Origin of the sequence: Actinokineospora inagensis DSM 44258, assembly GCF_000482865.1 — a bacterium.
Taxonomy (GTDB): Bacteria; Actinomycetota; Actinomycetes; order Mycobacteriales; family Pseudonocardiaceae; genus Actinokineospora; species Actinokineospora inagensis.
In genome coordinates, this window is the sequence record NZ_AXWW01000053.1 from 1 (window position 1) to 57671 (window position 57671).

Annotated in this window: 53 protein-coding genes; 24 read left to right on the top strand and 29 right to left on the bottom strand. The window is 70.2% G+C overall.

Annotation, left to right across the window (positions count from 1 at the left end):
- Positions 1-156: 156 nt before the first annotated feature.
- Positions 157-462 (bottom strand): hypothetical protein, encoded by a 306-nt coding sequence (locus H504_RS36030; protein WP_051386053.1) that lies wholly within the window; start codon positions 460-462, stop codon positions 157-159.
- A 186-nt stretch (positions 463-648) separates the two neighbouring features.
- Between H504_RS36030 and H504_RS0119840 the strand changes: the two genes are divergently transcribed.
- Positions 649-1476 carry a helix-turn-helix domain-containing protein gene (locus tag H504_RS0119840; protein ID WP_026424192.1) on the top strand — a complete coding sequence of 276 codons (828 nt, stop codon included), beginning with the start codon at positions 649-651 and terminating at the stop codon, positions 1474-1476.
- Entirely contained in the window at positions 1476-1763 is a 288-nt protein-coding gene (locus H504_RS0119845) for a DUF397 domain-containing protein (protein WP_026424193.1), read from the top strand. Before H504_RS0119840 ends, H504_RS0119845 begins: the two co-directional genes overlap by 1 nt.
- 1 nt (position 1764) lies before the next feature.
- On the opposite strand, the gene H504_RS0119850 is transcribed toward H504_RS0119845, so the two are convergent.
- From H504_RS0119850 to H504_RS0119860, 3 genes are read right to left on the bottom strand one after another with little or no spacing between them, the layout of a single operon-like run.
- A complete protein-coding gene (locus H504_RS0119850; protein ID WP_026424194.1) occupies positions 1765-2982 on the bottom strand; it encodes an RNA polymerase sigma factor in 1218 nt (405 codons plus the stop codon).
- Entirely contained in the window at positions 2979-3302 is a 324-nt protein-coding gene (locus tag H504_RS0119855; RefSeq protein WP_026424195.1) for a YciI family protein, read from the bottom strand. The genes H504_RS0119850 and H504_RS0119855 overlap by 4 nt, the downstream gene beginning before the upstream one ends.
- 32 nt (positions 3303-3334) lie before the next feature.
- Positions 3335-3946, bottom strand: coding sequence for a dihydrofolate reductase family protein (locus H504_RS0119860; RefSeq protein ID WP_026424196.1), 612 nt, complete (start codon positions 3944-3946; stop codon positions 3335-3337).
- 122 nt (positions 3947-4068) lie between these two features.
- Between H504_RS0119860 and H504_RS0119865 the strand changes: the two genes are divergently transcribed.
- Positions 4069-5172 (top strand): NAD(P)/FAD-dependent oxidoreductase, encoded by a 1104-nt coding sequence (locus tag H504_RS0119865; RefSeq protein ID WP_026424197.1) that lies wholly within the window; start codon positions 4069-4071, stop codon positions 5170-5172.
- Positions 5169-6044, top strand: coding sequence for an RNA polymerase sigma-70 factor (locus H504_RS36035; RefSeq protein ID WP_035305015.1), 876 nt, complete (start codon positions 5169-5171; stop codon positions 6042-6044). The genes H504_RS0119865 and H504_RS36035 overlap by 4 nt, the downstream gene beginning before the upstream one ends.
- 337 nt (positions 6045-6381) lie before the next feature.
- Here the strand turns inward: H504_RS36035 and H504_RS0119875 are convergent, their stop codons facing one another.
- From H504_RS0119875 to H504_RS36040, 6 genes are all read right to left on the bottom strand, one after another.
- Positions 6382-7326, bottom strand: coding sequence for an N-acetylglucosamine kinase (locus H504_RS0119875; RefSeq protein WP_051386054.1), 945 nt, complete (start codon positions 7324-7326; stop codon positions 6382-6384).
- The gene (locus tag H504_RS0119880; protein WP_026424199.1) at positions 7323-8579 is read right to left on the bottom strand and encodes a 6-phospho-beta-glucosidase; all 1257 of its coding nucleotides are present in this window, start codon (positions 8577-8579) and stop codon (positions 7323-7325) included. Before H504_RS0119880 ends, H504_RS0119875 begins: the two co-directional genes overlap by 4 nt.
- Positions 8576-9478, bottom strand: a complete 903-nt coding sequence (locus tag H504_RS0119885; RefSeq protein WP_026424200.1) for a carbohydrate ABC transporter permease — start codon at positions 9476-9478, stop codon at positions 8576-8578. The genes H504_RS0119880 and H504_RS0119885 overlap by 4 nt, the downstream gene beginning before the upstream one ends.
- 1 nt (position 9479) lies before the next feature.
- Positions 9480-10382, bottom strand: coding sequence for a carbohydrate ABC transporter permease (locus H504_RS0119890; RefSeq protein WP_026424201.1), 903 nt, complete (start codon positions 10380-10382; stop codon positions 9480-9482).
- A complete protein-coding gene (gene ngcE / locus H504_RS0119895; RefSeq protein ID WP_035305003.1) occupies positions 10379-11806 on the bottom strand; it encodes an N-acetylglucosamine/diacetylchitobiose ABC transporter substrate-binding protein in 1428 nt (475 codons plus the stop codon). The genes H504_RS0119890 and ngcE overlap by 4 nt, the downstream gene beginning before the upstream one ends.
- A gap of 186 nt (positions 11807-11992) precedes the next feature.
- Positions 11993-12577: a GNAT family N-acetyltransferase gene (locus H504_RS36040; protein WP_084467910.1), complete on the bottom strand. Its 585-nt coding sequence runs from the start codon at positions 12575-12577 to the stop codon at positions 11993-11995.
- Between the two features lie 67 nt (positions 12578-12644).
- Between H504_RS36040 and H504_RS0119905 the strand changes: the two genes are divergently transcribed.
- From H504_RS0119905 to H504_RS42070, 4 genes are all read left to right on the top strand, one after another.
- A complete protein-coding gene (locus H504_RS0119905; RefSeq protein ID WP_026424203.1) occupies positions 12645-13028 on the top strand; it encodes a fluoride efflux transporter FluC in 384 nt (127 codons plus the stop codon).
- Positions 13025-13375: a fluoride efflux transporter CrcB gene (crcB, locus tag H504_RS0119910; RefSeq protein ID WP_026424204.1), complete on the top strand. Its 351-nt coding sequence runs from the start codon at positions 13025-13027 to the stop codon at positions 13373-13375. The genes H504_RS0119905 and crcB overlap by 4 nt, the downstream gene beginning before the upstream one ends.
- Before the next feature lie 21 nt (positions 13376-13396).
- Positions 13397-13999: a hypothetical protein gene (locus tag H504_RS0119915; protein ID WP_026424205.1), complete on the top strand. Its 603-nt coding sequence runs from the start codon at positions 13397-13399 to the stop codon at positions 13997-13999.
- 113 nt (positions 14000-14112) lie between these two features.
- Complete coding sequence (locus H504_RS42070; RefSeq protein ID WP_051386055.1) at positions 14113-14424, top strand: STAS domain-containing protein; 312 nt, start codon at positions 14113-14115, stop codon at positions 14422-14424.
- A 1213-nt stretch (positions 14425-15637) separates the two neighbouring features.
- Here the strand turns inward: H504_RS42070 and H504_RS0119925 are convergent.
- Together H504_RS0119925 and H504_RS42605 are read right to left on the bottom strand one after the other, a co-directional pair.
- Positions 15638-15952, bottom strand: coding sequence for an ArsR/SmtB family transcription factor (locus H504_RS0119925; protein ID WP_026424207.1), 315 nt, complete (start codon positions 15950-15952; stop codon positions 15638-15640).
- A gap of 26 nt (positions 15953-15978) precedes the next feature.
- Positions 15979-18183: a protein kinase domain-containing protein gene (locus H504_RS42605; protein WP_157440521.1), complete on the bottom strand. Its 2205-nt coding sequence runs from the start codon at positions 18181-18183 to the stop codon at positions 15979-15981.
- Between the two features lie 186 nt (positions 18184-18369).
- Between H504_RS42605 and efeU the strand changes: the two genes are divergently transcribed.
- Genes efeU through efeB form a run of 3 tightly spaced genes read left to right on the top strand, consistent with a single transcriptional unit; the run spans position 18370 to position 21625 of the window.
- Complete coding sequence (efeU, locus tag H504_RS36050) at positions 18370-19245, top strand: iron uptake transporter permease EfeU (RefSeq protein ID WP_084467914.1); 876 nt, start codon at positions 18370-18372, stop codon at positions 19243-19245.
- Entirely contained in the window at positions 19242-20390 is a 1149-nt protein-coding gene (gene efeO, locus H504_RS0119945; protein ID WP_035305005.1) for an iron uptake system protein EfeO, read from the top strand. Before efeU ends, efeO begins: the two co-directional genes overlap by 4 nt.
- The gene (efeB, locus tag H504_RS0119950; protein ID WP_026424211.1) at positions 20387-21625 is read left to right on the top strand and encodes an iron uptake transporter deferrochelatase/peroxidase subunit; all 1239 of its coding nucleotides are present in this window, start codon (positions 20387-20389) and stop codon (positions 21623-21625) included. Before efeO ends, efeB begins: the two co-directional genes overlap by 4 nt.
- 10 nt (positions 21626-21635) lie before the next feature.
- Here efeB and H504_RS0119955 read toward each other — a convergent pair whose 3' ends face one another.
- The 10 genes from H504_RS0119955 to H504_RS0120000 all read right to left on the bottom strand — a co-directional run bounded on the left by H504_RS0119955 (position 21636) and on the right by H504_RS0120000 (position 32958).
- Positions 21636-22460 carry a spermidine synthase gene (locus H504_RS0119955; RefSeq protein WP_169735426.1) on the bottom strand — a complete coding sequence of 275 codons (825 nt, stop codon included), beginning with the start codon at positions 22458-22460 and terminating at the stop codon, positions 21636-21638.
- A 370-nt stretch (positions 22461-22830) separates the two neighbouring features.
- A complete protein-coding gene (locus H504_RS36055; RefSeq protein ID WP_051386056.1) occupies positions 22831-23304 on the bottom strand; it encodes an FHA domain-containing protein in 474 nt (157 codons plus the stop codon).
- 66 nt (positions 23305-23370) lie between these two features.
- A complete protein-coding gene (locus tag H504_RS36060; protein ID WP_051386057.1) occupies positions 23371-24723 on the bottom strand; it encodes a vWA domain-containing protein in 1353 nt (450 codons plus the stop codon).
- On the bottom strand, positions 24720-25604 hold the full coding sequence (locus H504_RS0119970) for a protein phosphatase 2C domain-containing protein (RefSeq protein ID WP_026424213.1): 885 nt from the start codon (positions 25602-25604) through the stop codon (positions 24720-24722). Before H504_RS0119970 ends, H504_RS36060 begins: the two co-directional genes overlap by 4 nt.
- A 1-nt stretch (position 25605) precedes the next feature.
- Positions 25606-27567 (bottom strand): serine/threonine-protein kinase, encoded by a 1962-nt coding sequence (locus H504_RS0119975; RefSeq protein ID WP_026424214.1) that lies wholly within the window; start codon positions 27565-27567, stop codon positions 25606-25608.
- Positions 27568-27779: 212 nt separating this feature from the next.
- Positions 27780-28871, bottom strand: coding sequence for a hypothetical protein (locus H504_RS38865; RefSeq protein WP_026424215.1), 1092 nt, complete (start codon positions 28869-28871; stop codon positions 27780-27782).
- Between the two features lie 4 nt (positions 28872-28875).
- Positions 28876-29841, bottom strand: coding sequence for a transporter substrate-binding domain-containing protein (locus H504_RS0119985; protein ID WP_026424216.1), 966 nt, complete (start codon positions 29839-29841; stop codon positions 28876-28878).
- Positions 29838-31103 carry a hypothetical protein gene (locus tag H504_RS0119990; RefSeq protein WP_026424217.1) on the bottom strand — a complete coding sequence of 422 codons (1266 nt, stop codon included), beginning with the start codon at positions 31101-31103 and terminating at the stop codon, positions 29838-29840. The genes H504_RS0119985 and H504_RS0119990 overlap by 4 nt, the downstream gene beginning before the upstream one ends.
- Positions 31104-31305: 202 nt before the next feature.
- On the bottom strand, positions 31306-31725 hold the full coding sequence (locus H504_RS0119995) for a histone-like nucleoid-structuring protein Lsr2 (protein ID WP_026424218.1): 420 nt from the start codon (positions 31723-31725) through the stop codon (positions 31306-31308).
- Between the two features lie 573 nt (positions 31726-32298).
- Positions 32299-32958, bottom strand: a complete 660-nt coding sequence (locus tag H504_RS0120000) for a thiaminase II/PqqC family protein (protein ID WP_026424219.1) — start codon at positions 32956-32958, stop codon at positions 32299-32301.
- Positions 32959-33322: 364 nt separating this feature from the next.
- Here H504_RS0120000 and H504_RS0120005 point away from each other — a divergent pair, with 364 nt between their 5' ends.
- The 5 genes from H504_RS0120005 to H504_RS0120030 all read left to right on the top strand — a co-directional run bounded on the left by H504_RS0120005 (position 33323) and on the right by H504_RS0120030 (position 40259).
- Positions 33323-34270 (top strand): glycoside hydrolase family 19 protein, encoded by a 948-nt coding sequence (locus H504_RS0120005; RefSeq protein ID WP_035305007.1) that lies wholly within the window; start codon positions 33323-33325, stop codon positions 34268-34270.
- 191 nt (positions 34271-34461) lie between these two features.
- On the top strand, positions 34462-36540 hold the full coding sequence (locus H504_RS36070; protein ID WP_035305009.1) for a diguanylate cyclase: 2079 nt from the start codon (positions 34462-34464) through the stop codon (positions 36538-36540).
- A gap of 308 nt (positions 36541-36848) precedes the next feature.
- A complete protein-coding gene (locus tag H504_RS0120015) occupies positions 36849-38111 on the top strand; it encodes a DUF2637 domain-containing protein (RefSeq protein ID WP_026424221.1) in 1263 nt (420 codons plus the stop codon).
- Positions 38112-38507: 396 nt separating this feature from the next.
- On the top strand, positions 38508-39302 hold the full coding sequence (locus H504_RS0120025) for a TetR/AcrR family transcriptional regulator (RefSeq protein ID WP_026424222.1): 795 nt from the start codon (positions 38508-38510) through the stop codon (positions 39300-39302).
- Between the two features lie 9 nt (positions 39303-39311).
- A complete protein-coding gene (locus H504_RS0120030; protein WP_026424223.1) occupies positions 39312-40259 on the top strand; it encodes an LLM class F420-dependent oxidoreductase in 948 nt (315 codons plus the stop codon).
- Between the two features lie 10 nt (positions 40260-40269).
- Here H504_RS0120030 and H504_RS0120035 read toward each other — a convergent pair whose 3' ends face one another.
- The gene (locus tag H504_RS0120035) at positions 40270-40980 is read right to left on the bottom strand and encodes a TetR/AcrR family transcriptional regulator C-terminal domain-containing protein (RefSeq protein ID WP_026424224.1); all 711 of its coding nucleotides are present in this window, start codon (positions 40978-40980) and stop codon (positions 40270-40272) included.
- A gap of 93 nt (positions 40981-41073) precedes the next feature.
- On the opposite strand from H504_RS0120035, the gene H504_RS0120040 reads away from it, so the two are divergent.
- The 3 genes from H504_RS0120040 (at position 41074) to H504_RS0120045 (ending at position 43675) form a co-directional block, all read left to right on the top strand.
- Positions 41074-42516, top strand: a complete 1443-nt coding sequence (locus H504_RS0120040) for an MFS transporter (RefSeq protein ID WP_026424225.1) — start codon at positions 41074-41076, stop codon at positions 42514-42516.
- Positions 42517-42913: 397 nt separating this feature from the next.
- On the top strand, positions 42914-43054 hold the full coding sequence (locus tag H504_RS41420) for a hypothetical protein (protein WP_157440523.1): 141 nt from the start codon (positions 42914-42916) through the stop codon (positions 43052-43054).
- 117 nt (positions 43055-43171) lie between these two features.
- The gene (locus H504_RS0120045) at positions 43172-43675 is read left to right on the top strand and encodes a hypothetical protein (RefSeq protein WP_026424226.1); all 504 of its coding nucleotides are present in this window, start codon (positions 43172-43174) and stop codon (positions 43673-43675) included.
- Positions 43676-43684: 9 nt separating this feature from the next.
- On the opposite strand, the gene H504_RS0120050 is transcribed toward H504_RS0120045, so the two are convergent.
- Positions 43685-43987: a GNAT family N-acetyltransferase gene (locus H504_RS0120050; RefSeq protein WP_026424227.1), complete on the bottom strand. Its 303-nt coding sequence runs from the start codon at positions 43985-43987 to the stop codon at positions 43685-43687.
- Between the two features lie 52 nt (positions 43988-44039).
- Here H504_RS0120050 and H504_RS0120055 point away from each other — a divergent pair, with 52 nt between their 5' ends.
- Genes H504_RS0120055 through H504_RS0120065 form a run of 3 tightly spaced genes read left to right on the top strand, consistent with a single transcriptional unit; the run spans position 44040 to position 45546 of the window.
- Positions 44040-44456, top strand: coding sequence for a PPOX class F420-dependent oxidoreductase (locus tag H504_RS0120055; protein WP_035305034.1), 417 nt, complete (start codon positions 44040-44042; stop codon positions 44454-44456).
- Positions 44457-44489: 33 nt separating this feature from the next.
- Complete coding sequence (locus H504_RS0120060) at positions 44490-44948, top strand: DUF6328 family protein (protein ID WP_026424229.1); 459 nt, start codon at positions 44490-44492, stop codon at positions 44946-44948.
- 40 nt (positions 44949-44988) lie between these two features.
- On the top strand, positions 44989-45546 hold the full coding sequence (locus H504_RS0120065) for a GNAT family N-acetyltransferase (RefSeq protein ID WP_026424230.1): 558 nt from the start codon (positions 44989-44991) through the stop codon (positions 45544-45546).
- 27 nt (positions 45547-45573) lie between these two features.
- On the opposite strand, the gene H504_RS0120070 is transcribed toward H504_RS0120065, so the two are convergent.
- On the bottom strand, positions 45574-48564 hold the full coding sequence (locus tag H504_RS0120070) for an AfsR/SARP family transcriptional regulator (RefSeq protein WP_281173646.1): 2991 nt from the start codon (positions 48562-48564) through the stop codon (positions 45574-45576).
- A gap of 182 nt (positions 48565-48746) precedes the next feature.
- Here H504_RS0120070 and H504_RS0120075 point away from each other — a divergent pair, with 182 nt between their 5' ends.
- A complete protein-coding gene (locus tag H504_RS0120075) occupies positions 48747-50372 on the top strand; it encodes a vWA domain-containing protein (protein WP_035305037.1) in 1626 nt (541 codons plus the stop codon).
- A gap of 27 nt (positions 50373-50399) precedes the next feature.
- Here the strand turns inward: H504_RS0120075 and H504_RS0120080 are convergent, their stop codons facing one another.
- The 4 genes from H504_RS0120080 to H504_RS0120095 all read right to left on the bottom strand — a co-directional run bounded on the left by H504_RS0120080 (position 50400) and on the right by H504_RS0120095 (position 54951).
- Positions 50400-51932, bottom strand: coding sequence for an adenylate/guanylate cyclase domain-containing protein (locus tag H504_RS0120080; protein ID WP_026424233.1), 1533 nt, complete (start codon positions 51930-51932; stop codon positions 50400-50402).
- 686 nt (positions 51933-52618) lie between these two features.
- On the bottom strand, positions 52619-53374 hold the full coding sequence (locus tag H504_RS0120085; RefSeq protein ID WP_026424234.1) for a Calx-beta domain-containing protein: 756 nt from the start codon (positions 53372-53374) through the stop codon (positions 52619-52621).
- A 73-nt stretch (positions 53375-53447) separates the two neighbouring features.
- Positions 53448-54257 (bottom strand): hypothetical protein, encoded by an 810-nt coding sequence (locus H504_RS36075; RefSeq protein ID WP_157440524.1) that lies wholly within the window; start codon positions 54255-54257, stop codon positions 53448-53450.
- Positions 54258-54330: 73 nt separating this feature from the next.
- Positions 54331-54951 carry an L-threonylcarbamoyladenylate synthase gene (locus tag H504_RS0120095; RefSeq protein WP_026424235.1) on the bottom strand — a complete coding sequence of 207 codons (621 nt, stop codon included), beginning with the start codon at positions 54949-54951 and terminating at the stop codon, positions 54331-54333.
- 116 nt (positions 54952-55067) lie between these two features.
- Between H504_RS0120095 and H504_RS38875 the strand changes: the two genes are divergently transcribed.
- Positions 55068-57368 (top strand): Hsp70 family protein, encoded by a 2301-nt coding sequence (locus H504_RS38875; RefSeq protein WP_157440525.1) that lies wholly within the window; start codon positions 55068-55070, stop codon positions 57366-57368.
- Positions 57369-57671: the final 303 nt, after the last annotated feature.

Here is a 57671-nt window from a genome sequence, read left to right on the forward strand (position 1 = left end):
GTGTCGTCGTCCCCGCGCAGGCGGAGCTGGTCCCCCGATGAGGTGGCGGTCGTGGATTGAGAGTCAGTCGTCCTCGCGTATGCGGGGCCGGGCTGAGTGGGCACGGCGGATATCGCTTGGGGCGGGTAGGGCGGGCGGTGTGGGTGGGGGGGGGGGTTAGCGGCGGTGGGGGGTGTGCCAGATGAGGTGGGGGGTGAAGTCGGGGTTGAGGGAGAGGAGGTGGAGGGCGGTTTCGGGCTTTTCGAGGCTCATGCGGAGGGGGTAGTGGGGGGAGACGATCTCGCAGCGGGGGCGGCGGCCGCGGAATTTGAGGCCCCAGGCGATGATCTCGCCGTCGAAGGTGGTGCCGTATTGCTGGGCGATGGCGAAGAGGCGGGGGGCCGTGTCGGCGACCATGCGGTCGAGGAGGGAGAGGAACTCGGGCTGGGTGGTGATTCGTCGCGGAATGTTGGCGTTCGGCATGCGGGGTCCTCAATGGGTGGTAATCGGGCCGGGGATTGGGGTGTTTTCATCCGGTGGTGGGGCGCGCGGTAGCGTTTTGCGCGGGGGGTCAGGGAGATAGTAGGGCATAATGCTGGGCATTATGGCCAGCCCCGGGTGGTCCGATCGGGTGAGTCTGCGGAAGTGAGGGTGCGAGTGCGACCGACTGTGCGCAGCAGGCGGCTCGGGGCGCGGTTGGCGGGGCACCGGGTGTACGCGGGGCTGTCGGGGACCGAGGTGGCGGCTCGGATCGGGATTCACCAGGCGACGTGGTCGAAGATCGAGTCGGGGAAGACGAAACTGTCACCTGCGGTGTTGGTGCGGGCGGTGGAGGTGTTGGGGATAGCGGGGGATGCTGCGGGGCAGCTTGAGTTGTTGCGGCGGAAGGCTGATGAGCCTGGGTGGTGGCAGAACTACGGGGACATCCTGTCCGAAGCAGTACAGATGCTCATGGAGTTGGAGGCAGACGCGTCGTGGATACGGGTCTACGACGGGACGCTCGTTCACGGCCTTCTGCAGACTCGCGAGTACGCGGAACGGGTGATCACAGCCGGATCGCCGCACATGCGCGTGGCGGATATTGACCGCTACCTGGATCTGCGGATGCGACGCCAGAAGCGCCTCAACGACGGGATGCGGCTGACCGCCGTTCTGGGAGAAGGCGCGATCCGCCAGCAGATCGGCGGCGGTGAGGTGCTGCGCGAGCAGTTGCGCCACATCTGCCAGGTCGTGAGCGAACAGGACGTCACGGTTCAGGTGGTGCCGTTCACCGCAGATGCCCATGCGGCACTGGGTGACTCGTTCGGGATCATCCAGTGGCCTGACGAGACTGATCCGCAAGATGCCGTCTATGTTGATGGCATGACCTCGTGGACCGTGCACGAGAACACCGGCGTGGTCCGCAGTTACCTCCACGCATTCGGTTCGGTGCAAGGCCAGGCCCTACCCCCACGAGAGTCGCTCGACCTCATCCGCGACGTGATCAAGGACCTGTGATGATCCCTGCCTCCCCAACATCCGCTTGGCGCAAGTCCAGCTTCAGCAGCGCCACCGGTAGCTGCGTCGAGGTCGCCTGGCGCAAGTCCAGCTTCAGCACCGCCACCGGCAGTTGCGTCGAAGTTGCCTGGCGCAAGTCGAGCTTCAGCACCGCCACGGGCGACTGCGTCGAGGTCGGCCCGACCCCGCACGCCATGTTGATCCGTGACACCAAGAACCCCGACGCGGGCAGCCTCACCATCCCCCACACGGCCTGGCCTGCCTTCGTCTCGCGCGTGGCTTCCTGATCTACCCGAGTTGGTCGCGGCGGCGGGTCAGATACGCAATCTCGGCCGTATTGCCCGCCAAGGCGATGGCCTTGCCGTACGCCGCCCGTGATTCCTCGCTGCGGCCTACTCTGCGCAGCAGGTCGGCGCGGGTGGCGTGATAGGCGTGGTAACCGCCCAACTCCAGGCGGTCGATCAAGGCCAGGGCGACCTCCGGTCCATCAAGCTCAGCGACCGCGATAGCCCGGTTCAGGACGATGATCGGCGACCCATCGATCCGTACCAACTGGTCGTACAGGGCCAGGACCTGGGACCAGTCGGTGTCGCGGGCGTCCCGAGCTGACGTGTGCACGGCGTTGATCGCGGCGAGGATCTGGTAGCGGCCGGGGGCGACCCCGGCCGCCAGGCGTTCGCGCACCAACTGGTGGCCCTCGGCGATCAACGCCGCATCCCAGGACCCCCGGTCCTGGTCACCGAGGGCGATCAGTTCGCCGTCCGGGGACACACGAGCGGGGCGGCGGGCCTCGGTGAGGAGCATGAGGGCCAGCAGGCCCGCGACCTCGCCGTCCTCCGGCAGAAGAGTGCGGATCAGGCGGGTGAGGCGGATCGCTTCCGTCGTCAGGTCGTGGCGCAGCGGGTCGGTGTCGGGGCCGGAGGCCAGGTAGCCCTCGTTGAAAACCAGGAACAACACCGTGAGCACGCTGGCGACGCGAGCGGGGAGGTCTTCGGCGGCGGGCACCCGGTACGGAATGCGGGCGGCTTTGATCTTGGCTTTGGCTCGGGTGATGCGCTGGCCCATCGCCGTCTCCGCCACCAGGAACGCGCGGGCGATCTCGGGGACGGTCAGGCCGCCGACCATACGCAGGGTCAACGCCAAGCGGGCCTCCACCGCCAAAGCAGGGTGACAACAGGTGAAGACCAGCCGGAGCCGGTTGTCGTCGATGACGCCTGGCGCGTCGGGTGAGTCGTCGTGCATGAGCTGGGCCTCCTTCTGCTTGTCGTCGCGCTTGTTCTCGCGTCGGATGCGGTCGATGGCTTTGCGGTTCGCCGTGGTGGTCAGCCAGGCACCGGGGTTGGGCGGCACACCGTCGGCCCGCCAGTGTTCGACAGCGGTGGCGAACGCTTCCGCCGCCGCTTCCTCGGCGATGTCCAGGTCGCCGAAGCGCCTGGTCAGGGCGGCGACCACCCGGGCCCACTCGTCGCGGTGGGCCCGGGTGACCGCCAGCTCCGCGTCGCTCATTGGAACGGCCGTACTTCGATCTTCCGGTCGCAGGCCTTCGAGGCCTCGGCGGCGAGCTTGAGCGCGACGTCCAGGTCGGGGGCCTCCCAGATCCACACGCCCGCCAGGTACTCCTTCGACTCGATGAAGGGTCCGTCGGTGAGCACCGGCTGGTCACCCCGGTTGTCGACGACCGTGGCCGCGTCGGTGTCGGCGAGCCCACCCGCGAAGACCCAGTAGCCGTCGGCGATCAGTCGCTCGTTGAACTCGCTGATGGCGGGCTGGCGGTCGGTGCTGCCGGGGTCGCTCTTGTCGTCGATGACGGAAACCAGGTACTGCATCTGAAGATCCTCTCCGGTGGTGGTGGGTTCGGTCAGGCCGCGTACCGGGGGCGCCCGGCGGGCCGGTAAGTCTGGATCGCGACGCCGTTCGAGTCGACCCGAGACTCGACCAGGTCGAGCGCGAGGTCCGGGCCGTTCGCCGGGAACAGGCGGGTGCCCTGGCCGAGGACCACCGGGACCACGATCAGGGTCAGCTCGTCGACCAGGTTGTTCGCCAGCAGCCACCGGACCACCGTGCCACTGCCGTGGACCTGCAGCTCACCGCCGGGCTCGGCCTTCAGGTCGGCGATGGCGGCGGCGTCGGGCAGGACGGTGGTGCCCGACCAGGCCGGGTCGGTGAGGGTGGTCGACGCGACGTACTTGGGGCGGGTGTTGAGCGACTTCAGGACGGGCTCCCAGCCGGGGGCGTCCTCGACCGTCATGGTGCCCCACGAGCCCGCGAACAGGTCGAAGGTGCGCCTGCCGAACAAGAACGCGTCCGCACGCTGGTAGTACTCGTTGATGAACGCCGTGGTGTCCTGGTCGCCCACGCCCCGAGCCCAGCCGCCACGGTCGAACCCGTTTCGGCGGTCCTCGGCCGAGGCGCCGCCGTTGCCCTGGACGACTCCGTCGAGGGTGATCTGGGTGTTGGTGGTGAGCTTCATCGTTCCTCTGTCTCGGTGGTTCCACCCCTGCTACGAACGTCCCCGACTCGATCCGACAAGGGTTGGGAGTGACCTGGGTCACGTGAGTTCACATGGGCTCGGGCAGGACTCGTCTTGGGAGCATGGACAACATCGTGGTGCTGGGTGCGGGATACGCGGGTATGACGGCCGCCGTGGGGATCGCGGGGCGAGGGCAGCGGGTCACGCTGGTCAACAACGGGGCGCGGTTCACCGAACGGCTCCGGTTGCACCAGGTGGCGGCGGGGCAACAGTTGCCGAAGCTGAGCATCCCCGAGCTGCTGGACGGTACGGGGGTCGAGTTCGTCGACGGCTGGGTTGGCGGGATCGACCTGGCGGCCCGGACGGTGCGGGTGGGTGAGCGGGTCATCGGGTACGACCGGCTGGTCTACGCGCTCGGCGGGGTGCCGGACACGGCCGGGGTGCCCGGGGTCGAGGAGTACGCGTTCACGCTGGATCAGGCGGAGGCGGTTCAGGTCACCGACACGGTGGTGTGCGGGACCGGGCTGACCGGGGTGGAGACGGCGGCCGAGCTGGCTGAGGCGGGACACCGGGTCGTGCTGGTGGGCCGGGCTGAGCCGGGGGCGGAGTTGAACGCCAAGGCCAGGGCGTACCTGCAGCGGGTGCTCGGCGAACTGGGCGTCGAGGTGCGGCGCGGTGAGGTCGTCAAGGTGCTGCGGGACGAGGTGGTCCTGGACAGCGGCGAGACGATCAGCACCGGTCAGGTGATCTGGGCCGGTGGGGTGCGCGGGTCGGAACTGGCCAGGGCGGCGGGGCTTGAGGTGGACGAGCTCGACCGGGTGGTCACCGACGCGGCGCTCAGGTCGGTGTCACACCCGGAGGTGTACGCGGTCGGGGACGCGGCGGCGGTCCGGCAGGAGTTCGGGGTGCTGCACGGGACCTGCCAGAGCGGGATGCCGACGGGAGTGCACGCGGCGACGTCGATCGTGCGGGAACTGCGCGGCAAGGCGCCAAAGCGGTTCCGGTTCGGATACCTGCACGCCCCGGTGAGCCTGGGACGCAGGCACGCGGTCGTGCAGTTCACCCGGCCGGACGGGACGGCCAAGCGGGCGTGGTTGTCGGGGCGGGTGGCGGTTTGGTACAAGGAGACGGTGAGTTCGGCGCCGTGGCCGTCGTTCCGGCGGATGGTGAAGGTGCCCGCGTCGGGGACGGTCGCGTGGCGGCGGGGTGGGCGGTACACGCGATGAGTGTGTTCGACGAGCACCGGAGCCTGCTGTTCTCGGTGGCGTACCGGCTGTTGGGGTCGGCGGCGGACGCGGAGGACGCGGTGCAGGACGCGTGGGTGCGGTGGGCGGGTACGGACCACGAGCAGGTTCGGGATGTCAAGGCGTACCTGGTGCGGATTGTGTCCAATGTGGCCATGGACCGGCTGCGGTCGGTGCAGCGGCGTCGGGAAACGTATGTGGGGCCGTGGTTGCCGGAACCGATCCTCACTGAGTCCACTTCGGATTTCGGCGACTCCGTGTCGCAGGCGTTGCTGGTGGTGTTGGAGTCGTTGAGTCCGTTGGAGCGGGCGGTGTTCGTGCTGAAGGAGGCGTTCGGGTTCTCGCACCGGGAGATCGCGGAGGCGGTCGACCGGTCCGAGGACACCGTGCGGCAGGCGGCTTTGCGCGCCAAGAACCACGTGCAGGCGCGACGGCCTCGGTTCCACCAGGACAAAGCCAGGCAGCGGCGCGCGACCGAGCAGTTCATCGCGGCGGCGGCCGGTGGGGACATCAACTCGCTGATGGGGTTGCTGGCCCCGGACGTGGCACTGTGGACCGACGGTGGTGGCAAGGTGCGGCAGGCGATGCGACCGGTCTTCGGGGCGGACCGGGTCGCGGCGTGGTTCGCCGGGATCGCGGACCGGCCGTACCAGGGGATCATGCCCGCCGACATGACCGCGGAGGTCGTGGAACTCAACGGCGGGGCGGGAATCGTGTTCAGCGGCGGTGGCCGGGTGATCGCGACCCTGACCCTCGACCTGGACGAAACCGGTCAGGTAGCCGCCATCCACAACGTGGCCAACCCGGACAAGCTGACCGATGTCACCAACCGGAAGATCCACCCGATGGGTTAGGGGCCCGCCTGGAACATTGGCCGGGTCTCGACCTGCCCACGTTCCGGGTCGAGCCGCTAAGACTGTGTCCATTGTGGTGGCGGGTCGTTGTGGTGATCGTGGTTGAGGGGCGTTGATCGCGGATCGCCCGTCAGGTTTGTGGCCGGCGCGGTCGTTGTTGCCGTCCTTGGAGGGTGCACCCGCAGGGTGGTGGCAACAGAACATGGCCGATGAGGATGTGCTCGCCGCGAGCGTGTAGGTGCTGGTGTCCGGGTGCGCGGGGTGGGGCTGCTGCCGAGTTTCGGTGCGGCGAGATCGGCGGTGCACCGCCGATTCCCGCCACCGCGTTGGGCACGGGCTAAGCGAACATCTCCGTCAAGCGGTCCTGGGCGTCGGTGGAGGCGCCGAGTTGGTCGAGGCCGAGGCGGGCGGCGCCGACGACCGGGGGGTTTTCGGCGATCACCAGGTGGGCCAGGGGGGCGCGTTCGGCGTAGCCGAATTCCAGGGCGGTCATCAGGCTTGGGGCGCCGCCGGTCAACACTCCGCCGCCAAGGACTACGTCGACCGGGGTGGTCAGCAGGTCCAAACGGGACAGGATGGAGCAGCCCAGGGCGCAGACCTCGTCGACCAGGCGGGCGACCAGGGACTCGGCGACCGGGTCGGGGAAGGTCAGCAGGGGTGGGGTCAGTTCACCCAGGCGGGCGCGGGGGATTTCGCCGCGGTGGATGGCGATGGCCACGTCGGTGGCGGTGTCCGCCTCGAAATGCGAACTGACCAGGGACACCAGCGAGGTGGCGGGGCCGCGGCCGTCCTCGGCGCGGACGGCGTGCCAGAGGACTTCCTCGCCGAGGTGTTGGCCGCCGCCCCAGTCGCCGGTCAGGCGGCCGAGGGCGGGGAAACGGGCGACCCGCCCGTCAGGGCCGATGCCCGCGGCGTTCACGCCGGCGCCGCAAACAACCGCGACGCCCCAGCGGGTGGTTCCGGCGCGCAGCAGGGCGAAGGTGTCGTTGCCGATCTCGACCGTCGAGCCGATGGAGCGCCGCAGGAACTCGTCGCGCAGGGCGGTTTCCTCCTCGGGGAGGTCGGCCCCGGCCAAGTACGCGGCGACGTGGTCGGCGTACGGGGGGTTGGTGCCCAGCACCGACGCGGCGGTGCGGTAGACGACGTCGACGGCGGCCTCGACGCCGACGGTCTGGGGTTCGAAACCGGGGCCCCGGCCCCGCGCCAACAGGGTGCCGTCGGCGCGGAGCAGGGCGATGTCGGTCTTGCTGTTGCCGCCGTCGACCGCGAGGAGCGTCTTCATGACACCCAGGGCAGGTACGGGCGGTTGACCTCGACGAGCCGGGCGGCCAGCTTCTCCGCCACCGACACCTGACCGATCAACGGGTGCGCGAGCAGCGCCTCGGTGACCAGGTCGATGCCACCGGTGATGGCGGCGCGCACGGCGATCGACTCGTACGCCGACACGTGCGAGATCAGGCCCGCCTGCAACGGCGCGACCGGGGCGATCGGCCAGGTCTGGGCGCCCGCGCCGGTCACCGTCGCCGGGACCTCGATGACGGCGTTGTCCGGCAGGAACGGCAGCGTGCCGTTGTTGCGGACGTTGACCACGTGCACGTCCCCGCCCTCACCGAACAGCGACGCGAGCAGGGCCACCGCGGCCTCGGAGTAGAATGCGCCGCCGCGGCTGGCCAGCAGGTCCGGCTTGGTGTCGACGGACGGGTCGGCGTAGAGCGCGAGCAGTTTGTCCTCGACCTCGGCGACCGCGCTGGCCCGGGTCGGCGAGACCCGCTGCTCCTCGACGACGGCGTCGTGCTCGTAGAAGTACCGCAGGTAGTACGACGGGACCACGCCCAGCCGGTGCAGGACGCTCTCCGGCAGCCCGATCTGCTTGGCGATCACCTCGCCGTGCTGGTCGAGCAGCCGCGGCAGGACGTCCTCGCCGCGCACGTAGACCGAGCGGACCCAGGTGAGGTGGTTGAGGCCGACGTGGTCGAGGGCCACCCGGTCGGGTTCGACGTCGAGCAGCGCGGCGAACCGGCGCTGGAAGCCGATCGCCACGTTGCACAGGCCGATGGCCCGGTGCCCGGCGTCGAGCAGGGCCCGGGTGACGATGCCGACCGGGTTGGTGAAGTCCACGATCCAGGCGCGCGGCGCGACCGAGGCGATCCGCTCGGCCGCGTCGAGCACCACCGGCACCGTGCGCAGCGCCATGGCCAGACCGCCCGCGCCGGTGGTCTCCTGGCCGACGCAGCCGCACTCCAGCGGCACCGTCTCGTCCTGGTGGCGCATGGCCTGACCGCCGACGCGCAACTGCAGCAGCACCGCGTCGGCGCCCGCCACGCCCAGTTCCAACTCGCTGCTCGTGGTGATCTTGGCCGGGTGGCCCGCGCGGGCGAGGATCCGCGCGGACACACCCCCGACCAGTTCCAGCCGCCGGGCGTCCGGGTCGATCAGCACCAGCTCGGTGACCGGTAACTCCGAGCGCAGCCGGGCGATGCCGTCCACGAGCTCCGGGGTGTAGGTCGAGCCGCCGCCGACGACAGCGAGTTTCACTTGATGGCTCCCGAGGTGAGGCCTGCCTGGATCTGCCGCTGGAAGATCAGGTAGATCACCAGCGCCGGGATGATCGTCATGCTCAGCGCGGCGAACAGGCCGGGCCAGTCGGCCTGGTAGCCCGCGTTGGTGGAGATGTTCGCGATGCCCTGGGTGAGCACCCACTTGTCCTGCACGTTGCCGGAGAGCAGCACGATCGGCAAGAGGTACTGGTTCCACTGGCCGATCACGTTGAAGATGGTGATGCTGATCAGGCCCGGCTTGGCCATCGGCACCATGATCTGGAAGAACGTCCTGGTGTGCGAGGCGCCGTCGATGATCGCCGCTTCCGCGATCTGCGAGGGCAAGGTGCGGAAGAACGCGGTCAGGAAGAACACCGTGAACGGCAGCGAGTACGCGATGTAGACCAGGATCAGGCCGGTGTACGTGTCGAGCAGGCCCAGGTTGCGCACCACGAAGAACAGCGGCACCAGGGCGAGGAACACCGGGAACACCATGCCCGAGACGAACATGACGTAGAGGAACCGGCTGCCCCGGAAGGAGAACCGGGCCAGCACGTAGGCCGCCATCGCGCCGAGCAGCATCGTCCCGGCGGTGGACAGGCCGACCACCAGCACGCTGTTGAACAGGTACCGGCCGATGTTGGCCTTGTCCCACGCCCGGCCCCAGGAGTCCCAGTGGATCGAGCTGGGCAGCCCGAGCGGCTGGGTGAAGATCTGGGTGTTCGTCTTGAACGAGGCCAGGAACGTCCACAGGATCGGCAGGATCACGGTGCCCGCCCAGATCACCAGGGCGAGGTGGGAAAGTCCACTGAGGACCGGGTTGCCGCCGCGGTTGACCCGGCGCCGAGCCGGTGCCGGGGTCGGGCGCTCGACCGGTGGGTCCAAGGTGACGCTCATGTCAGTACTCGATCCGTTCCCGCCGGGTCACCCGCAGGGTGAGCACGGCGAAGGTGAGGCTGAGGATGAACAGCGCCACACCCATCGACGACGCGTAGCCGTACTTGGAGAAGGTGAACGCGTTGCGCCAGATCTCCAGCGGCAGCACGGTGGTCGCGCCGTCCGGGCCGCCGCGGTCCACCGAGAGGGTGGCGACCAGGGCGAACCCGTCGAACGCCGCGATGCCCAGGTACACCCAGGCGACCTGCACGGTGTCCCACAGCAGCGGCAGGGTGACCTGGAAGAACATCCGGGCCTTGCTGCACCCGTCGAGCTCCGCCGCCTCGATGACCTCCTGCGGGATGCTGGCCATGCCCGCGGCGAAGAGGACCACGTAGAAGCCGACCGACTGCCACACCAGCACCGCGATCAGCGACCACAGCGCCAGGTTCGGGTTGGTCAGCCAGCCGACCGAGGGCAGGCCGAGCGCGTCGAGCAGGCCGTTGAGCACGCCCGCCTTGTCCGGCCGGTACATCGCCTGGAACAGCACGCCGATGACGGCGACCGCCAGCACCTGCGGGAAGAAGAACACGGCCTGGTAGAACTTCGAACCCCGCACGCCCTTCGTGCCGCCGCCCATGTTGAGCAGGAACGCGAAGAACAACCCGATGACCAGGGTGATCAGCGGGAGCGCGACGAGCAGCACCAGGTGGTGGGTGACGGCCTTCCAGAACACCTCGTCCTTGAACAGCTTGACGAAGTTGTCGATGCCGTTGAAGTGCGGGCTGGCCGACACACCGCGCCAGTCGGTGAACGCCAGGTAGAACGCCTGCAGGTACGGCCCGATCATGAAGACCAGGTAGAGGAGGACCGGCAGCGCCAGGAAGCCGAAGACGAACCTGGCGCCGCCGCGGGGAAGCCTCATGAGGTGCGGTTCTGCTTCGGGGTGGAGGAGTCGGCCTTGACCGCGTCGGCCTTCGCCTGCACCTGCTTGCAGAACTCCTCAGCGGAGATCCGGCCGAACATCAGCTCGTTGGTCTTCGAGCGCAGCGCGGTCTCGAACTCCTTGTACCAGTCCTCGAACAGGTTGTAGGTGATGATGTTGTCGCCTGCCTTGTTGAGCGCCTCGTTGGAGCTCTTGTTGCCCGGGGACAGCGACAGGCCGTCGGCGGCACCCTTGACCACGGTGATGTTGCCGGTCTTCTGGGTGAAGCCGCGCGCGCCCTCCTTGGAGAGCATGATGCGCATGTACTCCAGCGCGCCGGCGCGGTTCTTGGCCTTGGACGGGATGATGTAGCTCTCGCCCGCGGCGGCGCGGACGGCGCCGTAGGGCAGCTTGTCGGACGCGCTCACGCTCGGCGTCGGGGCGACCGCGTACTGGAAGGTGGCCGGGGTCTGGTCCTTCTGCTCGTTCTCCAGCCACGACCCGCTCGGGTACATGCCGACCTGGCCCTGGTTCTGCGCGGTCTGCACCTCGGTGTGGATCAGGCCCTCGAACGACGGGTCGAGGTACTTCTTGCCGATCATCGCCCAGGCCTCGGCCGCCTGGCGGACCGGGTCGGAGGTCCAGACGCCGTCCTTGAGGTTGTCCATGTCGATGAGCACCTGGTTGCCCGCGATCTTGCCCGCGGTGATGGCGATCATCCAGTACTGGTAGTAGGACGCGTTCTTGCCCGCGTAGGCGTAGGGCTTGAGGCCCGCGGCCTTGATCTTGCCGAGGAGGGCGTCGAACTCCTCGAAGGTGGTGGCGGGGGCCCAGTTGTTCTTCTGGAACAGCGCCGAGTCGTACCAGAGGCCGTACACGGTGTAGATGTACTTCATCAGGAACGGCTTGCCCGCGACCAGACCGGCCTCGACGCTGCCGGGCATCAGCGAGTCGCGGACCTTGCCGCTGCCGCCGAGCGCGGGGGCGTCGAACAGCTCGGTCAGGTCGAGCAACTGGCCCTCGCCCTGCAGCGCGCCGTTGTCCATCATGTCGCTGCCCGCGTTGGAGATGACGTCGGGCACGTCGCCGCTGGCGAAGCGCGGCTGCAGCGTCTGCGCGATCTGCTGCGTGGGCACGTGCTTGATGTTGGCCTGCGGGAATTCCTTCTTGTACATCGGCTCGTGCACGTCGGTGGCGTAGGCGTCGCCCAAGCCACCCTTGAAGATCACGACCTCGAGGCCCGCGTTGGCCGCGACACCGAACGGGTTGTCGGCGGACTTGGTCCCGGTGGGGCCGGAACCGGTGTTGTTGCTGTCATCGGAGCCGAAGGCGCACGCGGAGAGCGGACCCGCCGCGAGCGCGGCCATCCCCAGCCCCTTGAGCACAGACCGACGACTGGGGTTCTGCGGAAGCGCACCGGACATGTAGAAACTCCTTCGACCGTCACGCGACCGGTTCGCGGGGCGCCGCCCAATGCTCGGGGCGGACCCGGTGGCCGGGCAATCGGACAGATGGGTGATTTGGTCTAGACCATACTCGGTGAATATGGGCTTGGCCAGCACCGATGTCGAACTCGATCTTGCTATTTTCTCGGCGGCAACGGTGTGAAATCAGTTCGAATCCGCCTCTTGACTCCGGTCGCCCCGAGGACCAAAGTGACGCGGTTGCGTGTCGTGCACCACAGCGCCGCCCAGGTGCCTGCGGAAGAAGGTGGTCGCCCGGAGGACCCCTTCGGGATCGCGCGAGTGACCAGGGACAACACCGACCTCGATCCACCCGCAGGACCGGTAGAGCGCGTCCGCCGGGCTGTCCGACTCGGTGTCCAACAACAACAGCGTCACCCCGCGGGCCAGCGCACCCTCTTCCGCCGCCGCCAAAAGTGCCCGCCCCAGCCCGCGACCGCGCGCGTCCCGGTGCACGATGAGCTTGGCCAACTCGGCCCGGTGCCTGCCGTTGTCGTAGTCGGCGAGTCTGAGTTGGACAGTCCCGACCACCCGTTCACCAGCGCGGACAACCCAGAGCAGCAGCCGACCCGAGGCCAAAGCGGACTCCAGTCCTAACCACCAGGTCCGGGCGGCCTCGGGGCGCAGCGGGTGCAGGAACCCCACCGAGGCGCCCGCCGCCACCGCGTCGACCAGCAACTCGGCGAGGTCGTCGACGACGGCGGGGAGGTCGTCGGGCCGCAACAACAGCATGGGGGCATCCTCTACAGCGCGGCCGTCCGGGCACAACAGGTATCCCGGCGATCCACACGACAGGGCGGTGGCGGTGCGGCAGACCAGCGCGGCGGTGATCACGGTAGCGGTGGGCGGGGTGATCGGGGCACTGGCCAGGTACGGCGCGGGCACGCTGTGGCCCGGCCCGTGGACAACGCTGGGAATCAACGCTGTCGGATGTCTGACGATGGGTGTATTGATGGTCTTGGTGACCGAGGTCCGCATTCCGCACCCCCTGGTCAGACTGTTTCTCGGAACGGGCGTCCTGGGTGGATTCACCACTTTCTCGACATTCTGCGCGGATTTCTGCCGACTGGTCCCGACGGCGCCGCTGGAAGCATTCAGTTACCTGATCGCCACGCTTACAGCGGCACTCGCCGGGGTGTCACTGGGAATGTTCACCACCCGGCGGCTGGCGGGGCTGCGGTGAACCCGGTCGCGCAGGTCGCGCTGGGCGCGGCCGTCGGCGCCCCGCTGCGCTACCTGGTCGACCGGGCCATCCCCCGGCCCACCGGGTTCCCGCGCGGCACGCTGGTGGTCAACGTGGTCGGCAGCACCGTGCTGGGCGTGGTCACCGGGGTCGCGCACCTGCAACTGCTGCTGGGAACCGGCTTCTGCGGGGCGCTGACCACGTACTCCACCTTCTCCTACGAGACCACGGTCCTCTTCGAGGCGCGGGCGCCGCGCCGGGCCGTGCTCAACGTGGTGCTGTCGGTGACCGCCGGGGTAGCGGCATTCTGGGCGGGCCTCGCCGGCGGGCAAGCCCTCGCCGGCTGACCCGCCCGGCCGGAGGGACACATGAAGGTCTACGCCGAACGCCCGAACCGCCTGCTCCGCCAACTGCTCGCCGACCTCGCCGCCATCGCGGTGGCCGGGCTGGCCGTGTGGCTGGCGCTGACCGTCCGCGACACCGTGCTCGCCCTGCGCGCCCCCGGCGACCGCCTGGTCGACGCTGGGACCGCCTTACGGGGCACCTTCGACACGGCGGCCGACAAGGCCAGTCACGTCCCGTTGGTGGGCGGCTCACTGGCCGACGCGCTGCACACCGGGTCGGACGCCGGAATCCGGATCTCCGACGCGGGCTGGCAGCAGATCAGCGCGGTGGAGGACCTGGCGTTCTGGCTGACGGTCGTGCTGATCGTGGTACCGGTGCTGTTCCTGGTGCTGACCTGGCTGCCACTGCGCGTGCACTACACCCGTCAGGCCACCGGGGCCGTGCGGCTGCGCGCGCTGGGCGAGCACGGTCACGACCTGCTGGCGCTGCGCGCGTTGTCGACCCAGCCGTTCACCCGGCTGGCCGGAGTCGGCCCGGTGGGCGACGGCTGGCGCTCGGCCGACCCGGCGGCGGTCCGCGTGCTGGCGGGCCTGGAACTCCGCCGACTCGGTCTGCGCGAGGTGTGAAACCCCCGCACTTCGAGTCCACTTCGGACATCCGTCACACGTGGGTGTCACGTGTGGCCCTCGCCCGAAGCGGGTACCTCGCCGCTACAGCCAAGCTGAGGAGCCCAACCGCGGTGAAGACCGATCCCCACACCCTCGACATCGCCCACCTACGCGACGGCGGGCTGGCGCTCAGCGGGGAACTCGACTACGCCACCGCGCCGGAACTGACCGCGATGGTGGCGGCGCTGCCGTTGCCGCGGGGAGCCATCCTGACCCTTGACCTCGGGGAGTTGGCGTTCTGCGACTCCAGCGGGTTGTCGGCGCTGCTCACCGCGTACAAGCGGGTGACTGGGGTCGGGGGGAGGCTGTCCGTGCCGGCGATCGACCCGAACCTGGCCCGGATGCTCGCCATCACGGGGCTGTCGCATCTGTTTCGGCCGTGATCGTGATCAGAACCGGACGCTGAGCCGGGGGTGCTGACGGCGGGTGGGCCGGCGACGGCCGTGGGCGCCGCGCTGTTGGGGCTGTCGAGTTGTCCACATTGGGTCGACGTATCCCCAGCTTCCGCACGTTCCTTCCGCCATGCCCGTTAGCCGGTAGACTGGGACCGGGGCCGCCCCCCGGGATGGGGTGGGGGCCGCCTGGACCCGTCCGGGCCGTCAAGTTGTCCACATCGGCTCGACCCATCCCCAGCATCCACACGATCCTTCCGCCATGCCCGTTAGCCGGTAAACTGGGACCGGGGCTGCCCCCCGGGAGGGTGGGGGCCGCCCGGAGGGTGCAGGGTTCCGTCGGAGTCGGTTTTGTGCTGGTGGGGTGGGGATTCCGAGTAGGTGTGGTGGTCGGGTGGTGTCGCGGGCCATGGGGCGGTGGGCTTGGGCGATGGTGGTGGTTCCGGTCAGGCGTGGGGCGCTGAGGGCGAGGGTGCGCGGGGTGGCTGTGGCGCGGGGTGTGGTGGCGGTGCGGGCTCGGGAGTGGTCTTCGCGGTAGGTGGGGTCGCGGACCCGGTGCTCGCTGGGCGCGACATACCGGCCGCGATGAGGATCCCGCCGCGTTCCCAGCGCGGCGCGTCCGCGACCCACTCTCTAGATCATCGCCGTGAGGGGACAGGACCGGCGGCCACCGGCGCCATGGTCAACACCGTGGCCTGCGAGTGACGCACCCCATGCGGAGATCCCGCCACACAACACCGTGTTGAAGGTGTTCCCGACCCGCACGGTCCACCACGAGCGCGATCGGGGAACAGGCAGTCTCACATGATCATGGGACCCGGGGCACTCATGATCAACCAGAGACCGTTCTCCCATGCGGACCACCGACTGTGACGGAGCCCTGCGGGACGAGGTGGGGGCCGCCCGGACCCGTCGGGGCGGTCGAGTTGTCCACATCGGGTCGACCCATCCCCAGCATCCAGACGATCCTTCCACCACGCTCGCCAGCCGGTAGACTGGAACCGGGGCCGCCCCCCGGGATGGGGTGGGGGCCGCCTGGACCCGTCGGGGGCGTTGAGGTGTCGGCGGTGGGGGTCTGGGTGGATGCGTTGAGGGCGATCGTGGCGGCGGCCAGCAGTATGGCGGCGGTGAGTCGGAGGGTGTTCGGCGAGTACAGCCGTCTCATGGGGGGATCCCCTCTCTCGCCAGGGAATACCGATGGGGGTTACGGCTGCGTGGTGAGGGTGCGGGCGGCGGCGGCGATGGTGGTGGGGGTGAGGGTCAGGGCGAACGGGGTGACCTCGTAGAACTTCATGGCCTTGCCGTCGGCGGAGAGTTCCAAATGCGCCGAGACCAGGCCGGCCGCTTCGAGCTTGCGGAGGTGGACCTGGAGCAGGGCGCGGCTGATGCCCAGTTCGCGGGCGAGCCTGCTGACGTAGGTGCGCTCGCCGACAAGGGTGGCGATGACGCGCAGGCGGTGCGGGTTGGCCAAGGTCGCCAGCATGCGGACCAACTCGTCGCCCGAGGGGGTCGCGGACATGACAACGGAAGTTAGCACATGCCAACCTATGGCGCCGGGTCGTAGGCGTCGGGGGCGTGTCGGTGCAGCGCGGCCCGCAGGTCGTCTGTGTCGCGGTGCCTGCGCCGGGGGCTGAGGTGGTGCGAGACGGGGTAGACCCGGACGCCGCCGTGACGTCGGGAGAAGCGCTTGCCGAGGTCTTTGCCGGTGTGGGGGTCACGCAGCCACAGGACCAGCCACGGCTTGGCGTCACCGACCACGCGGACCCGGGTGATCTCGGACCAGCGCAACTGCCGCTCCCCCGCGCCCGACGAGACCCACAGCCCGACACCGGTCACCGCGACAGCCTGCCTGCGGGTACGGAGAGCACGCAGCACCCCCCGAACAGCCTGCAAACCGAGCAGCACGACAACCGCCACACACCCCGCGACGACGGTGGAGTCGCTGGAGGCGGTGGCGACCAGGAACGGGACAACCATCGCGACGACCGCCGCCGACGCCCACAACAACGGCACCGCCCGCCCGGTCCGCAACTCCAGCCGAGCAAGAGCGACCCCAGATTCGACAGCGACGGTTGATCGCCGGGCCCGACCGGAGTCGACGTCGGCAGGCCGCTCACCGGACCACACGCGAGTCCGGGGCGAAACACCGCCCGACACCACAGGCGACGGGGCCGGACCCGCTCCGCTCTGCCCACCCTCAGGCCACGCGCGGGTCGGAGGCACACCAGCGCCAGGCTGAGCACGGGTACCTGATGCCGCGGATGAACGATCCCGACCGGAGTCCACGTCGGCAGACTGCTCACCAGACCACACGCGGGTCCGGGGCGGCACACCGTCCGAGGCCGCAGGCGACGGGGCCGGATCCACTCCGGCGAGCCAATCCCCCGGCCAGGCGCGGGTCGGAGGCGCATCAGCGGCCGCCCTGGCGGACCGACCCTCAGACTGAGCACGGGTGCCTGGCACCGCAGATGAATGATCCTGACCGGAACCCACGTCGGCAGACTGCTCACCAAACCACACACGAGTCCGCGGCGAAACACCATCTGACACCACGGGCGATGGGGCCGGATCCACGCTGGCAGGCCCACCCTCAGGCCACGCGCGGGTCGGAGGCACATCAGAGCCCGCGCCGACGGACTGAGCACTGGTGCCCGGCACGGCGGATGAACGATCCCGACCGGAGTCCACGTCGGCAGACTGCCCACCAGACCACACGCGGGTCCGGGGCGAAACACCGTCCGAGGCCGCGGGCGACGGGGCCGGATCCACTCCGGCGAGCCAATCCCCCGGCCAGGCGCGGGTCGGAGGCGCATCAGCGGCCGCCCTGGCGGACCGACCCCCAGACTGAGCAGGGGTACTCGGCTCCTGACCGGGGTCCGGTCCGACCGGCCACCCCTCGGGCACGGCACGCGTCCGGGACGGGACAACGCTGGACGCGGTGCCCGGGAGCCAGGTACAGCCCGATTCCTCGATCAACTCGGCTGTGGTGGGGCGGAGTTCTGGTCGGGTGTTGAGGCATCGGGACAGCACGGGGCGCAGGGCGGAGGGGACTCCGGTGAGGTTTGGGCCGGTGTGCACGGCTCGGTACAGCAGGGCGTGTGGCTCGGCTTCGCCGAAGGGGCCTTGACCGGCGGCGGCGTAGACGATGACGGCGCCGAGGGCGAAGACGTCGCTGGGAGGGCCTACTTCGTGGCCGGAGATTTGTTCTGGGGAGAGGTAGCCGGGGGTGCCGAACAGGACTCCGGTCGCGGTCATGGCGGTGCCGTGCAGTGCTTTGGCGATGCCGAAGTCGATCACGCGGGGGCCGTCGGCGGCGAGGAGGACGTTGGACGGTTTCAGGTCGCGGTGGACCAGGCCAGCGGTGTGGATGGCGGTGAGGGCTTCGGCCAGGCCTGCGAGCAGTGCGCGCAGGACGGGTTCGGGGAGGGGGCCACTGGCGCGGACGACCTCGGTCAGGGTTGGGCCCGCGACGTACTCGGTGGCCAGCCACGGTCGGTCGGCGTCCGGGTCGGCGGCGACGACGGCGGCGGTCCAGAAGCCGCCGACGGCGCGGGCCATGGCGATCTCGTTGCGGAAGCGGGCGCGGAAGTCGGGGTCCTCGGCGAGGCCCGCGCGGGCGACCTTGACCGCGACGAGCCTGCCGCCCGGGGAACGGCCCAGGTAGACCGTGCCCATCGCGCCCCGGCCGAGGCGGCCGAGCACCGCGTAGTCACCGACCGTGCGCGGATCGCCGACCACCAGGTCCCGCATCAGGTCACCCCCTCACCAGCAGGCTACCGATTCGTTATCGTCCAGCCGACCCGCGAAGCGCCCGGCATCAGGACAAACCGGGCGTTTCCGGTCGGTTGCCGGAGGATGTCACCTTTGTCGCACTGGACAAGCCAAGCAAGCCTTACCTAGGTTTTCAGAGGTAAGGCTTGCCGAACCCAGTGGGAGGTGACCGTGGAGTACATCTTCAGCAGCGCGCTGATCGGTCTGCGTGAGGGCCTGGAAGCGACCCTGGTGGTCAGCATCCTGCTCGCGTACCTGGTCAAGGCCGATCGCCGGGGCGCGCTGCGCTGGGTGTGGCTCGGTGTCACGGTGGCCGTGCTGCTCGCGGTCGGGGTCGGCGCGCTGATCACCTTCACCAGCGCGCACCTGCCGTTCGAGGCGCAGGAGACCTTCGGCGGGAGCATGTCGCTGGTGGCGGTCGCGTTCGTCACCGGCATGGTGTTCTGGATGCGCGGCGCGGCCCGCAAGATCAGCGGTGAGCTGCGCGGGAAGCTGTCGGACGCGCTGAACATCGGCCCGGTGGCCATCGCGCTGGTCGCGTTCCTCTCGGTCGGCCGGGAGGGCCTGGAGACGGCGGTCTTCTTCTACGCGACCACCCAGTCCGCGGGCGAGAACAGCGGCCCGCTGGTCGGGTTCGTGATCGGCATCGCGCTGGCCGTCGCGCTCGGCTGGGCGCTCTACCGGGGCGCGCTGAAGATCAACCTGAGCCGGTTCTTCACCGTCACCGGCGTGCTGCTGATCTTCGTCGCCGCCGGGGTGCTCGGTTACGGCCTGCACGACCTGCAGGAGGCGGGCGTGCTGCCGGGGCTCAACGCGCTGGCCTTCGACCTGTCCGGCCCGATGCCGGAGGACTCCTGGTACGGGGCGCTGGCCAAGGGCATCTTCAACTACTCGGCGCGCACGACCGTCGTGCAGGCCGTCGCCTGGGTCGCCTACGTCCTGGTGACCCTCACCGTTTTCCTCTGGCCCGCGCGCACCAAGACCGCCGCCCCCGCGGCGAGCGCGCAGCGCCCCGTCCCCGCCCAAGGAGAGACCACGTGAGATCGCGCCTGCAGCACCTGGGCGTCTGCCTGACCGGACTGGCCGCCATCAGCACCCTCGCCGCCTGCGGTGGCGGGGACGACAAGGCGGCGGCCGCCGGGGCCGGTGGCCCGATCACGGTCGAGGCCAAGGACGACGGCTGCGGCGTGCAGCGCGCCGAGGCGCAGGCGGGCACGATCACCTTCGAGGTCAGCAACAAGGGCTCCCGGATCACCGAGTTCTACCTCTACGCCGAGGGCGACCGGATCATGGGCGAGGTGGAGAACATCGCCCCCGGCCTGACCCGGCGGCTGATCGTCGAGGTGCCCGACGGCGGCAGGTACCAGACCTCGTGCCGCCCCGGCATGACCGGCGACGGCATCCGCGCCGACTTCACCGTCAAGGGCTCGGCGAGCCGCAACACCGACGACAACGCGAAGCTGGCCGAGGCGACCCAGGGCTACCAGCGGTACGTCAACGCCCAGGTCCAGCCGCTGCTGGACAAGACGGGCGAGTTCGTCACCGCGGTCAAGGCGGGCAAGGTCGACGCCGCGAAGGCCGTCTACCCGGTCGCGCGCACCTACTGGGAGCGGATCGAGCCGGTCGCGGAGAGCTTCGGCGACCTCGACCCGCGCACCGACTCCCGCGAGGCAGACCTGGAACCGGGGCAGGCGTTCACCGGGTTCCACCGGCTGGAGAAGGACCTGTGGGTCAGCGGCCTGCAGCCGGACAGCGGCAAGGTCGCCGACCAACTGCTCGCCGACGTCACCGAGATCGCCACCAGGGCCAAGACCGTGGCGTTCACCCCGCTGCAACTGGCCAACGGCGCCAAGAGCCTGCTCGACGAGGTGGCCACCGGCAAGATCACCGGCGAGGAGGACACCTTCTCGCACACCGACCTGTGGGACTTCCAGGCCAACGTGGAGGGCTCGCAGGCGGCCATCGCGGCGCTGCGCCCGCTCGTGCAGGAGCGCGACGCCGCCCTGGCGAAGACCATCGACGAGAAGTTCGCCGCCGTCACCGGCCTGCTGGACAAGCAGCGCGACGGCGACGGCTACAAGCTCTACGACAAGCTGACGCAGGCGGAGATCAAGGCGTTCGCCGAGGCCGTCGACGCGCTGGGTGAGCCGATCAGCAAGGTGGCCGAGGTGGTGGCGCAGAAATGACCGGGGTATCGCGGCGGGGGTTGTTCGGCCTGGCGGGCGCGGGAGTCGCGGTCGCCGGGCTGGGCGCGGCGGCCGGAGTGCTGGCGTCGGGCGCGGAGAAGCCCGCGGGACCGTCGGTCGACACGTCCGCCCCGGTGCCGTTCCGCGGTGACCACCAGGCCGGGATCACCACCCCGGCCCAGGACCGGATGCACTTCGTCGCGTTCGACGTGACGACCAAGTCCCGCGGCGAGCTGGTCCGGTTGTTGAAGGACTGGACAGCCGCCGCGGAGCGGATGACCGCGGGCAAGGAAGCGGCCGAGGGCGGCGCCGTCGGCGGTATTCCGGAGGCGGCACCGGCGGACACCGGTGAGGCGCTGGACCTGCCCGCGTCGGCGTTGACGTTGACGATCGGGTTCGGGCCGTCGCTGTTCGACGACCGGTTCGGGCTCGCGGGCAAGCGCCCCGAGGCCCTCGTCGACCTCCCGCACTTCCGCGGGGACAACCTCGAAGCCACCCGCTCGGGGGGCGACATCTGCGTGCAGGCGTGCGCGAACGACCCGCAGGTCGCCGTGCACGCCATCCGCAACCTGGCCCGGATCGGCTTCGGCAAGGTCGCCGTCCGCTGGTCCCAACTGGGTTTCGGCCGCACGTCGTCCACCTCGAAGGCCCAGGCCACCCCGCGCAACCTGTTCGGCTTCAAGGACGGCACGAACAACCTGAAGTCGGAGGACCCGGGCCTGCCCGCCCAGGTGTGGGTCACCGACGGGCCGGACTGGATGGTCGGCGGGTCGTACCTGGTCGCGCGGCGGATCCGGATGCACATCGAGATCTGGGACCGGACCTCGCTGGCCGAGCAGGAAAGCATCGTGGGGCGGGCCAAGGGCAGCGGCGCCCCGCTCGGGCAGCAGAACGAGTTCGACGCGGTCGACCCGCACGTCCGGGGCGCCGGTGGGGTGCCGTTGGTGCCGGACGACTCGCACATCCGGTTGGCCTCGGAGAACCTGAACGGGGCGAAGATCCTGCGGCGGGGCTACAACTTCACCGACGGGTCGGACGGGTACGGCCACCTGGACGCGGGGTTGTTCTTCATCTGCTTCAACCGGGACACGCGCAGCCAGTTCATCCCGATGCAGCAGGCGCTGTCGGGGAAGGACCGGATGATGGAGTACCTGGAGCACAACGGCTCCGGGCACTTCGCCTGCCCACCCGGACCCGCGGTGGGTTCGTACTGGGGCGAGAAGCTGTTCGCCTGAGCCGTTCCGGTCAGTCCTCTGTGGACTGTACGAACGGGTCGGTGGGCAACGTCGGTGGCGTGACCGGCTCGGCGTCGGTCAACAGCCGAGCCGGGCCGACCAGCGCGCGCAACTCGGCGCCCCAGACGCAGCGCGCCGGGAACGCCGCCGCGGCCGCCCGCGCCGCGATCTCCTCGGTGGGCAGGTCACCGGCCGAGGCGGCCAGCACGATGTTGCCGTACCGGCGGCCCCGCAGGACACCGGGCTCGGCCAGCAGCAACACGTTCCCGAACACCGCCGACAAGGTGGCGACGACCCGACCGGCGAACGGCAGCCCGGGACCGTCGGAGAGGTTCGCCAGGTAGACGCCGGTGGCGCGCAGGACCCGGGAGAGGTCACGGGTGGCCTCGACGCTGTACATGCCCGCCGACACCTGGCCGCGCTCGAAGGCGTCCACCAGGACCAGGTCCACCGCGAGATCCGCCACCCCCGAGACGACCGTGCGACCGTCACCGACGACGATGTCGAGGTCCGGGATCGTGTCGACGGCGAACTGGTCGCGCACCAACGCCACCAACGCCGGGTCGGCGTCGACGACGACCTGCTGGGACCCCGGCCGGGCGGCGGCCAGGTAGCGCGGCAGCGTGCAGGCGCCACCCCCCACGTGCAGGGCGTCCACCGGCGCCGACGAGTCCCCCCAGGAATCCAGCACGTCGGCGATCCGGCAGACGTAGTCGAACTCCAGGTGCCGGGGGTCGTCCAGGTCCACGTAGGACTGCGCGACCCCGTCAACGGAGAGCAGCCACCCGTTGGCGCGGTCAAGATCCCGCACGATCTCGGCGGTGCCGAACCGCACGGGAAAGCGCCCCTGGCGCGGACCTGTCACCCGCACAGCACACCACGACCATCACCGGCCCAACCAGTCAGGGCGGGCTAGGTGTGCTGCCCGGGGAGGTCGCGAACGTGGGGCACGTCGGTGGATGATCTTGAAACAAGGGAAGACCGCGGGGTTGGTGTGGATCACCACAATCTGCCTGGTTGGCCGTTGCGGCGGGCCGTGGAACGGTTCCAGGTGTCTGTCTCCGCCGCGAACCGGTGGGCCGATCGCCACCGTGACCAGGGCGGGTCGGGCGGCGGTCGTGAGGGTCCGTCTGGCCCGAAGGTGGCGACCGGCCCGCATCGCCGCCTGCGGCTCACATCCATGGACGGTGCACCGGGTTGCTCACCTACAACCTGTGGAGCGTCAGCACTGTCCACGCGCCCAGGTAGACGCGGTCGCCGTTGGTGAGGGGGAATGGTTGCTGGGGTGGGATGGGCGTGTGGATGTTGTTGACGAACGTGTGGTTCACCGACTCCAGGTCCACGACGGCCCAGCCGTGCTCGTGGGGGACGAACATGGCGTGGCCGCGGCCGACGGCGGTGTCCTCGGGTGGGCTGCCGAGGTCGATGTCCGGGCGCACGCCCCGGGTCGGGTCGGAGCGGCCAACGAGCAGGCTGACGCCGATGAGGTCGAACCGGCGCGGGGGCAGGAAGCGCGGGAACTCCAGGCGCAGGTCGCTCGTACTGGCCTTCGTCGCGTCGTAGTAGGCGCGGTCGGCGGCCACGGTCACCGACCAGGTTCGGACGGAGGGGCGCTGGATGGCCTGTCCGGACGGCGGTAGCAGCGAGTCGTACCCGTCGACCTCGCAGAAGCGGCCCACCTGCCCGGGGTGGCCGTTGGGGCAGTCCCACAGGGCGGGCGCCTCGGGCTCCGTAACCCGGGCAAGTTAGCTGCCGATCGGCCAGCCGCACTTGTCGCACTCGTCAGGGTTTGTCGATTCGTGACCTCTCGGACAGGTGGGCATCAATGACTTCTCCTCAGGCCGGAGGCGGACGGTGCGTTTGGACGCAATCATGGCCAACTGTTTGAGTACCGACGCTTGGTCACGGACCCTGGCGGGGTCAGTGCGCGCTTCGACGAGCCGGTCCAAGTGCGCAGCAGCCTCCGCATTGCCGCGTTCCCGGGTCAGAGTGATCGCGCGGTCGAACTTGTCGTCGGCCGCGTCCGCGTCCCCGGCGTCGTGTGCGGCCACCCCGTCGTTCACCAGGTCGACGACATGCTCCTGGATGGTGAAATGCGTGACCTGCGCGCTGACCTGGGTGGACAGCTTGAGGTCCTCGGTCCAGAACGCCCGGACTCGGCGCTCCGCAGACTCCTGCTCGCCGGAGACCATGCGGACCTTGGCGGCTATCATGCCCTCGCCGACCTCGCCCGGAGCGAACTCGACGCGCAGGTGGAAGTGGCGGGCCTCGGCGGTCCAGCGCCCGGTCGGGTAGTCGGTGAGCCGGGGCTGGTGGGCCCGGCCCCGGTCGGTAATGTCCACGATCCGGGGGAAGACCTGCTTGAGGAACCGGACGGTGGCGTGCGCGGGGGTCCACAGCCGCATGGTCACGTCGACCGCGGCGGTGCCCATCAGCCGTTCGGTGATCTCGGTGAAGTCGGCGACCAGGTGTTCGGGGTCCGGAAGGCCGCGCACCGACCCGTGCAGGGTGTTGGCGATGTGTTCGAGCGTTTGCGCCTGCCACTCGTCTTCGCCCACCGCGCGGGCGTCGCAGGTGAACTTGCCCTCGCAGGACAGGACCGTGTCGTTGAAGCGCTCGACGGGCTCGTGCTCGTTGCGGCCGTCGGTCAGCAGCACCGCGTGCCGGATCGGGGCCTGGGTGGTTGCGAAGAGATCCGCCGCCAAGCGCAACCAGCTACCGATCGCGGTACCCCCGTCGGCCATGAGGCCACCCACGGCATAGCGGGCCTGTTTGCGTGTCGCGCGGGAGGACTCGGCGAGGCCAACGGTGTTGGGGTAGACCATCGTGGCCGTTTGGGTGCCCGCGACAACGGCGAACTCCACGCCGTCGGGCAAGTCATCGATCACGGCGTTGACGGCACGCCTGGCCTGGACGATCTTGCTGCCGGACATCGAACCCGAGGTGTCCAGCAGGATCACCAAGGCCATCCGCCGGTCGACGCCCGGGGCACCGAGCGTGTCGCCGGTGAGGGTCACCGTAATGATCGCGTCCATGGACCCGCCGCCCATGGGCAGGTACTCGTTCTGGTCGACCTGGATGCCGAAGTCGAAGGTCATCCGGACTGTCCTCCTCCAGCCACGGTGATCGCGGCGATGGTGATGTTGTCGTGACCGCCTGCCGCCAGAGCACGACCGAGCAGGGTGCCCACGACCGCGACGGGGTCCGCCAGGTGGTCCGGCGGGGCGATCAGGCCCGCGTCGACATACCGGGACAGGCCGTCGCTGCACACGATCACGACGCCCGGGGCGGACGGGGTGAACCGGCGCACCTGCGGGTGCGGGTCCGGGGCGTCGGCACCCAACCAGCGCTGCAGCGCGTGCGCACCGGGTTCAGCCAGGCGCGGGTCGTCGAAAGCCGCGCCGCCCGCGATGAGCCTGCCCGCCGCCGAGTCGTCGACGGTGAGCCTGCGCAGCCCCTCGGGGCCAGCCCAGTACGCGGGGCTGTCGCCGATCCAGCCGACAGTCACGCAGTCGTCGATGATCAGCACGGACACATAGGTGCAGCAGGGCGGGTTGTCGTCGGTGGGGCTGCCGGCGAGTGCGGCAGCGTGCGCGGCGGCCAGCGCGGCGGACGTGGTCGCCGCGGACGGCTCGTCTCCCCGGGTGACCGCCACGAGCAATTCGCGCAGGCCCGCTTGGGCCGCGTGGTTGGCGGCGACGGCCGAACCGGGCGAGGACGCCACCCCGTCACACACCACCACCGCCACGGCGTCGTTAAGTTGCCCCACCGCGAGCGAGTCTTCGTTGAGGTCACGGCGCTTGCCGCGATCGGTGACCCCAGCGACCCGATCAAGTTCGAGGACATCGGACTCACCGGAGAACAACAACCGGGGCGTGGTTCCGGACCGGGCGAGCTGGTCACAACCGCACACCTCGCAGAACCGCCAGCCCGGCTGCAGATCCGCCCCGCACTGCGGGCAACACGGCCTCAAGTCCATTTCACACCAACGTCCGCGGTCGGACCTGATTGGCCTGGTCGACCAGCCGGGACCGCAAGCTGCGGTCGCCAGTGAGCGTTGCCAACGCCCGGTACGACTTCTCTAGCCGCACCCGTAAGCGGGTCTCCTCGGCGCCGTCTCGCACCGCCGCCAAGGCGGCGGTGTGGACCTCGATGTCCAACCGCGTGCCGCGCTCGGCGTCCAGTGGGAGCCAGCCCAGCCGCTCGATCGCCTTAGGGAGGGTCCGCGGGTCAGCCACCTCGGCGCGCAGCGCGGCGACCTGGGCGGCGGTGTGGTGAGCGGAGCTTTCCGGGACCTCGTCGAGCACTTCTACAGCCAGGTCGTGGTACCCACCGATGCGGAGGGTGCGGGCCACGCCAAAGGCTGCGCTGACGTAGGACCGGTCGGTATTCCAGACCCGCTCGTAGAGATCGCGAGCCCGGTCGATGTCGTCGTGGTCCAGTTCAAGAGCGGCCGCAAGCGCCAACTTCGGGGCAAGCTCGCCGGGCAGTGCGGAATGGACGGCTTCGAAGGACTGGATGGCGTCTTCGTCCACGTTCCGCGCGAGGGCGATGAGGCCGAGGTACCAGTCGGTACGCCAGTCACCCGGTCGCGCGGCAGTGAACTCGGCGATCGAGTTCCGCGCCTCGTCGATCTGACGCGCCGCGAGGTACGCGTCCGCCAACCGCAGCAGCAACTCCGGGCTGCGCTCCCCCGCGCCCAGCAAGGCGCCGACCAACCGGTCCGGGGCGACCGCGCCGAGCGTCGCGAGGAAGCCGGCGGCCGGGTCGCCCGGGTCGCCCAACGGGCTGGGCAGACCGCCCGGCACCTCACTCCAGTCGATCGACGGCACTGTGCTCACCAGGACAGCACCCGCGCCGGTGCCGAACACCTTGCGCTCACGGGTGAACAGCGTCGAAGTGGTCGTCCGGGGTTCTTTCTGTTCGTGCGCGAGCACCTCGGCGAGGACTCCGAGGACCTGGTGGTGCATGTCAGTGGCTGCGGCGAACCGGAGCGCAGGATCGGGGTGGGCGGCGCGGCGTAGCAACCGGCCGAACGACTCATACGGGCCGTCGAAAGGCAGTTCCTCGGGCAGGTCGTAGATGTTGGCACCAGCGAAAGTAGCGAACGGGAAGCTCAAAACGGCCATGGTGCGGCCGAGGGTGTAGAGGTCGGAGCGCACGTCCGGGCGTTGACCGTCGCGCACCTCCGCCGCCGTGAAGCCGTCCGAGTGGAAAGAGGCGGTGTCACTGCCGACCCGCATCACCCCGCCAAGATCGATGAGCTTCACCTGTTGACCGACCTGCATGGCGTTGTCCGGCTTGAGGTCACAGTAGACGAGGTTGTGCTGGTGCAGGTAACTGAGGGCGGCGAGCAGGTCGTCCGCGTAGCGCAGGACGATCGGCACCGGTAGCGGGGCCGGATCACCATCATCGTTGCGGTTGCGCTGCAGGACGTCGTAGAGGGTGCGGCCAGGCAGGTACTCCATGACGATGTAACCCGCCACTAGGCCGGTGCGCGGGTCGAGGTGCTTGGCGAAGTCGCTGATCTTGACGACATTCGGATGGTCGACCTCAACCAAGTAGCGCTTCTCCCAGGCGGCGGCCTCCACTGCGGCCTGGTCATGCGAGTTGATCAGTCCTTTGAGGACTACCCAGTGCTCGGTGTTCCGGTCCGCCAAGTGGGTGTCGCGGGCCAGGTAGATCCATCCGAAGCCACCGTAAGCGAGGCAGCCGAGCACCTCGTACCGCTGCTCGACCCGACTGCCCCTGGTCAGGGCGGGCACGAACGAGTAGTGGGTGCCGTCTCGCGGGCAATAGCCCACGTCCAGCCCAGGCTGGTCGTCTAGCGGCTGGCCGACGAGCTGGTTGCAAGTGAGACAAACCCGGTCGCGGTAGGGCACTCGCAGATCGTTCAAGACCGCGTCGGCCGGGTCGAGCACAGCGAATGGCGGCAACGTCACCTCTTCAGCGATCGTGCCGCCCGGCCGGTTGGCTTTTCGCCCACTGGCGGGGGATCCACGAGTGATGGCCACCTCTGCTGGTACGACGACAGGGGGCTGCGCCGGCTTGACCATCAGGGCCGCCGGGGCCAGGAAGCCACACTCGTCACACGAGCCGTCGTCCACGTAGTAGCCCGGACAGCCCGGCCGCGTACATCGGGACATCGAAATTGTCATCCGCGCCTCCCGATCACCGCATTCTGATAGGCCCCGACCGCAACCGTGGCACGGTCGAGGTCACAGGGCGCCGTCCACAACATCTGGTACGCCGCCCGGTGGAGCGCCGCGATCTCCCCGTCCTCGGCCAGTCCCAGCCGCACCGCCATCGCCAGGTACACCGTGAGTCGTCCGCGCAACTCCTCCCGCTGTCCCAGCAGCTCGTCAGCCTGCGCGTGCAGGGCACTGAGCTCACCGGACCCGGTGTTGATCCGCGCTTCGACCGCGTCGATCCCGTCCGCCACCCGCGACCAGTGCCCGGCCGCCGCGGCGACCGCCAACTCGGCCAAGGCCGCCTTCGGCCCACCGAGCACATCGGCGACGGTGAGCCCGGCCGCCGAGGAGATCTTCACGCGCACAGCGTCGACCACCTCGGCGGTCTTGGCGTACTCCCCCTCCAACAACACCAACAAGTGCTCGGTGTCGGCGAGCCGGTCCTGCAACACGCGCACCCGCTCGACGCCGTTGCGCGCGATCACCGCGGCACCGAGACCCCCGTCGTGCACCCGGCCGCCACATGCGGTGGCGAGCGCGTCCAACGTGAGGAACGGCCCCTCTCCCGCGATCCCGTCACGCAACGCGGACACGAGCCTCGGTGTGCGTCCCGGCGCGGAGAGGACGAACACCCCGTCCACGTCCGGGAAGTCGTCGACCAGGTGCCCGGGGGCGCAGTCGAGCAAGACCACTCGCCGCGCCGCCCGACTGCGGCGGACAACCCGTCCCACTTCGGCGAGCGGCAGGGCGGTCGTGGCCGGGTAGCGCTCGTCGGTCCCGACCATCCGGATGTGCGGTGCGCCGTCGTCCCCCAGCAGAACCCGACCGGAACAATGGACCAGGAACAGGTCCTCGGCCTCTTCGGCGGCGCGGTCCAACGCCCGAACGACATCGGCAGCCGAGCCCGGGTCGGCCAGCAACACGCACCCGGCCAGACCCAGCCCGTCCGGAGAGGTCAACACCGACCGCAAACCGTGCACCGCCGCGGTCGACGCGCCGACCGCCACGAGAACGGCGCGCGAACACCTCGGATCGGGCGGCGACTGCAGCGACACGGGTTCACCCACCCCCGGCGGTGGCGGGTGGCATGACCATCGGCCGCTCGGCGAACCACTCCTTGTACAGAGCAGGCATCTCCACAGGCCGCATCCGCTCCAACACCGAGTTGACCACCCGCAGCAGATCGGAATGGCGGTTGGACATCGCGACCGCGGTGTAGTCCGAGCCGAGACCGGGGACGTCGAAGATCCGGGTGTTGGGATCCTGGTCGTGCAGGCCCTCCAGGATCACGTCGTCGGTGGAGATCGCGTCCACCTGGTGGCGCTGCAACCGCACCAGGCAGTCGGGGGTGTCCGCGGACTCGACCACGTCCTGATTGGCGAGACGGGTCAGGTTGACCGTGGCCGAGCCCGAACACACGCTGTGGCCGGTGAAGCCGTCCCGCGCCGGGTCCCACGGGCTGTCGGCGTAGGTCATCACCTGCTGCACGGTGGTCAGGTACGGCACGGAGAACAGGGCGCCGTACTCGGTGACCCGGCAGTGGCTGATGCTGGCGTCCGCTATGACCAGGTCGACCTTGGCCACCCGGTCGGCCTGCGCCTTGTTCTGGCCCTCGTTCTGGTCGGTCGCCAAGGCCAGGAACCGGTCCCGGGTCGGCATCGCCACGAACTCGACGTGCTGGGGCACCACCAGGTTCGGCGGGACGTCGGGGAAAACGGCCTCGGCGATCTTCTCGGCGAGATCGATCTCGAGACCCGCGAACTCGCCGCCGCGCAGACCACGCTTGCTGAGCTTCGGCACGGTCTGGCTGACCCCGATCCGCAGCTTGCGGCCGCGGATCTCGCCGATGACCGGCGTGTCCCGCGGCGCCTGTGCCTGATCCGGACAGCCCGTGGTGGCCGAGTCGCCCCGACCGACCGCGACGGGCGCGGTCGGCCTGGGCACCTCGGGTGGGGTGCCCACCGAACACCCGGCGAGGACAACAGCGGACACGGCCGCGAGCGCGGCTCGCGGTCGGCGGTTCACCGGTACTCCGCGATCCGGGGGCGCAGACCGACGACAACGGCCGCACCCGCGAGCGCCATCACCATGGCCATCCCGATGTCCACGCCCACCAAGGCGTCACGGGCTCGCCGAGTTGAGTCCTCGACCTCGGTGGAGGTGGTCGCGATCACCGAGTCGAGGTTCGGCACGAGGTCCGTCTTGGCGGTGATGCTGTTGGCCGTGTCGCGGTACGTCGATACGGTCTTGATGTCGCACTGCCACCTCGCGACCACCTGGTCGACCACGTCCAGCGCGGCCCGGCTACCTGAGTCCGGCCAGGTTTCCCGCACATCGTCCAGCTCCGACCGGATCGTGTCGACCTTGCCTTTGAGGTTGTTCCGGTCATCGGTCAGGGGGAAGATCAGCGCCCGCGCCCTGGCCCCGCCCAGCGTGCCCGCGTTGGCCCGGACCTCGGTCAACTGGGCCAACCGCGCCCCCGATTCCGCGGCGGCCGCGGCATCCCCGGCCGCCATCAGCGACGCCACGGCGAGCCAGGCGAACGCACCGGCGGTGAGGACAGTGGCGGCGACCATGCCGATGTTGAACCGCCTGCGGGTGCGACCGGACAACCAGGCCTGCAGGGCCACCAACAACAGCACCACGGCCAACCCCACCGCCACGGCGAACCAGGGGAACGAGTCGACACTGGCGGGTGACCCGGCTTCGCGCATACCCCCGGCGATCGCCATCAGGGTGCCGACCAACTGAGAGGCGTCGTTGAGGTACGAGGTGCCAAGGGGCCCGTCGCGGGTGCTGTTGCTCCACCCGGCCTCGACCAGGCTGGCGTAGGTCGGCAGCAGGGCGGCCACGACGTAGAGCCGCTCCGGGGCGGTCAGCTGCCGTTGCCCGAGACCCGCCCGGTTCTCGGGCGCGATCAACCCGTCAATGGTGGACACCGTGGGCACGTCCGGGATGACCCTGGCGACGTAGACCAACGCGGACGAGACAACCGCGATGTCCGCGCGGAACGTCTGCTGCTCCACGGCGACCTGCTCGCCGCTGACCAGGACGACGGCGAAGGCGGTGGCGTCCGCGTCGGCCAGCGAGCGGTAGATCTCGCCCTCGGCGTTGTTGATGACACTCTGCCGGTCGGCCATGTCGGCGAGCAGGTCCGCACGCGCACGGACGCTGAGCACCCCGATCATCCCGGCGAGCAGGGCGGCGGCGATGGCCACAGCCATGACCAGGTTCAGCTTGCCCTCGGTCCGACGGAAATAGCGGATGACCGCCGACCGCGATGACACGTCCGCGCCCCCAATCCGGGTACCGCGGCCCCGCGGCCACGGCGTTCCTGTGCGTCATCGCTCGTTCACGGCGACGGTGTTATCGCAGCACAGGGCGGGCCACCCGAATGGCGGCTTCGGGCGGGCGCGGCGCATTCCCGCGAGGAAACGCGACGGGGCACCCACTCCACTCGGAGCGGGTGCCCCCGTCGGGCTCGACCGCTCAGCCGGAGAACGCGGCCTTGCGCGCCTTCGACCGGCTGCGGGACTTGGTCGGGGCGGGCTCGGGCTCCGGCTCCGCGTGGGCGAGCTCGAAGGCCTCGACGACCGCGGACGGGATGCGGCCGCGCTCGGAGATGTCGTGGCCGTTGCGGCGGGCCCAGTCGCGGATCGCCTTGGTCTGCTCCTTGCTGCGGCCCTCGCCGGCGGGCTTGCCCGCGGCGGCGGCGCGGCGGATGCGGCCACCGGTGCGGCGGGAGGCCGCGATGTACTCGGCCAGGTCGGCGCGCAGCCGCTCGGCGTTGGCCTCGGAGAGGTCGATCTCGTAGTTGACGCCGTCGAGGCCGAACTCGACCGAGCGGATGTCCTCGCCTGCGGAGCCGTCGAGGTCGTCGTAGAGCTGGACGATGGTCTTCTGAGCCATTGCTGGGCACCTCATCGGAAAAGAACTGGTCGCTTGGTTGAGGTGGAAGTTAGCAGCCCGAAGCACCGCGCGCGGAGCGACCCGTCGGCGTGTCCACAGCGGGCACTCCAGAGTGGACCGGCCGCCGACCGCGACGACCCGACGGCCGGTTAGCGGCGAAAGCGCGGAATCGTTGCGGCGCAAGGGAAGCAGATCCAGTTGTCGGTTCTTCACCGAATAGCCGGACCCCCGTCCGGCCAATCCCTCGCATGGCGTGAATGTCGGCGAACGCGAAATCGGGGACGCGGGTCCCGGGCGTGGCGAAACCGGCAGTGGGCTTATCCGGCCACCCGACGGCCGCGTCCCGCCACGCCGGGAGGGCACGAACGGTGACCGAACCGGTGTGAATTCGCATACACCCGTCATCGAAGGAGTCGGATTTGGCAGCGGCCGGTCGCGATATGCCGCAAACGCCCGACCGGGCTGGTCACGATTCGGCAAACCCCAGGACACAACACATCCCCGGGCGCCCCCGGACACACCAGTGCCCCGGCGCTGGTGGGCGCCGGGGCACTGGTGCGGGGTGTGACGACCTCAGCCCGCGAGGTCGGCCAGGGTGTTCCAGAACATCAGCTCGTAGCCCTGCAGCAGGCGGCCGAACCCGATGGCGGTGTCCGGGGTCCAGCCGCCGTCGAGGGCCTGCTGGACGGCGACCGGGTAGAGCGCCTCCAGGTCGGCGTCCGGGGTGGCGAAGAAGTCGAAGAAGCCGGTGCCCTTCTCGTCGAAGCCGTAGTGCTCGCGCAGGCCAGCCGAGATGGTGGCGCAGTAGCCGCCCCAGGCGGCGAAGTTGGCCAGGATCGCCAGCAGCGCGTCCCGGGGGCTGCCGTTGAGCGCGAGCCACGCCAGGTAGGCCGGGTACGCCTGGCAGCCCGGCCGCGGCCGGTACGCGCGGATGGCGTCGTCGTCGAGGCCGCACGCGGCGGCGAAGTCACCCAGCTTGGCCAGCGCGATGCCCTCGCCGCCCGCCAGGGTGCTGAACACCTCGCGCCCGGCCGGGTCGACGGCCTGCGCGGCCAGGGTCAGGAAGCTGCGCCAGTCACTGCTGATGATCCGGTGCTGCTCCGCGGCCAGCGCACCGAGCACCGACAGCGGCGCCTCGCCACTGGCCACCAGCGGGATGAGCCGGTTGTCGTGCTCCCCCGGCATCAACTCCCGCTGAACCCGCTCCAACAACTCCTTGCCGGACTCGCTCATCGGTACCTCCCTGGGCGCCTGCGGACGCCAATACCCTAGATCATCTAGCAACCCGTCCGCAGTCCGCGACCAGCCGCCCCAGCACGGTTCCACCGCTCTTGAGTACACAGTGGACACAAGGCGGACCGATAGTCGGCGCAACCCGTTCGCGCGGGCGGGAACCACACCGTCCTTTCCGGATTCGCCAGCACCGGGCCGTCAAGGTCGCGCTCCGTGGTCGACCCCGGTCACTGGTCTAGACCTTGACGCCGATCGGTGGAATCGGCTTAGGTGAATTTCGGCCCAACCACCCGGCTCGCCCGGGTACCCGGGCCGCTTCCCTGCATGCCCGCCTGTCCCCGGCGGGCGCCGAAGGAGTGATCACGTGTCGAAGAACCGCCTGATCGCGGCCCTGGCCGCGGCGGCGACGGTGGGTGGGGTGGCGCTGCTGCTGCCCACCGGCACCGCCGAGGCCGCCACCTGCGCCGCGCCGTGGAGCAGCGGCACCGTCTACACCGGTGGCAAGACCGCGTCCTACACCGGGCACAACTGGCTGGCCAAGTGGTGGACCCAGGGCGAGACACCAGGCCGCGCCGACGTCTGGACCGACCAGGGCACCTGCGGCGGAACCACGCCGCCGACCACCACCACCCCGCCGACCAGCACCACCAAGCCGCCGACCAGCACCACGACCAGCACCCCGCCGCAGTCCACCGGGTTCGTGGTGTCCGAGGCCCAGTTCAACCAGATGTTCCCGAGCCGGAACTCGTTCTACACGTACAAGGGCCTGACCGACGCCATCACCGCGTACCCGTCGTTCGCCAACACCGGCGGCGACACCATCAAGCGGCAGGAGGCGGCGGCCTTCCTGGCCAACGTCAACCACGAGACCGGCGGGTTGGTCTACGTGAAGGAGACCAACACCGCGAACTACCCGCACTACTGCGACGCCTCGCAGCCCTACGGCTGCCCGGCGGGCCAGGCCGCCTACTACGGCCGCGGTCCGATCCAACTGAGCTGGAACTTCAACTACAAGGCCGCGGGCGACGCGCTGGGCATCGACCTGCTGCACAACCCGTACCTGGTCGAGCAGGACGCGGCCGTGGCGTGGAAGACCGCGCTCTGGTACTGGATGACCCAGAACGGCCCCGGCACGATGACCCCGCACGACGCGATGGTCAACAGCCGCGGCTTCGGCGAGACGATCCGCAGCATCAACGGCTCGCTGGAGTGCAACGGCGGTAACCCGGCGCAGGTGCAGAGCCGGGTGAACTCCTACCAGAAGTTCACCCAACTGCTCGGCGTCACCCCAGGGTCCAACCTGACCTGCTGACGTGTCGTCGCCGAACGTGTGGCCGGGACCGCCGGAACCGGGTTCCCGCCACACGTTCGGCCTAACGTCGGGTGGCCCCGTCGAGTCGTGTCGCGGGGCTGAATCCCGCTATGCCACTCTGTCCGAGTGGTCGAAACGCCCGCATCCACCCGATCCCGGCGCAGCGCGGTCGATCCCAGGGGATCGCGGCGGTGACGCCGGGACGCTGGCTGTGGCAGGTCTACCTCGTGGTGGGCGTGTCCCTGGTCGTCCTGTACTACCTCGCGCCGGTCGACGCGCGCGGCTTCCCGCTGCGGGTGGTGCTCTACTGCCTGATCAGCGTGTCGGCCGCGGTCGCCGTCTGGTTCGGACTCATCCGGCACCGGCCCAAACCGGTGCTGCCGTGGCTGCTCATCGGCGCCTGCCAACTGGTCTACGCCCTCGCCGACACCATCTTCTACTTCTCGCACTACGTCCTGCTGAACACCGACTACCCGTCCCTGGCGGACCTGTTCTACCTGGCGCACTACCCGCTCGCGGTCGCCGGGATCGTGCTGCTGCTGCGCAACCGGACCCCGGGCCGGGGCGTCGCGGGCCTGCTCGACGCGGGCACGCTGGCCGTGGTGGCCGCGATGCTGTCCTGGTTGTACGTGATCGGCCCGCAGACCCGGCTGGGCGCCCCGTTCATGGTGGAGGCCGTGTCGGTCGGCTACCCGGTGATGGACCTGGCGCTGCTGACCGTCGCGCTGGGCCTGGTGCTCGGCCCCGGGTCCCGCCCGCCCGCGTTCTTCCTGTTCATCGGCTGGACCGCGGCGATCATGACGGCGGACACGATCTACGTGGTGCAGCAGCTCAACGGCACCTTCCAGACCGGTAACTTCCTGGACGCGATCTGGCTGGCAGGCAACCTGGCGCTGGGCGCGAGCGCGCTGCACCCGACGATGCGCGGCCTCGCCGAGCCCGCCCCGGTGCCGGACGCGCCGCTGAGCCCGCTGCGCATCGCCGGGCTGTCCGCGTCCGCGCTGATCGCGCCCGCGGTCCTGTTCGCGCAGTGGGCGCAGGACGCCATCCGGGACGTGCCGGTGGTGGCCGGGACGTGCGCGCTGCTGTTCGCGCTGACCATCGCCCGGCTGGCCGCCCTGGTGTCCGACCAGCGCAGGCTGGCCATCACCGACGCGCTCACCGGCCTGCACACCCGCCGGTTCTTCGAGGCGCAGCTCCCGCTGGAGATCGCCCGCGCCCGCCGCTCCGGCGGCTCGGTGGCGGTGCTGATCGCCGATGTCGACCACTTCAAGATGATCAACGACCGGTACGGCCACCCGGCGGGTGACCAGGTGCTGATCGAGATCGCCACCCGGCTGCGCCGCACCGTGCGCGCCGGTGAGGTGCTGGCCCGCTACGGCGGCGAGGAGTTCGCCATCATCCTGCCCAGCGCCACCACCGAGACACTGCCGACGATCGCCGAACGCCTGCGCCAGACCGTGTCCGGCCAGCAGATCCGGCTGCCCGGCGAGTGCTGGACCGAGGTCACCGTCTCGGTCGGCACCGCCGTCTACCCCACGCACGGCGGCGACCCGGACAACCTCGTGTCGGTGGCCGACCGCGCCCTCTACGCCGCCAAGGCCGCGGGCCGCGACCGGGTCGTCATCGGCGACGAGCGTTCCCCGGTGCGCACCGAGAAGACCCTGGAGGGCCTGGACTACCTGCACCTGGTCGCCGACGAGGTCGACGCCAGGCTCTCCGACCACGAGCACAGCCGGGCGATCGCCCGCTGGGTCCAGGTGCTGGCGGTGGAATCCGGGATGGACGAGGACACCGCCCGGGGCGCCGCGCTGGCCGGGCGGCTGCACGACATCGGCAAGATCGTGCTGCCCCGGTCGGTGCTCACCAAGCCGGGCCCGCTGACCGCGGCCGAGTGGGAGCTGGTGCGCGGCCACCCCGACCACGGGTACCGGATGGCCTCGGTGGTGCCCGGCCAGGCGGCGGTGGCGGTGATCATCCGCCAGCACCACGAGCGCTGGGACGGCACCGGGTACCCGGACGGCCTGCGCGGCGCGGAGATCCGGCCGGAGGCCCGGCTGCTCGCCATCTGCGACGCCTGGGCCGCGATGCTGGCCAACCGCCCCTACCAGCGGGCGCTGTCCGAGGAGCAGGCCCGCGACCGGGTCCGCGCCGACCGCGGCAGCCACTTCGAACCGGAGATCGCCGACCTGTTCCTCGACCTGCACGCGGCCGGCCGGATCGATCCGTTGGGGCTGCTGGCCCCCCGGTCGCGCGTCCGGTCTCTTTAGGACAACCCGGCCCACGCGCGCCGACCGGCTCGCCGCGCCGCCGGGGTGGGCCGAAACCCGCCACCGGTCGGCCTGTGGCACCCTGTCCCGGCGCCGGGCCACCCGGGCCAAAATCGGTCCACAATGGACAAACGGCGCGCCGAAGATCACGACTCGGCCACGGCCCGGTCAAGATCGTTGATCCGAGATCACACTCGGGGACCCCCGGGTGGACGTGCGTCGCGGCCGTCCGGAAGAGTGCACTCACCCATCGACTCGACACCGGGTCCCGCGTCATCCGCAGCCATCGACTCGACAGGAGCGCGCAGGTGAGTCCGCAGATCGACATAGAACCGGAGCACGCCGAGGCCCTCGGGGGCCTGACGAGCATCGCCGACAAGATCCGCTATGCCTGTGCGCAGGTCGACCCGCCGACCACGCACGCGGTGCAGCAGTGGCTCGCCGCCTACGGGATCCACGGCATCACCCGGGCCTATGCGACCGGGATCATCAGCACCTGGCGCGGCGAGAACCGGATCGGCGACACAGGCGACCTGGTGGCGATGAGCCCCGAGCTGCTCGCCGAACTGGACGCACTCCGGTCGCACACGACCGCGACCGAACAGGCAGCGACCGAACAAGCCGCGACCAGGCAGTCCGCCGACCACCCGGCGGACGACACGCCGACCGCCGTGGACCTGACCCCGGTCACCGCCGAGGTCACCGCGGTCCTGCCTCCCACCCCATCCCCACTCCCCGACTCGGACACCGTGGACACCGACAGAGACTCCACCACCGCCACGGTCACGGCGACCGTGGACACCGCCGAACCGGCCACCGACCTGACCGTCGACCCGATCGAGCCGACCGCGCCGAACACCTCGACCGCGGTCGCCACGGCCGTCGAGGTCGAGACCGCAGAGCAGCCCGCGGTGGGCAACGCCGTGGTGGTCGCCGAGCAGCCGCAGACCCAGCCGATCGACGCCTACGTCACCGCGCGGGCCAACCCGCTGCTGGAGCCGCCGGCGCCGTTGACCGCGCGGGTGCCCACCGTGCTGTCCTGGTCGGCGAACATGGCCTGGATCGTGGTCTTGGTCGCCGCGATGGGCATCTCCTGGTGGTCGCTGTTCGAGTACGCGCGCGGGTTCAGCATCCCGACGCCGCTGGCGGCCGTGGTGTCGCTGGTGTTCGACGCGTCCGCGCTGATCGTCGCGGGCTTGGCGCACCGGTACGCGCTGTCGCCGTACTCGGGGGCCGGGCCGCGGTTCGCGTTGCTGGCGCTGCTGGCGGGCAGCGTCTACCTGAACTGGGAGCACGCCGCGGGCAAGGGCTACGGCATCGAGGCGTCGATCATGTTCGCCGCGCCCGCCGCCGTCGGCATCCTGCTGTTCGAACTGCACATCGGCTGGCACTCGCGCAGCGAGCGGCGCGCCCGCGGCCGGGTGGCCCGGTCGTTGCCGGTGATCGGCGCGTGGGGCTGGTTCCTGCACCCGCTGCAGAGCATCACCACGCTGTGGCGGGTGACGCACGCGCGCGGGGTGTCGGTGCGCGAGGCGGAGCTGAGCAGCATCGAGCAGACGCGCTCGGCATGAGGTGATGGCGTCCCGGTCCGACCGGGGCGCGCGGGGTGGGGCTTGGGCCGGCTGATCGGTCCAAGCCCCGCCGCGCATGTGGGCGTATACCGTACGAACTCCGGTACCCTGGAACCCGCCCGACCACGCGCCGACCGCGCGCCCGTTCGGCGACCGAGGACGCGCGTCGGGCGCGGAACGCGCGGTTCTCGGACATGGCCGGGCACGGCGCTGGTATTCCTGTGCACGGGAGGAAGGGCGATGGTCGAGTCGAGCCGGGGCGGGCCGGGTGACGCGTCGATCGTCCACACGCGAACGTCGGAACCGATCACGGTGGGTGAGCCGCGGGTGGCCGGATTGGCCCGGTCCTGCGAGCCGCCGACCGTGCGGCATCGGACCAGTTAGGATCGGGCCACCATGGCAAAGGACGCGACGAAGGACCACACCGGGGGCGGCGGCGATCCAGCGCGCAGCCTCGCGTTGCTGTGGCGCAAGCAGACCCAGGCCCCGGTCCGCAACGGCAGGCGCGATCTCAGCGTCGACCGCATCGTGGCCGCGGCCGTCGAGGTGGCCGACACGGACGGGCTGATCGCGTTGTCGATGCGCCGGGTCGCCGACAAGCTCAACGTGGGCACGATGTCGCTCTACACCTACGTCCCCGGCAAGGCCGAGCTGATCGACCTGATGCTGGACACGGTGTACGCGGAGCTGGACCGGCCGCGCACGCCGGTGCCGGAGTCGAACCGGGACTGTTGGCGCGATCGGCTCGAACAGGTCGCCCGGGACAGTTGGGACCTCTACCACCGGCACCCGTGGATGCTGGGGGTCGGGGTGAGCCGGCCGCCGCTCGGTCCGAACGTGATGGCCAAGTACGACTACGAACTCGGGACGGTCGCGGGCATCGGGCTCAGCGAGATCGAGATGGACACGGTGCTCAACCTGGTGATCGGGCACGCGGAAACCTCGGCGCGGCGGGCGGTCGAGGCCACCGGCGGCGAGACCGACAGCGTCGGGGTCAGCGACGCGCAGTGGTTGGCCGCGCACGGTCCGGTGTTGACCACCCTGCTCGACCAGGAGCGCTACCCGCTGGCGGCGTCGGTGGTGTCCGCGGTGGGCACGGCGGCCGACGACCCGAAGCACGTGTTCGAGTTCGGCCTCGCCCGCATCCTCGACGGGGTGCAGGCGCTGGTGGAGTCCCGCCGGGGGTCCTAACCTGCCAGGGTGAGCACCGACGCACTCGCCCTGCGGATCTTCACCGAGCCGCAGCAGGGCGCGAGTTACGACGACCTGTTGGCCATCGCCCGGCACACCGAGGACGCCGGTTTCGACGCGTTCTTCCGCTCGGACCACTACCTGAGCATGGGGTCGGCGTCGGGGCTGCCCGGACCGACCGACGCCTGGGTCACGCTGGCCGGGTTGGCCAGGGAGACCACGCGGGTGCGGCTGGGCACGCTGATGACCGCGGCCACCTTCCGCCACCCCGGCCCGCTGGCGATCTCGGTCGCCCAGGTCGACCGGATGTCCGGCGGTCGGGTCGAGTTCGGGCTGGGCACCGGGTGGTATGAGGAGGAACACACCGCCTACGGCATCCCGTTCCCGCCGCTGCGCGAGCGGTTCGACCGGCTGGCCGAGCAACTGGAGATCGTCACCGGCCTGTGGGCGACCCCGGACGGGGAGAAGTTCTCCTTCGCCGGTCAGCACTACCGGCTGACCGACTCCCCGGCCCTGCCGAAACCCGTCCAGCGCCCCGGTCCGCCGGTGCTGATCGGGGGCGGCGGCCCCAAGCGGACGCCCGCGCTGGCCGCCCGGTTCGCCGACGAGTTCAACCTGCCGTTCGTGTCGCTGGACTTCGCGGTCACCCAGTTCGACCGGGTGAGCGCGGCGTGCGCGGAGATCGGCCGCGACCCGGAGTCGGTGATCCGCTCGGTGGCACTGGTCGTGTGCGTGGGGCGCGACGACGCGGAGATCGCGCGGCGGGCCGACCGGATCGGCCGCGCGGTGGGAGAACTGCGCGAGAACGGTCTGGCCGGGACACCCGACGAGGTGGTCGACCGGATCGGGCAGTGGCGGGAGCGAACCGAGATCGGGCGGCTTTACCTGCAGGTGCTCGACATCGCCGATCTGGACCAGGTGGACCTGATCGCGGAAGCGGTGGCGCCGCAGTTGTGAGCCGACCGGGTTACTTCTCGATGTGGGTTTCCAGGCCGCGGATGAGGAGTTCGAGGCCGAAGGCGAAACGTTCCTGGCGGTCGCCGTTGGAGAGTTCTTCGACGATCTCGGCCATCGCCGGGTAGCGGGCGCGGGGCAGGCCGCGCATGTAGTCGCCGACGCGGGCGTAGTACTCCTCGGGCGGGGTGCCCTCGCGTTCCATGGCGGCGTTGATGGCGGACTCGAGGGCGCTGGAGGCGACGTAGAGGGCCATCGCGTCCAGCGCCCAGGCCACCGCCTGCGGCGGGATGCCCGCGCTGCACAAGAGGGCGCTGGTGAGCTCGGTCACGTTGAGCGCGTTGGGGCCCAGCGGGACGCGACCGAGGGCGACCCGGGCGATGTCGCCGTTCTCGATGAGGATGGCGTGCGCGGTGGTCCACAGGGTGGTGAGTTGCTCGCGCCAGCGGGTCGGGTCGGGCTCCGGCAGCGGCACCTCGCCGGTGACCTGGTCGAACAGCAGGTCGAGCAGTTCTTCCTTGTTCGCGACGTGCGCGTAGAGCGACGCGGGGCCGGTGCCCAGTTCAGTGGCCAGCCGCCGCATGCTCAGGCCGTCGATGCCCTCCGCGCGCAGGATCTTGCGGGCGGCGGTGAGGATCACCTCGCGGTTGAGCGCGCGTCTGGGGCCCGCGTTCTTCCGGGGGGTCCACCAGGGCGGCTCGATCGGCTGGTCGGCGGCGGTCATGGGAGCCAGCCTAGTTGACACGAACGCCGTTCGCTAGTAGAACAGCGTTCGTCAACGAACACTGTTCGACCACCTTTGTGGAGTGGGGGAGCTATGACCACAACCATCGACCACGCCGCCGCACCGCCCGGCCAGGCCTACCGGTGGCGCTGGTTAGCCCTGGTCGCCGTGTTGGCGGCCGAGATCATGGACCTGCTGGACGCGACCGTGGTCGGCATCGCCGCGCCGTCCATCCAGCAGCACCTCGGCGGCGGCAGCACCATGATCCAGTGGGTCGCCGCCGGGTACACGCTGGCCTTCGCGGTCGGCCTGATCACCGGCGGCAGGCTCGGTGACCTGTTCGGGCGACGCCGGATGTTCCTGATCGGGCTGATCGGCTTCATCGCGTCGTCGGTGCTGTGCGGGCTCGCCCAGGACCCGGCGATGCTGATCACCAGCCGGGTGGTGCAGGGCCTGTTCGGCGCCGCGCTCATCCCGCAGGGCTTCGGCCTGATCCGGTCCATCTTCCCGGCGGAGGAACTGGGCAAGGCGTTCGGCGCGTTCGGCCCGGCGATGGGCCTGGCCAGCGTCGGCGGCCCCATCCTGGCGGGCGCCCTGATCGGCTGGAACCTCGACGACGCGGGCTGGCGCACCGTCTTCCTGATCAACCTGCCGATCGGCCTGCTCACCCTGGTGCTGGCCTGGAAGGTGCTGCCGGAGTCCAAGGCCGACGACGCGCCGCGCCCCGACCCGGTCGGCATGCTGCTGGTCACCACCGGCCTGCTGCTGCTGATCTACCCGCTGGTGCAGGGCCGCGAACAGGGCTGGCCGGGCTGGATGTTCGTCCTGCTCGGAGCGTCGGTGCCGGTGCTGCTCGCGTTCGCCGTGCACCAGTTGCGCAGGCAGCGCACCGGCCGGGCGCCGCTGGTCGAGCCCGCGCTGTTCGCCTCCCGGGCGTTCACCGGCGGCCTGGTGGTCGGCGTGATCTTCTTCGCCGCGATGTCCGGCCTGATCCTGGTGTTCGGCCTGTACCTGCAACTCGGCCTCGGCATGTCCGCACTGGACGCGGGCATCGCGGTCGCCCCCTGGGCGCTCGGCGCCGCCATCGGCGCCGGCCTGTCCGGCGCGCTGCTCGGCCGCAAGTTCGGCCGCCCAGTGCTGCAGATCGGCGCCCTGGTGATGGCGGCCGGAGTGGCGATCGTGATCTTCACCTCCGGCGCGGACGGCATCATCACCCGCTGGCAACTCGCCCCCGGACTGCTGGTCTGCGGCCTGGGCATGGGCCTGCTGATCGCGCCGTTCTTCGACATCGTGCTCGCCGGGGTGACCCTGCCGATGGTCGGCTCGGCCTCCGGGGTGCTCAACGCGGTACAGCAACTCGGTGGCGCCGCCGGGGTCGCGGTACTCGGCACCGTGTTCTTCCAGAACTTCGAGGCCGGTGACCGGGCAGGCGCACTGCACTCGGTGCTGTGGGTCACCGTCGCCCTCTGCGTCGCGGTCGCCGCCCTCGGCTTCCTCCTCCCCCGCTGGGCCCGCCCAGAAGACGCAAACGGCTAGAACCGAGTCTTTCCAGCCGGCCGGTGGCGACGGTCAGGTCCCCAAGGACCTCGACCGCCGTCACCGGCTTGCGGCGCAGCATGACCAGCCACCAGGCCGCGCAGTCCCGTCGTCACCTTGGCGTGCGCGTGCGCACAGACCGCCCAGGGCGCAACAGCCACTCCCCCACCCCGCCCCGCCCCCGCCGACGGCGTGCAAGTGCACCAGGCAACCCAACCCCACCAGGCGGCCCCCACCCTTCCCGGGGGGCGTCCCCGAGGCCAGTTTACCGGCTGGACCGGCGCCGGAACGATCAGCGCGTTGACCTGTGCACAACCGTGCCGGGTGTGGACAACCTGTGCACACCCGAGCCGAGTATGGACAAAGGGCAGGCGGGTGCCCCTCGTCGAGGATCGGGTTGTCGGCGAGCAGCGAGAGCCATACGGAGATCGGGCAGGCGGCCACGTCGGTGTCGACCTGGAACGGCACGTCAACGGCGAGCGCGGCGTCGGTGTGGTGGATCACGGCCTCGGCGGCGCGTCGGCGCAGCCACCACTGACCGGTCCGCACGTCACCACACCAGTCACGGTAGTGGGTCGACCCGTTCACTCGGTCGGCGTAGTCGGGCGGGGCGCCCGAGGGGATCAGGGGCGGTACTCGGCCGTACGATCAGGCCGTGATCGACCTGAGCGCGCTCCCGGACCAGCCGGGCTGGTCCCGCTGGCTGGCCCGTGCCGACGAGTACCGCCAGGCGGCGGAACCCGAGGTCATCGCCCAGGTCGAGCAGGCGGTCCGGGACTTCCCGGCGGCCGCGTTCGCCGCGGGCATGCTGCCGGAGCCGCTGCCGGTCGAGCGGCAGGACAAGCTGCCGCGCAGTGAGCACCGGGAGACCACGGAGGGTGCTCGGCTGCGTCACCGGGTCGTGCTCGAACCCTCGGACGTGCGCGGGTGGCACCTCGGTCGGGGCGTGCTGATCAGCATGGCGCGGACGGCGGTGCGGCCGGTGTTCGCGCCCGTCGCCCGGGGCGAGAGCGCCGCGTTGCGCGCCGACGGGACCGTGGTGCGGTCGGTGATCGCCGGGTGGGAGGCCTACCCGGCCCCGGTCGCCGTCGAGGTCGACGACCGGGTGGTCCCGCTGGACGAGTACCTGCGGCGGGCGCTGTCCGAGCACCGGCGCTGACCCGGTCCCTCAGTCGGTCGCCTGGGAGCGGTTCTGGTAGGCCAGGTCCAGGTAGTCCGGGTGCCGCCGCATCCAGGCGGCGATGAACGGGCAGGTGGCCAGGACGGCGAGCCCGCGGGCGCGGGCGTCGTCGAGGGCGGCCCTGGCCAGCGCGCCGCCGACCCCCTTCCCCTCGAACTCCGGGGAGACCTCGGTGTGCGGGTAGACGACCAGGTCCTGGCCGCGGATGTACTCGGCGAAGCCCGCGGGGGAACCGTCGAGGTGGGCCTCGAACCGGTGCCGGTCAGCGGCGTCGGTCACCTCAAGGGGCATGTCGGTCTCCTGCCGGTTGACAGCGGTGCGACCGCGATCCTACGTTCCGATCATGGCTGCGAACGCGCTGTTGGCCGGGCACCGGCGGGGTGTGCTGACGACGATCAAACGGGACGGCAGGCCGCAACTGTCCAACGTCGCGTACCACTACGACGCGGACCGCGACCTGGTGCGGATCTCGGTGACCGAGTCGCGGGCCAAGACCAGGAACCTGCGGCGCGACCCGCGGGCGAGCCTGCACGTGACGACCGAGGACCTGGGCGCGTACACCGTTGTCGAGGGCACGGTCACGCTGACGCCGATCGCCGCCGACCCGCACGACGCGACGGTCGACGAACTCGTCGAGGTGTACCGGGAGATCATCGGCGAGCACCCGGACTGGGACGAGTACCGGGCCGCGATGGTGGCGGACCGGCGGCTGCTGATCCACCTGCCGATCGAGCACACCTACGGCTGGGGCGGGGCCTGAACCCCAACCGCTCCAGGCGGGTAAGAGCACACCATGGCGAGTGAGGAGAGCCCGGACCAACGGCTGACCCGCAACGTGAGCGAATTGCTCCAAGAGTTGCGGGTAGCGCAGGCGGGCGTGCAGATCCTCTTCGGCTTCCTGCTGTCGATAGCGTTCACCGACGCCTACCGGCACGACACGACCGTGCTGGAGCGCACTACCCATCTGATCGCGGTGTTCTTCGCTGTTGCCGCGACCGCGTTGCTGACCGCGCCCGCCGCTTGGCACCGGGTGCTGTTCCGGCGGGGTAAACGACCCGAGATCACGCGGCTGGGGTCGCGGATGGCCACCTTCGGGCTGGTGTGCTTGTCGTTGTCGGTGACGGCATCAATTCTCTTGCTGACCGAGATTGTCATCGGCGGGTGGCTGTCGTTCGTGATCGCCGGTGTGTGTGGCGCGCTGATCGGGCTCTTGTGGTTCGCGGTGCCGATGTATGAGATAGGTGACCGATAATCGCTGGCCCAGACCGGTTGGAGCTTGGTTGACTCCGCGGGTGAGTTCGCTATGGACCGGTGCCCGCGTGCGCCTGCGCGGCGTGGAACCCGAGGACTGGCAGACGTTCCAGGCGTTCGCCGACCACACCGGCGACATGCGCGCCGTCGACCGGGTCTACCCGCCGCGGTCCACTCGCTGGTACCGGGAAACGACCACCGGCCGGGCCACCGCGCCGGGTGAAGACCTGGACTTGGCCATCGAGTCCCGCGAGACCGGCCACCTCGTCGGCTCGCTGTCCACCGCGGGCGTCGACCGGCGAGCGGGCCGGTTCAGCTACGGCATCGGCATCGGCCACCCCCACCAGCGCCGCGGCTACGCCTCCGACGCCGTCGGTCTCCTACTGCGCTACATGTTCGGCGAACAGCGTTTCCACAAGTGCGAGGTCAAGGTCTACGAGTTCAACGAGCCCTCCCTGGCCCTGCACCGCTCCCTCGGCTTCACCGTCGAAGGCCGCCTGCGCGCCCACGAGTTCTTCGGCGGCCGCCACTACGACGCCATCCTCCTCGGCATGACCCTGCCCGAGTTCCTGGACCGCTGGGAGTTCCCCCAGGTCTGACCGTCCACACCGGACGGTTCGGCGCGGTCAGGGCAGGCGGGCGGCGAGGTCGGCGGCCTCGGTGGTGGCGTTGGCCTGCCGGTAGAGGGTGTGGGCGCGGGACCAGTGGCGGGTGGCGGTGGTGGGGTCGCCGGTGCGGGACTCCAGGTCGCCGAGGTCGCGGTGCAGGTGGGCGAGTTCGTAGTCGTCGGGGACGGCGGTGCGGATGGCGAGGCTGCGTTCCAGGTGGTCGCGGGCGGCGGCCAGGTCGCCCGCGGTGAGGTGGGCGCGGCCGAGGTGGTTGAGGGCGGAGGCCTCGCCGTGCCGGTCACCGACGTCGCGGCTGAGGTCGAGGGCGGCGCGGAAGTGGGTGAGGGCCTGGGGGATGTCGCCGTTGTCCAGGTGGGCGCGGCCGGTGTCGAGCAGGGACTCCCACTCCAGCCAGCGGTCGCCGATGGCGCGGCTGACGGCGACGGCCTCACCGAGGTGGCGCAGCGCGGTGCCGTGGTCGCCACGTTGCAGCCAGGCTTCGCCGAGGGTGTCGAGGGTGGCGGCCTCCAGCCGGGCGTTGCCCAGGCCGCGGAAGGTGGCGAGGGCGTCGGTGAGCGGGACCAGGCTCTCCTCGGCGCGGCCCATCCGGATGAAGGTGTGGCCGAGGTTGCGCTGGGACAGCGCGCGGCCGAGGTCGCTCCCGGCCTCGGCACAGCGGGCGACGGCGAGGCGGTGGGCGGCGATGGCCTCGTCGAAGCGGCGCAGCTCGGCGTAGGCGTTGGCGATGTTGTTGTGCACGTGGCCCTCACCCGCGAGATCACCCGCCGCGCGGACGGTGCGCAGCGCGCGTTGGTTGGTCTCCAGGGCCTCCCGGAGGCGGCGGGTCATGAAGTAGGCGACACCGAGCGCGCGCAGCATCTCGGCTTCGGCGACCGGGTCGCCCAACGCGGTTGCCGCCGCCGCACCCTGACGACACAGCTCGACGCGGTCGTGCCAGTGGCCGGTGGCGTCGAAGAAGCTGGTGAGCAGGTACGTGAACTGCCACGCGGAGTCGAGGCGGCCCGCTTCACGCGCGCACTGCGCCACCGCGCGCAGGTTGGGCCGCTCGGCGTCGAGGAACGCCAACGCCTCGTGGCGGTCGGTGAAAGGCACGCGGGGGCGAGGGTGCCGGAGCGTGGGGACCACCAGGTCACGGTTGGGGTCGATGACCCGGTTAGCCTCCTCGGCAACCACCAGATACCAGTCCACCAACCGCGACAGGGCCAACGCGCGTTCGTCCCTGTCGGCCCTACCGGCGGCGAATTCCCTTATCAGGTCGTGGAAGCGGTACCTGTCACGGTCGACCTCCGTGATCAGGTGCGCAGCGGACAACGCCGCCAAGGACTCCCGCGCGCGATCAACAGGTACGCCACACAGCGTTGCCCCAAGATGCGCGCTCACCGTGGTGCCCGGTGCGATGCCCAGCAACCGGAACATCCGCGCCCTACCGGGCTCCAGCGGCTCGTAGGCACTCGCGAACACCGCCCGCACGGTCCGCGTGTCACCCTCTACGGCCAACGTGTCCAACCTGCCGGAAACCAGTTCCGCGGCTGACTCCGCGACAGACCTACCTGGAACGGCGACCAATCGCGCCGCCGCAAGTCTTAGCGCCAACGGCATCCCGCCACACAACCGGCCCAGCCTGGCCGACGCGCCGGGTTCACGGTTGACCCTGTCCGCGCCGATGACCCTTGTCAGCAACTCCAGCGATTCGGTGTGTCCGAGACTGTCTAGAGCTACGTGATGTGCCGCGTGCCGGGTTCCCAGTGCTGCCAGGGCCTGTCGGCTGGTGACCACCAACAACGACTGCCCGGTCCCAGGCACCAACGGCAAAACCTGGTCGACATCGCCCGCGTTGTCCACCAAGACCAGACAGCGTCGACCGTGCAACAACGACCGGTAGAGCGCGGCACGCTCGGTGAGCTCGGCGGGCATGCGTTCATCCGGGACGTCCAACGCGCGTAAGAGGTGCGCGAGCGCGTCCGCGGCGGACAACGCTCTACCGGAGTCTTGCCCACCGAGGTCTAAGAACAGTTGCCCATCGGGGAAACGGGCGGCGACGCTGTGCGCCCACTGCACGGCCAGCGCGGTCTTGCCCATGCCCGCGGCCGCCGAGATCACCACCACCGGCCGCTCGTCGCCGGGATCGGCCAGCAGCGAGTCCAATGTGCACAGTTCGGCGGCGCGGCCGGTGAAGTGCCCGACCCTGGCGGGCAACTGGGCCGGGCCGCGCGGGGTCGGCCGCGCGTCCAGGCCGGGGTCGCGGCGCAGGATCGCGGTGTGCAGCTCGACCAGCTCGGGGCCGGGGTCCACGCCGAACTCGTCGGCCAGCCGGGTACGCAGCTCCCGGTAGACGGCGAGGGCGTCGGTGTGCCTGCCGCGGCGGTGCAGGGCGAGCATGCACAGCGCGGCCAGCCGTTCCCGGGTCGGGTGCGCGGCGACCAACCGGGGCAGCTCGCGGGCCGCGTCGGCGTTGCGCCCCGAACGCAACTCGGCGTCCCACAGGTCCTCCAGCGCGGCCAACCGCAGCTCGTGCAACGTGGTGACCTCGCCGCACCCCCAACTCGCCAGCGCCGCGTCGGCGAACGCGTCGCCCCGCCACAGGGCCAGCGCGTCGCGCAGCAGCCCGGCCGCCCGATCGGCCTCGGCCCGCCCCAGGTGCCCGCGGGCGTCGCGCACCAACCGCTCGAACCGCAGCGCGTCAACCGACTCTGCGTCCACGGCGAGCACATAACCGGGTTCCTTGGTGCGCAAGACCAATGGGAAACCGCACGCGGTCAGCGCCTGCCGCACGCGGGCGACGTGGCTGTGCAGGGTTTTCACCGCGGTGCGCGGCGGATCGTCGCCCCACAGCACGTCGACCAACCGGGACGCGGGCAGCACTGTGCCCGCGTGCAGGGCGAGAACGCCGAGCACGGCGCGTTGGCGGGTGCCGTGCACCAAAGCGCGACCGGTGGGGCCAAGGGCCTCGACCGGTCCGAGCACGCGCAGTTCGCCGGGTCCGATCACCCCCCGCTCCTTCCGCGCCGCCCGGGTAAGTGGAGCGTAACGACCCGACTGCGCTGGGCAAACACCCAAACCGGTTGAGCCGGGCGGGACACCGGTTGCGTTAGGCGACAACCGCGCCACAACCGGCCGCGGTGAAGCTTCCGTTCACCCTGTTCCACGGTCGTCCGCGAGGAGTGAACCGCATGTCCCGCACGAGTCCACCCGGCCACCGCCGGATTCTGTTGACCGCCACGGTAGCCCTGGTCGCGGCGGTCGCGCCCGCCCTGCCCGCAGGCGCGGCGCCGATCGCCAACCCGGTCGCCAACCCCGTCGCCCCGCCCGCCGCGAGCCCCTGCGGGCCGCTGGACGTCACGTTCGTCATCGACGACACGGGCAGCATGGGCGGCGCCATCGCCAACATCAAGACCGGCATCAACTCGATCATCTCCGATGTGGCGAGCCTGTCCGGTGGGGACTACAAGCTGGGTCTGGTCAGCTTCAAGGACAACATCCGGGTGTTCGACGACCTGGCCGCGGGCAACCAGGCCGCGGTGACCACGGCGGTGAACGGCCTGGTCGCGACCGGCGGCGGCAACACACCGGAGGCCTCGGACGAGGCGCTCAACACCGTGGTCAACAACCTGCCCGCGGCCGGGCGCCCGCAGACCGGGGACTTCCTGGGCACTTGGCGGTCGAACGCGACGAAGTTCGTCGTGCTGGTCACCGACGCGCTGCCGGGCGGGTTCGACGACACGCACACCGCGGTCGACGTGGCTAACGCGCACCAGCGGGCGCTGGACGCGCAGAACCGCATCAAGATCAACAGCGTCTACGTGCCGACCGGCGGCGTGTCCGCGCCGGTCGTGTCGATCATGCAGGACTACGCCAACACCACCGGTGGCGTGTACACGCAAACGGCCACCGACGGGTCCAACACCGCGACGACGATCCAGCAGAGCCTGCGCAACTGCAAGCGGACGGACGTGTTCATCCGCGACCACACCGCCGACACCGGCGTTGAGCCGCACGGGCTGAACCCGATCTGGACCAGCCCGGACATCGCGGTGTGTCCTACTACTACGCCTTGCGCGGGCACGAACCCGGTTGTTGGTTCGACCAGCTACATTCACGTTCGTCTCAACAACCCCGGTCCTAACGCGTCAGGTACGGCTACCGGCAACCTGATCCTGTACTACACCGCGCAGGGCGGGGCGGCGATCTGGCCGACCGACTGGCACCTCATCAACACCGCGGTGAACGTCGTCGTCCCGGCCGGTACGACCAATGTGGTGGTGCCGTGGAACGGGGTCCCCGGTCCGGGCCACTTCTGCCTCTTGGCACGGTGGGTGTCCGCGACCGACCCGATGACGTTCGCCGAAGGTGCGAACACGCTCACCAACACGCGGAACAACAACAACATCGCGTGGCGCAACGTCGACACCGTGCGGGTCGTGCCGGGCAAGCCGACCACCAGCCCGTTCACCCTCGGCAACCCGAACCCGCGGGCACTGACCAACCTGGTCGTCACCGCGCCGCAGGGACCGTTCAACGGCAAGATCGTCGTCGACCTCGGCCAGACGCTGACCGCGCGGTGGAAGCAGGCGGGTGGCAAGGCCGAGGGCGTCAAGCAGGTCGGTGAGACCAGGTTCGAGATCGCCGACCCCAAGCAGGCCAGGTTCACCGGCCTGCAGATCGACCCGAAGGAGCGGTTCGAGACCCAACTCGAGTTCACCGCGAACGCCCAGGGCAAGGCGGTCGTCTGGGTGAACCAGACCGACGAGAAGGGCGAGGACCTCGGCGGCACGGAGTTCCAGGTGTCGACTGAGTAACTAGGGGCAGGGGAGGGAGTGGCCCGATCACCGGCGCGGGTGGTCGGGCCACTCGCCTGTCTCTATGGGCTCGGCTAGGAGTGTCTCGACAGTCCTACCGCGCAGGGTTATCCGATCGGTCGTACGCCAGTGGACGGCTTCGGTGTGTGTGGCCTCGTCGATCGTCGTGGCCGAGGCGAGGAGTCCTCGTGGGGCGGACTTCGCAAGCTCGGTCAGTCGGGCGGCCTCGTTGACCGGGTCACCGATGACCGTGTACTCGAACCTGCGCTCGTCACCGATGTTGCCCGCAACGACCTGTCCGGACGCGACACCGATCCCGGCTTGGCAATGGGGAAGTTCTAGGGGCAGCCTGGTCGCGATAGCACGGGCGGCGGCGAGAGCCCGGCCTGCGCTGTCGTCGAGCGGTAGCGGTGCGCCGAAGATGGCCAGGGCGGCGTCACCGACGAACTTGTTGACGAGCCCACCGTGCGCGTCTATCTCGTCGACGACGATCGCGAAGAAGCGGTTGAGCAAGTCGACGACCTCGGTGGGCGGCCTGGTCGCGGCCAAGGCGGTGGAACCGACCAGGTCGACGAAGACGACTGTGACGTGACGGACCTCGTGATCGATCTCGGCTTTCAAAGCGGCCTCGGCCACCTCACGGCCCACGTGCCTGCCGAAGAGGTCCCGGATGCGGTCGCGCTCGGCGAGCCCGTCGGCCATGCGGTTGAACCCGGCCTGGAGAAGACCAAGCTCGGTACCGTCGAAAACCGGAATCCTCGTGTGAAGCTCGCCGCCTCTTATCCGGGCCATCCCGCGCCGCACCGACCTGATCGGCGCCACCACAGCGCGGGCGGTGAACACGGTGACGAGCAGGCCGACCACCAGTGCGATCACGGTCAGCACGATCACCGCGACCGCGAGCCGGGTCACGTTGTCCCGCACCATCGCGAAGACCGCCACCACGAGCAGGCCCGCGACGGGGACGCCGGTGCCAAGGCACCAGAACAACAGCATCCTGAGCTGCACACCGGTACCGCCGAGCGGTTCGTCGCCGAGTGCGCGCGCGGACACCGGCCTCAGCGAGAACTCACTGAGCAGGTAAGCGTTGGCGCATACGACGATTCCCGCGAAGCTCGTGGTGAACGCGACGGTGTAAGAGAGTTCGGGTTGAACGAACGCGGTTATACCTGTGAACAGGACTGTCGCCAGGCCCCAGAGGAAGGCTTGCATCTGGGTAAGCCTCAACGGCACCCTGAGCGTCGCCCTGCGGTCCTTGTCAGTGGGTTCACGATCCTCGATGGCCCACCGCAACGCCTTCAAGACCCGCCGCGTACCCCAGACACTGCCGCCTATCAGCGCCGCCACGACGTAAGAGGGGACGGCGATCACCAACCAGGTCGGGTTGGCCGTGGTGGGGCCTGGCACCACCAGCGTCGACAACACGACCGCCACAACGGCACCGATGAGGTTGGCCGACACGAGGGTCACGGTGAGCAAGCCCTGCACGCGCACCCGCAACGCGGCCCGAGACTGGTCCACCCGCCCCAACAACCGCGACCCGAACGGTGCCTCATCCACGACAGACGATGTTACCGACCGGTTGACACCGGGGCCGGGCGTCGTGGATCGCACTGTGTTGACGAGTTGTCCACATCCTCCACAGTCGTCCACAGCTTCAGCAGGCTCCGCTGCCCCATTGGGTGGTGCCGGTAGACTGGACCAGGGACGCCCCCCGGGACTGGGTGGGGGCTGGGCCGGGGTTCTTGTGGTGGTGGCGCGCCATATGTGGTTGGGCTGGGCATATGTGGTTGGGCTGGGCGCGAGCAGTCCACAGCACAGAACGCCTGGCCGAAGCAGAGCTGTCCGTCAGCGGGCACGGCTCCCTCGACCCCAGGCACTCCCCGAGCGCAGTGATCTGGGCGAACAAGCCCGTGAGCAACCCGGGTCGGGGCGGAATTGTCCACAGTGAGCAGGACTGTCCACAGCCACCCTCGCCGCACCCTTGACAGGTCGGGTTTCGCGTTATCGTCAGGAATGGGCCCCGGCGCCCCGGGTGGGCGGGGCTCTGTGTGGACCCGGGTGGGGGGTGAAGTCAAGCACCGACACGCGGCCGTCGGAGGTTGAAGTCGGAGATGTCGGTGGGCCTGGCCGAGGGGATCAGGCGCTGGGGGGGGTGAGTCAGGCAGATCAGGTCTGCGGGGCGGGCGGGCCACCGGGGGGCGGATCGGGTCGTCCTCACGGCGACCCGATCCGCGGCGGGGGTGCTACTTCTGGGATTTGACGGTGACCGGGGCCTTGGTGAGGCCGAGGGTGCCCGCGGAGGGGGAGAAGATCTCGACCAGGAACTGCTCGTCCGGTAGGGACTGGTCGGTGATCAGGCGGACGGGGGCGGTGGCGGTGGTGGCGCCGGTGGGGAAGGTGATGAGGCCGTCCTTGACCGGGTAGTAGCCGGGGCGGTTGTCGCCCAGGGGGATGGTGCGGTAGTGGACGGTGATGGGGGCTCGGGCGGGGGTGGAGAGGTGGACGCCGACGTCGGCGGTGCCGGTGGAGCGCCAGCAGATCTTGCCGCCGTCGAGGGAGGTGTCGACGGGGGGTTGGTCGTCGTCGATGATCTGGCCGCGGCCCTTGTCGCGGGCGATGGTGAGGTTGGTCGGGTTGAGCAGGCGGAGGGTGAACGCCTCCTCCGGCTCGCCGAGCGAGTCGCGGACGACGCCGACCGTGACCGTGGTGGCGGCGGTGGAGTTGGTCCAGGTGAGGGTGCCGGAGGCGGCGACGAGGTCGGCCGGGGACGTGGTCACGTGTTCGGTGACGTAGTCGACCGACCCGGTCGCCGTGCAGCCGGGGGCCGCGGCGACGGTGACGGCGAAGGTGAACGCGGTCGTGCCGGGTCCGGTGCCCTCGTACTGGCGGTAGTCGCCCACGGACACCGTCGCCGGTGCGCAACCCGTGGGTGCTGCCTGTGCCGGTGCTATCGGCAGGGCCACGGCAACGACCGCCGCGACGAGCAACACTGCCCTCATCGATTACCCCTCTCAAGTACGGCCGCCCCGGGGCTTGGTAGCGCACCCCGGTTGTGGCTCGGTTGTGAGGGGGCTAGTCGAGTTCCTTGCCGAGCCGCAGGGCGTCGACGCTGACGCGCTTCATGTCGGCCTTGTGCGCGGTGGGGTCGTCGCCCCGGTCGGGGCTGTCGGCCTCGGCGATGACGACGTCGCGGTCGTTCGTGGTGGCCGAGAAGCCGCCTTGGCTGAGGCGGGACAAACCGGGCACGGTGACCTTCTTCTCGCGGAGCAGGTCGTTGACGCTACCGGTGTCGTCTTGGCGGATGAGCATCTCGAGCTTCTCGGCGCTGTCGCGGTCGGGCATGCGGACCACCGACACCGACGTGTAGACCGTCTGCCCGCTGTCGAGCGAGGTGACGAACACGGCCCGGCTCAACTGGCGGCACGGGGCGGTCACGAAGAACTCCTTGACCTTCCCATAAGCGTGTTCCGAGCAGTCGCTGTCGCGCATTGGCTCAACCGTCTCGCCCATGCGTTGGAACAGGAACTCGGTGGCGGGCGCGGGCGGCCTGACCGGCGGCGGGTCGTCGTTTCCGGTGGTCGCCCAAAGAATGACCCCGACGACGACGGCGAGCGCGGCGGTGACCGCCGCGAGCGGCAACCAACGCGGGCGGCGGCGGGGTGGGGACGGCTCGGCCGGGGCCACGGGCATGGTCACCGTGGCGGGCTCAGCGGTCACCGACGGCATGGGCAAGGCCGTGACCTGGGTCTTCGTCGCCCAGGGCAGCTCGTCCGGCAGGGTGCTCACGATCACGGCGGGCGCGGCGACGGGCGCCGCTGGGCGCGGCGGGAACTTGGGCAGCGCGCGCTCCGGCTGATCGGGTGAAAGTGGGTGGTCCGACACGCCGCAGACAGTAGCGTAATACCCCCGTTATACAACGAAGGTGGGTATCGACACACCGTGCAACCGGATTCGGCTATTCGAACCTGGCAGTGTCGCCCGCGCCGCGCCGGACAATCTCCGGTTCGCCGTCGGAGAAGTCGACCACGGTGGTCGGGACCGTGCCGCACTCCCCCGAGTCGAGCACCGCGTCCACCACGTGGTCGAGTTCCTCGTTGATCTCCCAGCCGGACACCATCGGCTCGGCCTGGCCGGGCAGCAGCAGGGTCGACGACAGCAGCGGCTCGCCGAGCTCGGCCAGCAGCGCCTGCGCGACGGCGTTGTCCGGGATGCGGACACCGACGGTGCGCTTCTTCGGGTGCAGCAGCCGCCGGGGCACCTCCTTCGACGCCGGGAGGATGAACGTGTAGCTACCCGGGGTGGACGCCTTGACCGCCCGGAACACCGCGTTGTCCAGGTGCACGAATTGTCCGAGCTGGGCGAAGTCCTGGCACATCAGGGTGAAGTGGTGCCGGTCGTCGAGCTTGCGGATCTGCCGGATGCGGTCGATGCCGTCCCGGTTGCCGAGCGCGCAGCCCAGCGCGTAGCAGGAATCGGTGGGGTAGGCGATCAGCCCGCCGTCCCGCAACAGGGCCACGACCTGGGCGACTGTGCGCTGCTGGGGGTTGTCCGGGTGCACGTCGAAGTACTTCGCCATGGCGGGAGTCTACGGAGGCCGGGGTACCCCCTGGCGAAACGCGGTAGGACGGCGAGCGATCCTGTACACGGACACGAATGGGCTAACCCTGGACGGGTGAGGCGGGCGGGAGCGACGTGACACGGTGGAGTTTGGGCGTCGACCTGGGCACGAGCTTCTCCGCGGCGGCCATCGCCACCGCGGACCGGGTGGAGTCCATCGAGGTCTCCGGTGAGCGCCGGATCCCGTCCACCGTGCTGCTCGACGAGTCCGGCAGGCTGGTCGCGGGCACCCTGGCGCAGCGCATGGTGGGCCGGTCCCCGGACCGGGCCGAGCGCAACCCGAAGCGGTACGTCGGCCGCCGCCCGATGCTGCTCGGCGGCGAGCCGGTCACCGTCCAGCGGGCGCTGGCGGCGCTGCTGGAGCTGTTCCTGGTGGAGGCCCGCCGCCGGTTCGACGGGGCCGCGCCCACGTCGCTGGTGCTGACCCACCCGGTGGCCTGGAGCCAGGCGCAGCGGCAGGTGCTGCTGGAGGTCGCCGAGGCAGTGCTCCCCGGCCGCCCGGTCGAACTGGTCGAGGAGCCGGTCGCCGCCGCCGTGCACTACAGCCACACGCACGCCGCCGACGGCATCGGCGGCCGGGACAGCGTCGCCGTCTACGACCTGGGCGGCGGCACCTTCGACACGGCCGTGCTGGCCGTGGACGGCTCCGGCTTCAGCGTGGTCGGCACCCCCGGCGGCGACCCGGAGATCGGCGGCGAGACCTTCGACGAGCGGGTCTACCACCACTTCGGGGCGCAACTGAGCAGGTTGGCGCCGGACTGGTGGGAGCAGGTCAACACGAACCCGGACCGCCGCTGGCTGGCCGCCGCCGCCGAACTGCTCACCGAGGCCCGGCTGGCCAAGGAGTCGCTGTCCGACTACGCCGACGCCAGCCAGTACGTGGCGGGCGCCGACACCGACGTCCGGATCACCCGCGCCGAGTTCGACGCCCTCGTCGGCGAGGACGTCCGGCGCACCACCCGCCTGCTGGCGCAGAGCATCGAGGGCAGCGGCCGCAGCCCGGAAGACCTGCGTGGCATCTTCCTCACCGGCGGCGCCAGCCGGATCCCGCTGGTCCAGGACACGCTCCGCGCGCAGTACAACGGCCTGGTCCGCACCTGGCAGGACCCGAAGACGGTCGTCGCCCTCGGCGCGGCCCGCTGGTCGCAGCGCACCCTCGCCACCCGCCCCACCACCGCCCCCCGCCGCTCCGGTTTCCCGGTCTTGGCCACCGACGTCCTCGACGCCCAAGCCACCAACGGCGCCCTCTACACCTGGAACGCCACCCCCGACGGCCACCACATCCGCAAACTCGACCGCACCGGCCGGGTGGAGCGCGAACTCCCGATGACCCACGTCACCGGCTGGTCCATCGCCGACGACCTGGTCCTGGTCGCCGAACGCCGCGACCAGGTGGTCCGGGTACACGCCCTGAGCCCCGAACTGATCATCCGGTCCACCACCGACCTGGTGACCCCCACCGACCCCACCCTCGTCACCCAGGCAGGCCACGGCTGGATCTTCCTCCGCACCGCCCACCCCGTCGACAACTCGGTTGGCCTGCCGTGGGGCGAAACCGGCGACCTCCAGGTAGTCATGATCCGCCCGGCGACCTCGTTCGCCCCCATCAACACAACCCCGCAACCACTGGGCCCAGCAGCGACCTGGTACATCAACGAGGACAGCACCCGCCGACGCCTGCTCGACCCGGCCATGCCCACCTCAGTCACCCCAACCCCCCTCGGCGACGGCCGGTCAGCCGCAGTCATCCTCGGCAAAACCACCAAACGCCGCACCGGCCTCCGAAATACGGTCATCGTCCCCAGCCAAACGGTCGCCACCATCGACGCAACCGGCACCATGACGGTCGTCGCCGAACAACAGGACACCACCGCCCTCTGGGTCCACCAAGTCCTCCGCCGCGACAACTGGTACCTCGCCACCAACATCGGCCTCGAAGCCTACGTAGGAACGGACCGAAAACTCTTCATCGAACGCCCCCGCTCCGGCGCAGCCCGCTGGGTCGCCACCTCAAACCGGATGTACGGAATCGTCCAAGACTCCCTCGTCCCCAACCGAGGCTTGACCCTGCACCTCTACGACGACCGATCCCCCCGCTCCCTCGGTTCTTTCCCCGGCCTCCTCGGAAACCTCTCCGCCACCACCCCCACCGAGGCCCCAAGAATCCGCGTAGACGGCGACACCCTCTGGATCGGCGCCCAGGTCAGCGAATCCACCTCACAAATCCTCCGCGTCACCGCCTCCCGCGTAGACCAGATCGCCGCCGCCGAAGGCTGGCTAGAACCCATCGCCCAGGGCTTCGCCCTCCACTCCCCCGAATCCCCACCCGGCGACGCACGAACGACTCCCGCCACTTTGGTCCGACTACCTAGCTAGCCAACTAACAAAACCCACCCTGCCAACCCACCCCACGCGCCCCAAAACCCGCCCGAAATCGACGAAGCGCCACCCCCGCACCGCGCGCCTCGAAACCCACCCCCATATCGACGAAGCCCCCCAACCTGCACCGCGCGCCTCGAAACCCGCCGATCCCAACCGCCCGTTGTGGTGAAGTTGTTTTGTTTGGGGGGAGCGGTGGCCTAAGCCGGATGGCGGGTAAGGCCACGTCTTTCCAGTGGCCCCGCCTTTTTGCCTTACCCAGGCTGCCGCTAGGGGCCCCAAACAAAACAACTTCACCAC

Excerpts from the sequence above, each read along its gene's own strand:
- H504_RS0120035 (WP_026424224.1), bottom strand. The coding sequence starts at position 40,980 with ATGACCGCCGCCGACCAGCCGATCGAGCCGCCCTGGTGGACCCCCCGG.
- H504_RS0119855 (WP_026424195.1), bottom strand. The coding sequence starts at position 3,302 with ATGCAGTACCTGGTTTCCGTCATCGACGACAAGAGCGACCCCGGCAGC.
- H504_RS0119875 (WP_051386054.1), bottom strand. The coding sequence starts at position 7,326 with ATGAAGACGCTCCTCGCGGTCGACGGCGGCAACAGCAAGACCGACATC.
- H504_RS0120095 (WP_026424235.1), bottom strand. The coding sequence starts at position 54,951 with ATGGCGAAGTACTTCGACGTGCACCCGGACAACCCCCAGCAGCGCACA.
- H504_RS0120060 (WP_026424229.1), top strand. The coding sequence starts at position 44,490 with ATGGCGAGTGAGGAGAGCCCGGACCAACGGCTGACCCGCAACGTGAGC.
- H504_RS0120055 (WP_035305034.1), top strand. The coding sequence starts at position 44,040 with ATGGCTGCGAACGCGCTGTTGGCCGGGCACCGGCGGGGTGTGCTGACG.
- H504_RS0119970 (WP_026424213.1), bottom strand. The coding sequence starts at position 25,604 with ATGGACTTGAGGCCGTGTTGCCCGCAGTGCGGGGCGGATCTGCAGCCG.
- H504_RS0119865 (WP_026424197.1), top strand. The coding sequence starts at position 4,069 with ATGGACAACATCGTGGTGCTGGGTGCGGGATACGCGGGTATGACGGCC.
- H504_RS0120050 (WP_026424227.1), bottom strand. The coding sequence starts at position 43,987 with ATGCCCCTTGAGGTGACCGACGCCGCTGACCGGCACCGGTTCGAGGCC.
- H504_RS36040 (WP_084467910.1), bottom strand. The coding sequence starts at position 12,577 with ATGCTGTTGTTGCGGCCCGACGACCTCCCCGCCGTCGTCGACGACCTC.
- H504_RS0119890 (WP_026424201.1), bottom strand. The coding sequence starts at position 10,382 with ATGAGGCTTCCCCGCGGCGGCGCCAGGTTCGTCTTCGGCTTCCTGGCG.
- H504_RS0119995 (WP_026424218.1), bottom strand. The coding sequence starts at position 31,725 with ATGGCTCAGAAGACCATCGTCCAGCTCTACGACGACCTCGACGGCTCC.
- H504_RS36060 (WP_051386057.1), bottom strand. The coding sequence starts at position 24,723 with ATGACCTTCGACTTCGGCATCCAGGTCGACCAGAACGAGTACCTGCCC.
- efeB (WP_026424211.1), top strand. The coding sequence starts at position 20,387 with ATGACCGGGGTATCGCGGCGGGGGTTGTTCGGCCTGGCGGGCGCGGGA.
- H504_RS36035 (WP_035305015.1), top strand. The coding sequence starts at position 5,169 with ATGAGTGTGTTCGACGAGCACCGGAGCCTGCTGTTCTCGGTGGCGTAC.
- ngcE (WP_035305003.1), bottom strand. The coding sequence starts at position 11,806 with ATGTCCGGTGCGCTTCCGCAGAACCCCAGTCGTCGGTCTGTGCTCAAG.
- H504_RS0120040 (WP_026424225.1), top strand. The coding sequence starts at position 41,074 with ATGACCACAACCATCGACCACGCCGCCGCACCGCCCGGCCAGGCCTAC.
- H504_RS0120085 (WP_026424234.1), bottom strand. The coding sequence starts at position 53,374 with ATGAGGGCAGTGTTGCTCGTCGCGGCGGTCGTTGCCGTGGCCCTGCCG.
- H504_RS0120000 (WP_026424219.1), bottom strand. The coding sequence starts at position 32,958 with ATGAGCGAGTCCGGCAAGGAGTTGTTGGAGCGGGTTCAGCGGGAGTTG.
- H504_RS0119885 (WP_026424200.1), bottom strand. The coding sequence starts at position 9,478 with ATGAGCGTCACCTTGGACCCACCGGTCGAGCGCCCGACCCCGGCACCG.
- H504_RS0119860 (WP_026424196.1), bottom strand. The coding sequence starts at position 3,946 with ATGAAGCTCACCACCAACACCCAGATCACCCTCGACGGAGTCGTCCAG.
- H504_RS36030 (WP_051386053.1), bottom strand. The coding sequence starts at position 462 with ATGCCGAACGCCAACATTCCGCGACGAATCACCACCCAGCCCGAGTTC.
- H504_RS0120075 (WP_035305037.1), top strand. The coding sequence starts at position 48,747 with ATGTCCCGCACGAGTCCACCCGGCCACCGCCGGATTCTGTTGACCGCC.
- H504_RS0120025 (WP_026424222.1), top strand. The coding sequence starts at position 38,508 with ATGGCAAAGGACGCGACGAAGGACCACACCGGGGGCGGCGGCGATCCA.
- H504_RS0119850 (WP_026424194.1), bottom strand. The coding sequence starts at position 2,982 with ATGAGCGACGCGGAGCTGGCGGTCACCCGGGCCCACCGCGACGAGTGG.
- H504_RS42605 (WP_157440521.1), bottom strand. The coding sequence starts at position 18,183 with ATGCGGGACCTGGTGGTCGGCGATCCGCGCACGGTCGGTGACTACGCG.
- H504_RS0119925 (WP_026424207.1), bottom strand. The coding sequence starts at position 15,952 with ATGTCCGCGACCCCCTCGGGCGACGAGTTGGTCCGCATGCTGGCGACC.
- H504_RS0119845 (WP_026424193.1), top strand. The coding sequence starts at position 1,476 with ATGATCCCTGCCTCCCCAACATCCGCTTGGCGCAAGTCCAGCTTCAGC.
- H504_RS0119915 (WP_026424205.1), top strand. The coding sequence starts at position 13,397 with ATGAAGGTCTACGCCGAACGCCCGAACCGCCTGCTCCGCCAACTGCTC.